Annotated in this window: 52 protein-coding genes, 2 tRNA genes and 1 pseudogene (1 of these 55 cut by a window edge); 38 read left to right on the top strand and 17 right to left on the bottom strand. The window is 35.1% G+C overall.

Annotated elements, in window-relative coordinates:
* From NZ853_02855 to NZ853_02870, 4 genes are all read right to left on the bottom strand, one after another.
* On the bottom strand, window positions 1-333 hold the beginning of the coding sequence (locus tag NZ853_02855; GenBank protein MCS7204614.1) for a 2-oxoacid:ferredoxin oxidoreductase subunit beta. The gene continues 666 nt to the left of window position 1, outside the view; only the first 333 of its 999 coding nucleotides appear in the window; its start codon is at window positions 331-333; its stop codon lies off the left edge, out of view.
* A gap of 18 nt (window positions 334-351) precedes the next feature.
* Complete coding sequence (locus tag NZ853_02860; GenBank protein MCS7204615.1) at window positions 352-2,220, bottom strand: 2-oxoacid:acceptor oxidoreductase subunit alpha; 1,869 nt, start codon at window positions 2,218-2,220, stop codon at window positions 352-354.
* A gap of 97 nt (window positions 2,221-2,317) precedes the next feature.
* Window positions 2,318-2,674, bottom strand: a complete 357-nt coding sequence (locus tag NZ853_02865) for a membrane protein insertion efficiency factor YidD (GenBank protein ID MCS7204616.1) — start codon at window positions 2,672-2,674, stop codon at window positions 2,318-2,320.
* Window positions 2,653-3,201: a ferritin family protein gene (locus NZ853_02870; protein ID MCS7204617.1), complete on the bottom strand. Its 549-nt coding sequence runs from the start codon at window positions 3,199-3,201 to the stop codon at window positions 2,653-2,655. Before NZ853_02870 ends, NZ853_02865 begins: the two co-directional genes overlap by 22 nt.
* 81 nt (window positions 3,202-3,282) lie before the next feature.
* Here NZ853_02870 and NZ853_02875 point away from each other — a divergent pair, with 81 nt between their 5' ends.
* The 11 genes from NZ853_02875 to NZ853_02925 all read left to right on the top strand — a co-directional run bounded on the left by NZ853_02875 (window position 3,283) and on the right by NZ853_02925 (window position 14,215).
* Complete coding sequence (locus tag NZ853_02875) at window positions 3,283-4,131, top strand: DUF1698 domain-containing protein (protein MCS7204618.1); 849 nt, start codon at window positions 3,283-3,285, stop codon at window positions 4,129-4,131.
* Window positions 4,132-4,202: 71 nt separating this feature from the next.
* Window positions 4,203-4,739, top strand: coding sequence for a TIGR00725 family protein (locus NZ853_02880; GenBank protein ID MCS7204619.1), 537 nt, complete (start codon window positions 4,203-4,205; stop codon window positions 4,737-4,739).
* A gap of 55 nt (window positions 4,740-4,794) precedes the next feature.
* Window positions 4,795-5,610: a rhodanese-like domain-containing protein gene (locus NZ853_02885; GenBank protein MCS7204620.1), complete on the top strand. Its 816-nt coding sequence runs from the start codon at window positions 4,795-4,797 to the stop codon at window positions 5,608-5,610.
* Between the two features lie 18 nt (window positions 5,611-5,628).
* Window positions 5,629-6,714, top strand: coding sequence for a dehypoxanthine futalosine cyclase (mqnC, locus tag NZ853_02890; GenBank protein ID MCS7204621.1), 1,086 nt, complete (start codon window positions 5,629-5,631; stop codon window positions 6,712-6,714).
* A 200-nt stretch (window positions 6,715-6,914) separates the two neighbouring features.
* Entirely contained in the window at window positions 6,915-7,907 is a 993-nt protein-coding gene (locus tag NZ853_02895; GenBank protein MCS7204622.1) for a PstS family phosphate ABC transporter substrate-binding protein, read from the top strand.
* 3 nt (window positions 7,908-7,910) lie between these two features.
* Window positions 7,911-8,882 (top strand): phosphate ABC transporter permease subunit PstC, encoded by a 972-nt coding sequence (pstC, locus tag NZ853_02900; protein ID MCS7204623.1) that lies wholly within the window; start codon window positions 7,911-7,913, stop codon window positions 8,880-8,882.
* Window positions 8,879-9,757: a phosphate ABC transporter permease PstA gene (gene pstA, locus NZ853_02905; protein ID MCS7204624.1), complete on the top strand. Its 879-nt coding sequence runs from the start codon at window positions 8,879-8,881 to the stop codon at window positions 9,755-9,757. Before pstC ends, pstA begins: the two co-directional genes overlap by 4 nt.
* Before the next feature lie 12 nt (window positions 9,758-9,769).
* Entirely contained in the window at window positions 9,770-10,573 is an 804-nt protein-coding gene (pstB, locus tag NZ853_02910) for a phosphate ABC transporter ATP-binding protein PstB (protein ID MCS7204625.1), read from the top strand.
* The gene (locus tag NZ853_02915; protein ID MCS7204626.1) at window positions 10,573-11,175 is read left to right on the top strand and encodes a class I SAM-dependent methyltransferase; all 603 of its coding nucleotides are present in this window, start codon (window positions 10,573-10,575) and stop codon (window positions 11,173-11,175) included. Before pstB ends, NZ853_02915 begins: the two co-directional genes overlap by 1 nt.
* 68 nt (window positions 11,176-11,243) lie before the next feature.
* Complete coding sequence (locus NZ853_02920; GenBank protein ID MCS7204627.1) at window positions 11,244-13,343, top strand: SpoIIE family protein phosphatase; 2,100 nt, start codon at window positions 11,244-11,246, stop codon at window positions 13,341-13,343.
* Complete coding sequence (locus tag NZ853_02925; GenBank protein ID MCS7204628.1) at window positions 13,343-14,215, top strand: class I SAM-dependent methyltransferase; 873 nt, start codon at window positions 13,343-13,345, stop codon at window positions 14,213-14,215. Before NZ853_02920 ends, NZ853_02925 begins: the two co-directional genes overlap by 1 nt.
* A gap of 61 nt (window positions 14,216-14,276) precedes the next feature.
* On the opposite strand, the gene NZ853_02930 is transcribed toward NZ853_02925, so the two are convergent.
* On the bottom strand, window positions 14,277-14,669 hold the full coding sequence (locus tag NZ853_02930; GenBank protein MCS7204629.1) for a ParB N-terminal domain-containing protein: 393 nt from the start codon (window positions 14,667-14,669) through the stop codon (window positions 14,277-14,279).
* 63 nt (window positions 14,670-14,732) lie between these two features.
* On the opposite strand from NZ853_02930, the gene NZ853_02935 reads away from it, so the two are divergent.
* From NZ853_02935 to recG, 4 genes are all read left to right on the top strand, one after another.
* Window positions 14,733-15,407, top strand: a complete 675-nt coding sequence (locus NZ853_02935; GenBank protein ID MCS7204630.1) for an RNA methyltransferase — start codon at window positions 14,733-14,735, stop codon at window positions 15,405-15,407.
* Window positions 15,408-15,459: 52 nt separating this feature from the next.
* Window positions 15,460-17,385, top strand: coding sequence for a DUF294 nucleotidyltransferase-like domain-containing protein (locus NZ853_02940; protein MCS7204631.1), 1,926 nt, complete (start codon window positions 15,460-15,462; stop codon window positions 17,383-17,385).
* Window positions 17,386-17,457: 72 nt separating this feature from the next.
* Window positions 17,458-18,105 (top strand): exonuclease domain-containing protein, encoded by a 648-nt coding sequence (locus NZ853_02945; protein MCS7204632.1) that lies wholly within the window; start codon window positions 17,458-17,460, stop codon window positions 18,103-18,105.
* A 69-nt stretch (window positions 18,106-18,174) separates the two neighbouring features.
* Window positions 18,175-20,280 (top strand): ATP-dependent DNA helicase RecG, encoded by a 2,106-nt coding sequence (recG, locus tag NZ853_02950; GenBank protein MCS7204633.1) that lies wholly within the window; start codon window positions 18,175-18,177, stop codon window positions 20,278-20,280.
* On the opposite strand, the gene NZ853_02955 is transcribed toward recG, so the two are convergent.
* Both NZ853_02955 and NZ853_02960 read right to left on the bottom strand, forming a co-directional pair.
* On the bottom strand, window positions 20,228-20,473 hold the full coding sequence (locus tag NZ853_02955; protein ID MCS7204634.1) for a DUF2892 domain-containing protein: 246 nt from the start codon (window positions 20,471-20,473) through the stop codon (window positions 20,228-20,230). The genes recG and NZ853_02955 overlap by 53 nt on opposite strands.
* A 1-nt stretch (window position 20,474) precedes the next feature.
* On the bottom strand, window positions 20,475-20,657 hold the full coding sequence (locus tag NZ853_02960) for a DUF2892 domain-containing protein (GenBank protein ID MCS7204635.1): 183 nt from the start codon (window positions 20,655-20,657) through the stop codon (window positions 20,475-20,477).
* 94 nt (window positions 20,658-20,751) lie between these two features.
* Between NZ853_02960 and NZ853_02965 the strand changes: the two genes are divergently transcribed.
* Window positions 20,752-21,999 carry a PQQ-dependent sugar dehydrogenase gene (locus NZ853_02965; protein MCS7204636.1) on the top strand — a complete coding sequence of 416 codons (1,248 nt, stop codon included), beginning with the start codon at window positions 20,752-20,754 and terminating at the stop codon, window positions 21,997-21,999.
* Between the two features lie 2 nt (window positions 22,000-22,001).
* Here NZ853_02965 and NZ853_02970 read toward each other — a convergent pair whose 3' ends face one another.
* Window positions 22,002-23,483, bottom strand: coding sequence for an NADP-dependent isocitrate dehydrogenase (locus tag NZ853_02970; GenBank protein MCS7204637.1), 1,482 nt, complete (start codon window positions 23,481-23,483; stop codon window positions 22,002-22,004).
* Window positions 23,484-23,640: 157 nt separating this feature from the next.
* Here NZ853_02970 and NZ853_02975 point away from each other — a divergent pair, with 157 nt between their 5' ends.
* A complete protein-coding gene (locus tag NZ853_02975) occupies window positions 23,641-24,858 on the top strand; it encodes a VWA containing CoxE family protein (protein ID MCS7204638.1) in 1,218 nt (405 codons plus the stop codon).
* 1 nt (window position 24,859) lies between these two features.
* Here NZ853_02975 and NZ853_02980 read toward each other — a convergent pair whose 3' ends face one another.
* Window positions 24,860-25,783, bottom strand: coding sequence for a branched-chain amino acid transaminase (locus tag NZ853_02980; GenBank protein MCS7204639.1), 924 nt, complete (start codon window positions 25,781-25,783; stop codon window positions 24,860-24,862).
* 143 nt (window positions 25,784-25,926) lie between these two features.
* On the opposite strand from NZ853_02980, the gene NZ853_02985 reads away from it, so the two are divergent.
* Window positions 25,927-28,428, top strand: coding sequence for a methyl-accepting chemotaxis protein (locus NZ853_02985; GenBank protein MCS7204640.1), 2,502 nt, complete (start codon window positions 25,927-25,929; stop codon window positions 28,426-28,428).
* Here the strand turns inward: NZ853_02985 and NZ853_02990 are convergent.
* The gene (locus NZ853_02990) at window positions 28,425-28,769 is read right to left on the bottom strand and encodes a histidine triad nucleotide-binding protein (GenBank protein ID MCS7204641.1); all 345 of its coding nucleotides are present in this window, start codon (window positions 28,767-28,769) and stop codon (window positions 28,425-28,427) included. The genes NZ853_02985 and NZ853_02990 overlap by 4 nt on opposite strands.
* Window positions 28,770-28,853: 84 nt before the next feature.
* Between NZ853_02990 and NZ853_02995 the strand changes: the two genes are divergently transcribed.
* Both NZ853_02995 and NZ853_03000 read left to right on the top strand, forming a co-directional pair.
* A complete protein-coding gene (locus NZ853_02995; protein ID MCS7204642.1) occupies window positions 28,854-29,375 on the top strand; it encodes a TlpA family protein disulfide reductase in 522 nt (173 codons plus the stop codon).
* The gene (locus NZ853_03000) at window positions 29,375-32,215 is read left to right on the top strand and encodes an FAD-binding oxidoreductase (GenBank protein ID MCS7204643.1); all 2,841 of its coding nucleotides are present in this window, start codon (window positions 29,375-29,377) and stop codon (window positions 32,213-32,215) included. Before NZ853_02995 ends, NZ853_03000 begins: the two co-directional genes overlap by 1 nt.
* Here the strand turns inward: NZ853_03000 and NZ853_03005 are convergent.
* Together NZ853_03005 and NZ853_03010 are read right to left on the bottom strand one after the other, a co-directional pair.
* A complete protein-coding gene (locus tag NZ853_03005; GenBank protein MCS7204644.1) occupies window positions 32,210-33,040 on the bottom strand; it encodes an SDR family NAD(P)-dependent oxidoreductase in 831 nt (276 codons plus the stop codon). The genes NZ853_03000 and NZ853_03005 overlap by 6 nt on opposite strands.
* A gap of 4 nt (window positions 33,041-33,044) precedes the next feature.
* Window positions 33,045-34,751: a DEAD/DEAH box helicase gene (locus NZ853_03010; protein ID MCS7204645.1), complete on the bottom strand. Its 1,707-nt coding sequence runs from the start codon at window positions 34,749-34,751 to the stop codon at window positions 33,045-33,047.
* Between the two features lie 226 nt (window positions 34,752-34,977).
* Between NZ853_03010 and NZ853_03015 the strand changes: the two genes are divergently transcribed.
* The gene (locus NZ853_03015) at window positions 34,978-35,490 is read left to right on the top strand and encodes a DUF327 family protein (GenBank protein ID MCS7204646.1); all 513 of its coding nucleotides are present in this window, start codon (window positions 34,978-34,980) and stop codon (window positions 35,488-35,490) included.
* Between the two features lie 145 nt (window positions 35,491-35,635).
* On the opposite strand, the gene nadB is transcribed toward NZ853_03015, so the two are convergent.
* A complete protein-coding gene (nadB, locus tag NZ853_03020; protein ID MCS7204647.1) occupies window positions 35,636-37,264 on the bottom strand; it encodes an L-aspartate oxidase in 1,629 nt (542 codons plus the stop codon).
* 6 nt (window positions 37,265-37,270) lie between these two features.
* Entirely contained in the window at window positions 37,271-39,106 is a 1,836-nt protein-coding gene (locus tag NZ853_03025) for a S41 family peptidase (protein MCS7204648.1), read from the bottom strand.
* 94 nt (window positions 39,107-39,200) lie between these two features.
* Between NZ853_03025 and NZ853_03030 the strand changes: the two genes are divergently transcribed.
* Window positions 39,201-39,389 (top strand): hypothetical protein, encoded by a 189-nt coding sequence (locus NZ853_03030; protein ID MCS7204649.1) that lies wholly within the window; start codon window positions 39,201-39,203, stop codon window positions 39,387-39,389.
* Window positions 39,390-39,393: 4 nt separating this feature from the next.
* On the opposite strand, the gene NZ853_03035 is transcribed toward NZ853_03030, so the two are convergent.
* The gene (locus NZ853_03035; GenBank protein MCS7204650.1) at window positions 39,394-39,918 is read right to left on the bottom strand and encodes a heme NO-binding domain-containing protein; all 525 of its coding nucleotides are present in this window, start codon (window positions 39,916-39,918) and stop codon (window positions 39,394-39,396) included.
* Window positions 39,919-40,042: 124 nt separating this feature from the next.
* Here NZ853_03035 and NZ853_03040 point away from each other — a divergent pair, with 124 nt between their 5' ends.
* Complete coding sequence (locus NZ853_03040) at window positions 40,043-40,393, top strand: hypothetical protein (protein ID MCS7204651.1); 351 nt, start codon at window positions 40,043-40,045, stop codon at window positions 40,391-40,393.
* A 1-nt stretch (window position 40,394) separates the two neighbouring features.
* Here the strand turns inward: NZ853_03040 and NZ853_03045 are convergent, their stop codons facing one another.
* On the bottom strand, window positions 40,395-41,768 hold the full coding sequence (locus NZ853_03045; GenBank protein MCS7204652.1) for a hypothetical protein: 1,374 nt from the start codon (window positions 41,766-41,768) through the stop codon (window positions 40,395-40,397).
* A 339-nt stretch (window positions 41,769-42,107) separates the two neighbouring features.
* Window positions 42,108-42,518 (bottom strand): hypothetical protein, encoded by a 411-nt coding sequence (locus NZ853_03050; GenBank protein MCS7204653.1) that lies wholly within the window; start codon window positions 42,516-42,518, stop codon window positions 42,108-42,110.
* Window positions 42,519-42,627: 109 nt separating this feature from the next.
* Between NZ853_03050 and NZ853_03055 the strand changes: the two genes are divergently transcribed.
* The 15 genes and pseudogenes from NZ853_03055 to rpoC all read left to right on the top strand — a co-directional run bounded on the left by NZ853_03055 (window position 42,628) and on the right by rpoC (window position 57,456).
* A complete protein-coding gene (locus NZ853_03055; GenBank protein MCS7204654.1) occupies window positions 42,628-43,140 on the top strand; it encodes a hypothetical protein in 513 nt (170 codons plus the stop codon).
* 5 nt (window positions 43,141-43,145) lie between these two features.
* Window positions 43,146-43,835, top strand: coding sequence for a sulfite exporter TauE/SafE family protein (locus tag NZ853_03060; GenBank protein MCS7204655.1), 690 nt, complete (start codon window positions 43,146-43,148; stop codon window positions 43,833-43,835).
* A gap of 5 nt (window positions 43,836-43,840) precedes the next feature.
* Window positions 43,841-44,521, top strand: coding sequence for a hypothetical protein (locus NZ853_03065; protein ID MCS7204656.1), 681 nt, complete (start codon window positions 43,841-43,843; stop codon window positions 44,519-44,521).
* Between the two features lie 36 nt (window positions 44,522-44,557).
* A complete protein-coding gene (locus NZ853_03070) occupies window positions 44,558-44,887 on the top strand; it encodes a hypothetical protein (protein ID MCS7204657.1) in 330 nt (109 codons plus the stop codon).
* 15 nt (window positions 44,888-44,902) lie between these two features.
* Window positions 44,903-46,249, top strand: coding sequence for a hypothetical protein (locus NZ853_03075; GenBank protein ID MCS7204658.1), 1,347 nt, complete (start codon window positions 44,903-44,905; stop codon window positions 46,247-46,249).
* Window positions 46,250-46,324: 75 nt separating this feature from the next.
* Window positions 46,325-46,397, top strand: a tRNA-Thr gene (locus tag NZ853_03080).
* A gap of 4 nt (window positions 46,398-46,401) precedes the next feature.
* Window positions 46,402-46,472 (top strand) — tRNA-Trp (locus NZ853_03085).
* Window positions 46,473-46,488: 16 nt separating this feature from the next.
* Window positions 46,489-46,671, top strand: coding sequence for a preprotein translocase subunit SecE (secE, locus tag NZ853_03090; protein MCS7204659.1), 183 nt, complete (start codon window positions 46,489-46,491; stop codon window positions 46,669-46,671).
* A gap of 6 nt (window positions 46,672-46,677) precedes the next feature.
* The gene (gene nusG, locus NZ853_03095; protein MCS7204660.1) at window positions 46,678-47,211 is read left to right on the top strand and encodes a transcription termination/antitermination protein NusG; all 534 of its coding nucleotides are present in this window, start codon (window positions 46,678-46,680) and stop codon (window positions 47,209-47,211) included.
* Between the two features lie 18 nt (window positions 47,212-47,229).
* Window positions 47,230-47,658, top strand: a complete 429-nt coding sequence (rplK, locus tag NZ853_03100) for a 50S ribosomal protein L11 (GenBank protein ID MCS7204661.1) — start codon at window positions 47,230-47,232, stop codon at window positions 47,656-47,658.
* Between the two features lie 14 nt (window positions 47,659-47,672).
* Window positions 47,673-48,350 carry a 50S ribosomal protein L1 gene (rplA, locus tag NZ853_03105; GenBank protein MCS7204662.1) on the top strand — a complete coding sequence of 226 codons (678 nt, stop codon included), beginning with the start codon at window positions 47,673-47,675 and terminating at the stop codon, window positions 48,348-48,350.
* Between the two features lie 13 nt (window positions 48,351-48,363).
* Complete coding sequence (rplJ, locus tag NZ853_03110) at window positions 48,364-48,903, top strand: 50S ribosomal protein L10 (protein ID MCS7204663.1); 540 nt, start codon at window positions 48,364-48,366, stop codon at window positions 48,901-48,903.
* A 27-nt stretch (window positions 48,904-48,930) separates the two neighbouring features.
* Window positions 48,931-49,323: a 50S ribosomal protein L7/L12 gene (gene rplL / locus NZ853_03115; GenBank protein ID MCS7204664.1), complete on the top strand. Its 393-nt coding sequence runs from the start codon at window positions 48,931-48,933 to the stop codon at window positions 49,321-49,323.
* Between the two features lie 168 nt (window positions 49,324-49,491).
* Entirely contained in the window at window positions 49,492-53,292 is a 3,801-nt protein-coding gene (gene rpoB / locus NZ853_03120) for a DNA-directed RNA polymerase subunit beta (GenBank protein MCS7204665.1), read from the top strand.
* 33 nt (window positions 53,293-53,325) lie between these two features.
* Window positions 53,326-57,456, top strand: a pseudogene (gene rpoC, locus NZ853_03125) (DNA-directed RNA polymerase subunit beta').
* The last annotated feature ends 215 nt before the right edge of the window (window positions 57,457-57,671 follow it).

Raw genomic sequence — 57,671 nt, forward strand, 5'->3', positions numbered from 1 at the left:
TCTTCTTAGGACGTGAATAAAGTGGTTTCCCCCGATTGATAGGGCATCCCCATCACCTGTGATCACCCAAATGTCTAAATCAGGACGAACCAAGCGTAAACCAGTAGCAATCGCAGGAGCTCTACCATGAATGGTATGAAATCCATAAGTGTTCATATAATAAGGAAATCGAGAAGAACAACCAATCCCAGAAATGAACACAGTTTTTTCTCTTGGAGCTTGCAAGTCGGCTAGTGCCTTTTGGACGGCATTAAGGATAGCATAATCGCCACAACCGGGACACCAACGAACTTCTAAATCCGAAGCATAATCTTTTTTGGTCAAAGTTTTCATAAGAACCTCCTTGAGTTTTTAAAATTTACTTCGAAATACGTTGATTAATTCTTCTACCAAGAGGGGTTTTCCTCGAACCTTGGTATATGCTTCTGCGGGCACAAGGTATTTACCGCGAAGGATAAAGGCTAACTGTCCTAAATTCATTTCTGGAACAATGATTTTTTTGAAGGATTTTAAGATGGTTTCTAAGTTTCTGGGAAATGGATTTAAATATCGCAAATGCACATGCCCTATAGAATATCCTTCTTCTAAAAGATGATCCACTGCGGTTCGAACACATCCAAACGTAGAACCCCAACTCACTACAAGTAATTCTCCTTCGCTATGCCCATGAACTTCTTGATTGGGAATGTCATTCACAATCCGCTGTATCTTTTCGTTTCGCAGTTTTACCATTCGATCGTGATTTTCGGGATCATAGCTGATCTTTCCTTCTTCGTCTTTTTCTAGTCCTCCAATTCTGTGGATGTGGTGGACGTTTCCTGGTATCACCCATTTCCTTGCTAAAGTCTGAGGATCCCTTTTATATACCTTGTATCCTTCTATTTTTTCATCTAACGAGGGTTTTTCAATGGGGAAGTCCAAATCTTCAATGTTCGGTAGTCTCCATGGCTCAGAACCATTGGCTAGGTAACCATCAGACAAGAAAAAGACAGGAGTCATGTATTTAACAGCAATCTTGATGGCTTCGAAAATTAAATTGAAGTTTTCAGATGGAGTTGCAGGTGCCAAAACGGGAACAGGGCTCTCTCCATTTCGACCAAACATGGCTTGAAAGAGATCTGCTTGTTCGGTTTTAGTAGGCATTCCCGTAGAAGGACCACTTCTTTGGATGTTGATGATCACAACTGGAAGTTCTGCCATCACAGCTAAATTAATGGCTTCTGTTTTTAGGGCAATTCCTGGCCCCGATGAACCTGTGATTCCAATGGCTCCACCATAAGCAGCTCCAATCGCCACACTCACGGCTGCAATTTCATCCTCGGCTTGGAACGTATATACATTGCAGTGTTTGTACTTAACAAGTTCATGGAGGATATCAGAGGCAGGCGTTATAGGATAACCAGCATACAAAACCTTCATTTTAGATAATATGGCACTGGAAACAATTCCTAAGGCTAATGCCGTATTGCCGTTGATGTTACGATAAACCCCGGGTGGGAACTTGGCTTTTTGGATAATATATCTTTCTTGTAGAGCTTCAATAGTGTCAGCATAAGCATGCCCTGCCATCAAGGCTTTGATGTTTGCTTCTGCATAGATGGGTTTTTTTTCGAATTTTTTCCTTAACCAGTCAATCGTTGGTTGTAGATCTCTACTAAATAACCAATAAGTAATTCCTAAAGCAAAAAAGTTTTTACTACGCTCAATGTCTTTCGCACTTAGTCCAGTGTCTTGAAGAGCAGTTTTCGTCAGAGAAGAGATGGGCACTTCGATAATACGATATTTTTGATGAAGCGACTCATCGTGAAGGGGGTTTGTGGTATAGCCTACTTTGATGAGATTTCGTTCGTTGAACTCATCCGAATTCGCAATCAAGACACCGTTTTGTTTTAATGAACTGATATTGGCTTTTAGAGCTGCAGGATTCATCGCCACTAAGACATCCACTGTATCACCAGGAGTAAAGATTTTGTGATCACCGAAATGAATTTGGAAGCTCGATACACCAGGAATAGTATTTTGCGGAGCTCGAATCTCAGCAGGAAAATCAGGGAATGTCATCAGATCATTTCCTGCAAAACCTGTGGTTAACGTGAATTGACTTCCTGCGAGCTGCATTCCATCACCGGAGTCTCCAGAAAACCTGATGGTGACTTCGTCTAATTCTTTGTAATTTTTGTTTCTACCTGTTTTTTCTGTGAATATTTGTTTTTCGGACATAAATACCTCTCGGAAGGGACAGTTTGGATAAAAAAATTATAGCACTGAATTATCTTAAATCAACTACTTTTTAGAAAAAAGTTTGATTTCAAATTCTTCAAAAGTCTTCTTGGAAGAAAGAAGGTTTTTGGAAACTATTATGAGTGGGATCATAGAACCGAGGATGTTCAGAAATCTTCGAGGGGACCTTGATGTATCGATTGTGGATATTGCCATGTTCTCTGATGAAAAGTCGTTCTATGGTTAAAAGGATTCCAATGATACCATATGTTTGATAACTTTCAATTGCGTATTGGGAACAAGTGGGATGCATTGGACACTTTACACCATTGTATTGCGTTTCTTCTTGTTGATAGTTTTTTATGAAGTGAACCAAAGGGTCTGATTGGCAGTGGGGAAGAAAAAAAGCAACTAAAAAAACAAAAAGAAAAGTTAGGATTCGGATAGGTCCCAATAGGCTTCGGGGTTACTTTGAGGTGAACCTTGAGATATATAAGCAGAAAACGATTCCATTAATAGTCGTTCTTCTTCTTTGATGTTTGCAAGTTGTTTGAAAAGTATGCGGATATTTGGATCTTCAAATTTATCTGCCATTTTGTTGTAGAAATCTGCTGCATCTTCTAATTGTTGAGTGGCAAGGGCTAATGCTTCTAGTTCTTGACCTTTGGCATCTTTGTAGGTAACACGATCCAACCTTCGCATAAAAATTTGAATGGATGTACTATTAAATTTTTGAACTTCTGATGCTAACTTTAAATTGGGGAGTGCTTCTCCACCTTTGATTTCTGAATACAAATTCGAAATCATCTGGATTTGTTCGTCTTGGTCTTCTGCAAGTTTATAGAATAAATTTTTGATGGGACCTTCGGGCAAAGATTCTGCCTGCCGTGTGTAGAATTCAAAAACGTTTTTTTCATGTTGTATGCAAGCAGCCACTGCCTCCAGAAAAGTTGATTTTTTTACGGGCTTGTATTTTATCATAATATTCAAATTTATGGTTTTCCTTTATCATCAAGCAAATTTTGTTGATTTTCTCAAAAAACAGAAGTTGTCTTTTTTTAGATGAACGAAATAATTATCCAGTGGGATAAAGAACCCTTTACGATTTACAATCCCAAGTTTTCAGTAGAAGAAATCCAAACCCAAATAAAATCCCTAAAGCCTTTCCGAAAAGGTCCTTATCAAATCAACCAAGTGGAAATACCGTCTCAATGGAATAGCTACATCAAGTGGAAATATCTAAAAGACGTTTTAGAGAGAATTTTTCGGGATGTTAGCTTTTTGAAAAAAGAAATCCGTCTCTTAGATATTGGAGCAAATAACGGCTATTATTCTTTTTTGATTTACTTTGAATTTCAACGTAGAACAATAAGTTGTGATATTGATTTGATTGACCCTGTCAGGGATTTTTATGATCAGTTTTTGTTTCTTAAGCAGTTTTTCTCTTCTGAAGATCAAAAGCATTGGAATTTTCATTTGCTTGGTTGGGAAGATTTAGAAAGGCTACCACATCAGTATGACCTCATACTTCTTATGGGTATTCTTTATCATCATACGGATATGGTGGAACTCTTAAGAAAAGTTCATAAAAAACTCAAAACCAACGGGGTTTTGATTTTAGAAACCATAACTATTTCCTACGGGGAGTTTCCGTTGTTTTTAATGCCAGAAAAAAAATATGCGGGAGCAACGGGGATTTGGTTTTTACCCAATCGTATGGGGGTTTTAACTCTACTCAAAAGAACTAATTATCGAAACATTGAATTCATCAACGAACGATTTCTTTTGGAAGAGATGCCAGGAATTGGAGAACTACCATCACTGACAGATGCCATCTCCAAAGAAAATCCTGAGTTCACCATTGAAGGCTATCCCAAACCTTGTCGTTCTTTTTTCATTGCAAAAAGATAAATTTTTTTATAAAGTAGTTTTAACTTACGAAATAGATTGATTGTTCTTCTTTGTCAAAAGAATTAGAGAGTATGAACCAAGAAAGAAAATTTATCGTAGGGGTGATTGGTCCTAACCAAGCCCTTTGTCCAAAAGAAATTTATGACTTTGGCTTACTTTTAGGAAGACGTCTCATTGATGATGGGTATCTGATTGTATGTGGGGGTATGTTTGGAATCATGGAAGCCGTATGTCGTGGCGCAAGAAACTCACCAGTTTATAGTTACGGTTGCACCATTGGTATTATCCCTTCCGTGGACAAAAAATCTGGTAATCCCTATTGCGATATAGTTATTCCAACTGGCATGGGGTTAGCAAGAAACGTTATCATTGTCAATACCGCTGATGTTTTGGTAGCTGTGGGAGGTGGCTCTGGAACTCTCTCTGAAATCGCTCATGCATGGCAAACAGGAAAAGAAGTGCTGTGCTACACGGGATTTGATGGTTGGGCAAAAGAATTAGCCAATCGTCAACTGGATACTACCCAAGAAAGGCGCCTCATCCCAGTTCATAGTATAGAGGAAATTATGAATGAACTACGAAGGATACTATACAAAGTCGAGATATAAATTTAAGATTTCAATTGCTTAAATCGAAAGCCTAACTTTTTTTATCTTTATGAACATGTATGTTTTACAGTTTTATCAATTTCACCCAATTATCGAAGAGGAACTTTTTTCAGTTAAGGAGTGGTTTTACGAGAAATGTGTGGAAAATGAATTAAAGGGTTTGATTTTAATAGCTACAGAAGGGATCAATCTTTCAGTAAGTGGTTCAAAATTAGCATTGATTCGCTTTTTGAATGAATGTTATCAAGCCCCTTATCCCTTGAAGAAAGAAACCCGTGTTCGGATTATGGAAACAGAAGTGGAAGCATACAAAAAACTTGTCGTTAAAATCAAAAAGCAAATCATACCTTTCCCTGTTGAAGTTGATTTAAAACTCAATCAAAATCGATATATCAAGCCGGAGGATTTTCATCAGCTCATGCTAAATGATCAGGCTTTGCCTGTGGATACAAGAAATGATTATGAATGGCTGGTGGGAGCTTTTCGAAACGCAGAAAAATTTCCCATAACCAAATTTCGAAATCTACCTGAACAAATATCTTGGTTTAGAGATATATATGAAAAAAATCACAATCACAAAAAGAAAAAGATTGTGCTATACTGCACTGGTGGGATACGTTGCGAAAAAGTAACTCCCTTTTTGGTTCTACAAGGATTTGACGTCTATCAACTGGAGGGTGGGATTTTGGATTACTTTCAGACAATTCATCACGAACAAGAACATTTTTGGGAAGGAGAATGCTTTGTTTTTGATGAGCGATATACGATACTTCCGAATTTCAAAAAGGGGAATACAAAAGCATGCATCATGTGTGGTCAACCCATAGTAAAGCAAAAATGTGTTCATTGTGGAAATATTCAAATAGCTTGAATGTAGGTGGAGTTCATTATGTTTGCATCCAAAGAAAAACTAAACACAGAAGAAATATTAGAAAAAGCTCAAAAAGGGATTCGAATTTCCAAAGAAGAAGCCTACGAACTTTACATGAATGGTGATTTTTTAGAGATCCAGAAAGTAGCAAGAGAAATACGAAATCGCTTCAACAAAAAAGGAATCGTAAGTTATACTGCTTTTCGAGTGGTTAACTACACAAATTATTGCACGATTGAGTGTAGTTTTTGTTCTTTTATGGATGAAGTAAATTCTCAAAGAGGATACGTCCTCACAAAAGATGAGATCCTAAAAAAAATGGAAGAAGCCATTGCAATGGGAGCTCGCCAGATGTTTTTTCAAGGAGGGGTGAACCCAAGGATTCCGTTTGATTATTATCTGGATGTTCTTTCGAGTGTGAAGAAGGAATTTGGAAAAGACATACACATACGGGGATTTTCACCTGTAGAACTTATTAACTTAGAGCAAATCACAAAACTTCCTTTAGAGGAGGTTTTGCTTGAGCTCAAGCAAGCGGGTCTGGATTCAGTTCCCGGTGCAGGTGCTGAAATCCTTACTGAAAGGATGAGATATATCTTGTCTCCAAAAAAGGCTTCTCCATCAGAATGGGTGCGGGTAATGGAAACCTGCCATAAAATGGGTCTCAAAGGAAGTGCGAATATCGTCTTTGGCTCAGAAGAAACGAGATGGGAGGTGATCGAACATTTGAACTTAATACGCGAACTGCAGGATCGAACAGGAGGGTTTTTGTCCTTTATTCCATGGACATTCCAAAAACAAACAAAAACATTTTATGTTCGAAATGTTCCAAGCCAAGAATATTTAAAGGTTCTTGCCATCAGTAGAATCTTTTTCGATAATATCCCTCATATTGAGACTAGCCTCATGGTTTTAGGAACAGGTGTTGGGCAAATCGCTCTGCATTCAGGTGCTGATGACGTCTCTTCAATTGTGATTGAAGAAAATGTCTTAAAAAGCTATGGAATCAAAACCGAAGAAGGTATCCGACAATTCATCATCGATAGTGGCTTTTTCCCTGTGAAAAGAGATTTTATGTACAACTATGACTCAGGATTGGTTTAACTTTAAATTCTGAATATATGATGTTTTTGCAGTAACCACTGGTATCTTCGGGATTAATTTTAGACTTGATAAGTCAAATGGAATTTTATCAATAAAATCTTATGTCATGAGGATTGTTAAATGATTTGCTTGTAATAAAATTGAAATAATCATGTAATTAAAATCAGTAATTTTAAATATTTAATCACTGGGAGATACCTATGAGTTCACGGCTTCATTTTCTTTTTTTCTTTTTGGTTTTGGCATTTTTTGTTGGCTTTTCTTCTTTCTGTGGAAAAAAGAAGCATAATATTTTGATTGATGGTTCCAGTACCGTGTATCCTATTACTCAAGCCGTAGCGGAAGAGTTTATGAGGCTAAACAAAGACTACAATGTTTCTGTGGGAATTTCAGGAACTGGTGGCGGATTTAAGAAATTCTGTGCAGGGGAAACAGACATCTCGAATGCATCCAGGGAAATCAAAAAAGAAGAAATAGAAAAATGCAGAAATAACGGCATTGAGTTCATTGAACTTCCCGTGGCTTTTGATGCATTAAGTGTGATTGTAAGTCATAATAATAACTTTGTGGATTATATAACCGTAGAAGAATTACGTAAAATTTATAACAAAGATCAGCCAGCAAAGAAATGGAATGAAGTTCGCCCCAATTGGCCTGATAAAGAAATCAGAGTCTATTCCCCAGGACAGGATTCAGGAACCTACGATTATTTTGTGGAAGTTATTTTAGGGAAAAACGAACGAATAAGAGCCGATGCTCGCTTCAGTGAAGATGATAATGTAATGGTTAAAGGTGTGAGTGAGGACCCCTATGCCATAGCGTTTTTTGGTTTTGCCTACTATGACGAAAACAAAGCTTTTGTGAGAGCAATCCCCGTCAAAAATCCGAAGACAAAACAAAACATATCACCGAGCTTTGACACGGTTATGAATAGAACTTATGTTCCTTTGTCGAGACCTCTTTTTATTTATGTAAACAAAGCATCCTTATCAAAACCAGGCATAAAAGATTTCGTAAACTTCTACATAGAAAATTCTTACGAATTGGTTCGTCAGGTTAAGTATATACCTTTCCCAAAAGAAGACTACCAAATCCTCAAGGCATATTTCGATATTGGGAAGACAGGTTCTCCTAAAAACGAAAAGCAAGCAGGTGAATTTTTTAACGTAAAAGAACTATACTCAGCGAACTAATCTATGGAAACCTTACAACAAGAACAAAAACGAATCCTAACTCGTGCTATAACCGAAAGCCGAGAAAATGTATTCTCGAGATATGGAAAAACTCCTTCTTTTTCACTGACCGAAAGATTATTAAAATATACCCTCACTTTTTTTGGATGGTTAACTGTTGTTATCACCCTTTTGATTGCTTATATTCTTATTCAGGATGGAGTGTTGTTTTTTTCTAAAGTTTCTCCTGTAGATTATTTTTTTGGACGAGAATGGGCACCTTTTGGACAACCGAAAAAATTCGGAGTGCTTCCTTTGGTGAATGGCACATTGATGATTGCCATTGGTTCCATCGTAATTGCTGCTCCATTGGGTTTACTTACCGCGGTTTTTTTGACTCAATATGCAACTCGTCAGGTCCGAGAAGTGACAATCCCCTTGATCGAAATCCTGGGGGGAATTCCCACAGTTGTTTATGGTTATTTTGCTTTGGATGTAATCACACCTTTGCTAAAAAAGGTTTTTCCTGAGATTGAAATTTTTAATGCTCTTTCGGCAACCATTGTCGTGGGAATATCCTTGATTCCTTTGGTTGCTTCTTTATCGGCGGATTCTATTCGAGCCGTTCCCAAAAGCATACAAATGGGGGGTTATGCCTTAGGATTGACCAAATTTCACGTGGTCACAAGAATTATCGTTCCAGCAGCATTTTCGGGAATTGTAGCATCCGTAATTCTGGCTTTTGCTAGAGCAATTGGAGAGACCATGGCTGTGACTTTAGCAGCTGGAGCTTCTCCCAAGTTAACTTTGAATTATTTAGAATCTATCCAAACCATGACAGCCTTTATTGTTCAGATTTCCTTAGGTGACACACCTTATGGAAGCATTGAATATTATACCATTTACGCTGTCGGATTGCATCTTTTTTTGATCACTTTAGCATTTAACTGGCTTGCTTTGCAACTTGTGAGAAAGTATCGAGAGGTGTATCGATGAGGTATGATCCCAACTTCAAAAATTATAAAAGGTACTACATTTATGGAATCATATTCTATGCTATTACTTTAACAATTAATGTTTTTGTGATCTTTCTTTTATTTTATCTCTTGATAACCATTACAATTCATGGATTACCTGTGCTTTCGGTGGATTTCTTTCTCAACCCACCATCGAGGTTTGCTGCAAGATCTGGGATATTCCCAGCAATTATGGGAACATTTTGGTTGATGATTCTTACTGCTTTGTTTTCCATTCCGATGGGGGTTATGGCGGCAATATACTTAGAAGAATACAGTAGCAAAAGTAGTAAATTCATTGAGTTAGTAAAATTAAACATCCAAAATTTGGCAGGAATCCCTTCCATCATATATGGAATTTTAGGTTTATCTCTTTTTGTGAGGGGAATTGAATTGGGTAGGAGTTTGATTGCTGGAGCTCTTACCATGTCTTTGTTGATATTACCCACGATTACGATAGCAACTCAAGAAGCTCTCAGAGCCATACCTGATTCTTTTCGTTTTGCAGGTTATGGTGTTGGGATGACTCGTTGGCAGGTGATTCGTCATCAAGTTCTTCCAGTAGCTATGCCTGGAATACTTACGGGTATCATCTTGGGGCTTTCTCGTGCGATTGGAGAAACCGCTCCCCTCATCATGATTGGGGCACTGACATTCGTTGCCATAGCGCCCACCAGTATTATGGACAGTTTCACAGTAATTCCCATCCAAATTTTTAATTGGACCACCTTGCCTCAAATGGAATTTCATAAATTGGCGGCTGGGGCTATTTTAGTGTTGATTGTTATGTTACTTATCATGAATTCTTTTGCAATATACTTAAGAATTGTCTTTCAAAGAAAATTAAGTTTATAAAAGGACTCGAACATGGCAGAAATCAAAATTCAAACTTCTGTGCAAAGTGAATCAAAGGATGAAAAACTACAAGTAGTATTTGATTTGCAGAATGTAAATATGTATTATGGTAAAGTCCACGCAATCCACGACTTGAATATGCAAATCTATAAAAACAAAGTAACCGCTTTGATAGGACCATCAGGATGTGGAAAAAGCACAGTTCTTAGAACCCTTAATCGAATGAATGATTTTATCGAAGGATTTCGCATTACTGGGAAAGTACTTTTAAATGGAGAAGATATTTATGATAAAAAAATCGATCCTGTAGAAATACGTTTACGAGTCGGAATGGTGTTTCAAACTCCTAATCCATTCCCCAAATCTATTTACGAAAACATAGCTCTTGGTCCTCGAATCAATGGATATAAAGGAGACTTAGATGAGTTAGTGTATGAGTCTTTATCAAAAGCGTATTTATGGGATGAGGTTAAAGATAAACTTCATGAAAGTGCCTATTCTTTATCAGGTGGACAACAACAACGACTATGCATAGCACGTGCTATTGCTATGCAACCAGAAGTTTTATTAATGGACGAACCCACAGCAAGTTTGGATCCGATTTCTACGAGAAAAATAGAGGAGTTGATTTTTGAACTAAAAGAATTCTACACCATCATAATTGTTACTCACAATATGCAACAAGCTGCGAGGGTAGGAGATTTTACCGCCTTGTTCTATCAAGGAAGACTCATAGAATATGATAGTACCTTCAAGATTTTTACCAGTCCAAAAGAAAAATTGACAGAAGATTACATCACAGGTAGATTCGGTTAATGGATAGCCAAGAAGCATGGGAAAGTTATTACAAAAACACAAATCACAACTTGATCTATCCCGATGAAAACCTGATCCGAATCATCGAAAAAATATATCAACCCAGCTGGCAAAAGGCATTAGACTTTGGATGTGGAAACGGAAGAAACCTGAGATATTTAAAAACAAAAAACATTCCTTTTCTTTATGGTTTAGACTTTTCGCAAGAAATCATAAGAAAAAATCAAGAACGTCCAGCGGGAATAGTTTATCTTCATTATCAAAATCACTCCCATCTACCATTTCCTGATGATGATTTTGATTTAGTAATTTGTTGGGGGGTTTTGCATTATAACCCTAAACCTATTAGAGAATTTCTTCTTCGAGAATTTCGTCGTGTTTTAAAATCCGATGGTTACTTAGTGGGAACATTTCGTTCAAATCGTGATACATATTTTTATCAGTCTGAAGTAAAAAATGCCTTTATAGAATTCTTTGAGGAACAACAAATTTATGAAGAACTAAAAGATTTCACCGACATAAAACTTTCTCATGTGGAACGAACTCTATTAGGAGATTTACAAACAAAGATAGCCCATTATCTGTTTGTTTCAAAAAAATAAAATTTTAGTAGTATAGAATTAGATTTTTAATTGAATTCACATGATAAATTAATACAATTGTTATTAATATGAATACTACATTAGATTTTACAAAAGCAATTGAGATTGCCAAAAATACGTATTGGATTGGAAAGTATTTAGAAAATGACCCATTTCAATGTCATCCCTATTTAATCGTTAACAATAACGAATCTATCCTGATAGATCCTGGCTCTATGTTAGAGATTGATGCAATTATAGAAAAGATTAACAGTGTATCTAATATACAAAACATTAAATATATCATACTTCACCACCAGGATCCCGACTTAGCAGCAGCGGTTCCTTACTTGGAAACATTAATCCAACGGGATGATTTGGTAATTATTACCCATAGTAGGATGACGTTTTTAGTGAAACATTATGGAATTAAATCTCAATATTATCGCATTGATCATCAGAACTTCGAGATAGACATAAATGGATATAAATTAAAGTTTTATACAACTCCCTATTGTCATTCACCTGGCGCCTTTATGACATATGACGTTCAAACCAAAGTGCTATTTTCAAGTGATTTGTTTGGTGGATTAGAAGAAAGTTGGGAATTCTACGCAGGTGATGATTATTTCAAAAAAATTGAAGGTTTTCACATGGCATACATGCCAAGTAGAGATATCTTGAACTATTCTTTAAGAAAGATCGAAAACTTGGATATTGAACTTATAGCACCTCAGCATGGATCAATCATTACTAAAGACAAAATTAAGCCATTGATTGAGAAAATGAAAGAAATGGAATGCGGCTTGTATATAGAAAAGAAATATTCAGAGGATTTAACTTCAACTATTTTGAAATTGAATCAACTCAAAAAAGAGTTTGAAGTTTCATTGGAAGAAATCAAGCAATTGAAAAGAAGTCAAGATGGTGATTATTATCTTGCTACTTTATTGATTAAGCCATTGATTGTAAATAAAATCAATAGCGATAAATTCAAGATAGATTTTATCAACATTCAAAAGAAATCTTTTCTCTTCAAGAATAAACACAATCAGTTAGGTGGTGATTTGTGTTATGCAAATTATATAAAAATCAATAATCAGAACTATATCTTGTTTTTTAACGGCGATGCCATGGGGAAATCCATTCAGGGAACGAGCGGTGCAATCGTGATGGGGACAATTTTAAACTCCATTTCTTATCGTCATTTTGATTATGTTCAAAGTATGTCGGAATTCTTTCACATATCAGAATTTTTCTATGAAATTTATAATGAAATTCAAAGTATCTTTCTTTCATTTAGTGGAGCTATGATGTTATCAGGTGTTTTAGGAATCATTGATGAAAAAGAAGAAAAGATGTATTATATCAATGCAGAACATCCTTATGTGGTTCTTTATAGAGATGGCAAAGCAAGTTATATAGATAAAGAACTAACACTAAGAAAATTTGGATTTCTTTCTGAGTTTTCTTTGAAAGTAAATATGTTTGATTTCAAAGAAAATGATGTGATATTCATAGGAAGTGATGGTAAAGATGACCTTTTACTTTATGATGGTGTTGAAAAAAAATTAAACACAGATCCAAATCTCTTTTTGTCTATTGTTGAAAAAAATCAAGGGAAGTTGAAAAATATAATTAATTTTATTTATAAAATTTCAGAACCTACAGATGATATATCAATCATGCGAATTTCTTTTAAGGAACATAATTATAATAAAAATCATCATATTATTGATGAAGATAGAATATACAAAATCAAGATCAAAAGTTATATTCGCCAGAAAAACTTTAAAAAGGCTTTGGAATTAATGGAAGGACCTTCAGAAAATCAACCAGTTGATATTCTACTTTATCGAGGATATTGTTTCTTGAATTTGCAAAGGTATCTCAAAGCTCTTAAGTACTTATTGAAGGCAAAAGAAAAACAACCTGATAATCCAGTTGTGTTGAAGTTTCTTGGATTAGCTTATTATTACTTAAAGAACTATAAGTTAGCAAAAGAATATTGGGAAAAAGCTATAGAATTAAAACCAGAAGATTCCTTGCTCAATAAAAATTTGAAAAAAGTCAATTCTATTTTGGAACGCCAACGAGTATTGATGGGAAAAGCACAAGGATTATCACAAGGGGTAGATAAGAAAGAACAACAAATAGATACACTCAAATATGAATTAGAAAAGATTTAATGGATTGTCCTTTTTGTGAGGTTCCCACGAGTCTTTTATTTCATATTAAAAAGTTCAGTGAGCCTTTTTCTATCTATATTTGCAAAAATTGTGGATTACAACATAAATACCCTCAAAATCAATCAAACTACTATACAAAAGACTATTATGAAGGAAAAGCTGAATATAGTTATATTGACGAAAGGAGATATTTCCCCTTCTTCGAGCAAGTTTGGAGAGCAAGGTTAAAAACCATCAAAAAATATAAACCTCCTCCTTTGAGGTTTCTCGATGTAGGTTGTGGATTTGGAGGATTTGTCTTGACTGCCTTACGAATGGGGTATGACGCTGAGGGGATTGATGTTTCTGAATATGCTGTTGAGGAAGCAAAGAAAAATCAAGATTTGAAAAATCGAATTTATCATACTGATCTTTTAAGCTTTGAGCCAAAAAAAAAATACGATGTAATCACTTTGATTGAAGTGATTGAACACCTAACTAACCCTAAAAGTGTTTTTGAAAAATTATCAGACCTCTTAAATCCAAAAGGTCTTTTGGTAATCCAAACGGCAAACATGGATGGTCTCCAAGCAAAACTATTAAAAGAACGATATCATTATTACTTACCTGGTCATTTATATTATTATTCTAAAAAAAACTTAATAAACTTTTTAAAACTCTATGGTTTTGAGGATTTTATTCCTTTTCATGGGGTTGATTTTGGTTTGCTACCCAAATATAAAAAAATGATGGGTTTTTTTGTGTCTTTTTGGGATTATAGAAAATTTCTAAGGGTGGGATTGTATCATTTTCTGAGTAAAATAGCCATAGGAAATTTTGCCATGACAAGTTCTTTTGTTTTATATGCATTCAAGAAAAAGAGCTTTTTATGAGAAATTTCTATGTTCCGCATTGTTCTTAAAATTTTCGAAAAGCTGTTTTATTTTTGCTACTTCATCCCCACCAACGGAAAATTTTTTGTAAGAATTCTATAAAATTCCACCATAGGTTCAGCCAAAAGGAATTTTGTTGATAACGTTTGAGGAGGTGTTTTGCTTTCTCGAGTTCTTCAGCTGTGAAGTTTTTTCTTATTTGGTTTTCTTCGAGTTCGATTAGGAGTCGCTTTTTTTTATCTCGAACATCAATGATTTTGGCATCAATGGTATTCCAGCCTAAGCTTTTGGCTGCTAAATATCTTCGATAACCTGCAAGAAGTTCGTAGTTCTGATTAATAAGAATGGGTTGAAGTTGTCCGAACTCTGACATTGATTCCATCAAGTCATCCACGTTCGTTTTTCGATTTCGTATTCGTGGTGGAATTTTGATGTCCTTGAGAGGAATCTGCATATATCCAAACAATAGAAAAAAAATCCAGTTGCAAACAAAAACTAAAAATGACGTTTTTGTTTCATGATGGAATTCAATCTTTTGTGGGAGATGTTGACCGAGAGTCGCAGACGACGCTTTCTAAAGGTCTTAGAAGAACGAACACGCTACATTACAGTGGTTTTAGAAGATATTTTCGATCCTCACAATGGTTCGGCATGTTTACGTTCTTGTGAAGCCAATGGAATTCAGGATATTTACATCATTGAGCGGGAAAGACCTTTTACTACAAAAGAAGGGGTTTCTATGGGATCAGGGAAATGGCTCACGTTGCATAAGTTCTCAAACACACAGCAGGATCCCACAGTAGAATGTCTAAAGGTTTTATCCCAAAAAAACTATCGGATTTATGGTATGAGTTCTTATGAAATCTCGGGTAAAGTAAATCGTTCATTGCAAGAATTATCATTGAGTCAGCCAGTAGCATTGGTATTTGGTTCTGAAAGGAATGGGCTAAGTAATGTGGCACTAGAACATATAAATGAATTTATCCAAATCCCAATGTATGGTTTCGTGGAAAGCTACAACATTTCAGTGGCTTGTGCAATAGCAGTATATACCCTTGTTCAAAATTTAAGAAACACAAATTACTCTTGGAGATTATCAAAAGAAGAAAAACAAGAAGTCTTATGGGAATGGTTGAAAAAAGAATTTCCCGATCATGAGAAAATTTTAAAAAATCAAATCAAAAGTTTTTAAATAAATTCGAAAAATCATTGAACTTTTTGAATTGTTTCTCAAAATTGTGTATATGACATCCCAAAGCTTAAAGCAAAGAATCACAGATTTTTTGATAAAATACGTCCCCTTTTCATACATAAAAGAAGAAGATTTGCTCAAACTTGCTGGAACTTGCAAAATCAAAGTCGTTAATCAAGGTGAGTTCATATTTCGTGAAGGTGAGAATCCGCCAAAAGAATTTTATGTAATTCATCAAGGTTCAGTGGAGTTATTAGACGAAAAGACTAATGAAATCATAGAAGTTTTAGAAGAAGGGGATTTGTTTGGTATTGCAGCTTTACTTGCCAAGCGATCATATATTTTTTCTGCTAAAGCAACAGAGGATACAATCCTATACATTCTTTCGTATGATATTTTTTATGAATATATACAAAAATATCCAAGGGTGTTACGCTTTTTTTCTTCTGGTTTCGCTCCTGGTATGCAGCAATTCAAAAAGCAAAATATTTCTTTTCAGGATCAAGTCTTGCGAACCGTGGTGGCTCATGATGAAGTCTTGGAGTTACGAATCAACAAAAACGTAATTACGGCGAAACCAGATGCTACCGTGCAAGAAATCGCCAAAATCATGACTGAAAAAAACATTGGATCTATGATAATAGCTGATGAAGAACGACGTCCATTAGGAATCATAACAGATTCAGATTTACGGAAAAAAATTGCTACGGGAAAATTCCCCATCACGGCAAAGGCACGGGATATTATGTCTGCACCAGTATTCACATTACCACCAGAAATCACCGCAACAGAAGCCATCATTCAAATGATGAAACGAAATATCCGACATTTGGTTTTAACACAGGATGGAACCAATCAAACCCCAATTTATGGGATCGTTTCAGAACATGATTTGTTAGTATTACATGGAAACAATCCAGCGGTTTTAGTAAAAGAAGTTCAGAGTATATCAAGCTTAAAGACTGATATTTTACGTATCATACGAGAAAAAACTGATACTTTAATCAAAAGCTATCTGGAGCAAGATTTGTCTTTGCCTTTTATCACTAACACCATCACGTTAATTCATGATAATTTGATTGAAAAAGCCATCAAACTTGCAAAAGAAAAACTCAAAGAAGAATTCCCAGAATATCCACAACCACCTGTGAAGTTTGCTTGGCTTTCTATGGGTAGTGAAGGAAGAAAAGAACAAACTTTGCGAACGGATCAGGACAATGCCATCATCTACGAAGATCCACAAGAAGAAGATAAAGAAAAGATACAAAAATATTTCTTACGAATGGGGGAATTGGTGAATCAGTTCTTGGTGGACTATGGATTTAGTGAATGTCCTGCTAATATTATGGCGAGGAATCCTGAGTGGTGTAAACCTGTATCTGTGTGGAAAAATTACTTTCGAAAGTGGATTGAAGTTCCTGCAGAGAAGAATCTTCTGAATGCTACGATTTTTTTTGACTTTCGTGTTGCTTATGGGGATGAGTCACTTGCCCAAGAATTACGAGATGTGATTTATAAATACAAAAATCCGTTCTTCTTGGTGTTTTTGGCGAAGGAAGCGGCAACAAGCGCTCCTCCTTTAAACTTCTTTCGAAATTTCATTGTAGAAAAGTCAGGAGAGCACAAAAATGAATTCGACCTAAAAGGAAGAAGCATCAAACCCTTAGTAGATGCGGCTAGGGTTCTTGCCATTGATTTTCAAATCCTTGAGTATTCTTCTACCATAGAGCGATATGAAAAACTCAAAGAAGTGGATCCAGTAAATCAACATATTTATAGAGATGCCATTGATTCATTTCAACTTTACTTAAAATTACGAACTTATTTTGGTTTCAAAAATCAAGACTCTGGTAGATACATCAAACCAGAGGAGCTAAGTAAATTAGAAAAACAAATGCTCAAGAATTCCTTTTTAGCGATTGAAAACATCCAAAAACTTTTAGAAGCTCGATACCAGCTAAATTTGATAAGGGAATAGTTCATGAAATTTCTCGACAAGTACAAACTCAAATTATGGAAAAAAAAGTATTGTAATAGTAAAAATTCATCTATGGCGGTTTGCCATTACTTAGAAAGCATCGAAAAAAATAAAATCTTTACAGAACCGGAAAAAAATCGTTATATAATTTTAGATACTGAAACAACGGGATTGGACTACAAGAACGATCAGGTTCTATCGATTGGAGCGATTAGGATTGAGAATTTGGAAATCAATATCAGTGATTCTTTTGAGGTGATACTACAAACAGAAACGGCAGGTGACAAAGAAAGTATCGCTGTTCACGGAATTCGAACTCAAGATGTGAAACAAGGAATTCAAAGGGATTTCGCCTTCGAGCAGTTTCTTTATTTTTTGCAGGGTGATATTATTGTTGGACATCACATTCTTTTTGACAAGCTAATTTTATCAAACAACATCAAAAAAATTTTTTCGATTGAGTTACTTAATCCCATCATTGATACGTTCGATGTTGCTATTTACTATGAAAACCTTGTAAAAAAAAGAAATGTGATTCCTGAAGAGGCTAATCCAGAGGAATTTTCTTTGGATAATCTTTTGAATAGATTTCGCATCAAAAGCAGTGGAAGGCATACTTCCATTGGGGATGCACTGCTAACTGCGGAGTTGTTTCTCAGAATGATGAAAAAATTAATCCAACAAAAAAACTTTCGAATTGAAAGTTTAATCAAATATTGATTCTTTTGTTTTTGTTAAAAAAATCCCGTGTGATTTCTTGTTCAATCCACCGAAATAAAAATTGATTTTATGAAAGCGAAATCTCGTATTTCTCAAAATTCTCGTTTAATATCCGAAATCCCTGTGGAAGTATTATCAGGCTTGGGAGAAGCTAAAAAAAAAGCCTTAGATAAAATTGGCATTCATACGATTGAAGATCTTTTGTATTTTTTCCCACGAAGGTATGTGGATCGAAGTTTCCACGAGGAGTTTTTCTTGAAGGAAGGAAACATAACTTTGATTGTAAAAGTTCAATCTTCGTTTTTGGCTCATGGCAGAAAATCCCGCTTGATGGTTCAATGTAAAACCCTAAAAGGAAATTCCTTGACACTAATATTTTTTAATGGTTTACAATATTATCGATATGCCTTTCAAAAAGAAAAAAATTATGTGGTTTCAGGAAAATTAGAAATCTATAAAGGTTCTTATCACATGATTCATCCAGAAGTAGAAGCAATCGACGAAGAAGATATTCACCAAGCTATACACAGCGGAGGAATTATCCCAATTTATTCTACAACAGAAGCTCTAAAAAAAGTAGGTTTAGATAGTCGAGGTTTTCGAAGGTTGATACATCAAGTTCTACAAAAGATCGAAATGGAATGGGTGGTTCCTGAGATCTTCCCAGAAGAAATTCGAAAAAAATACAAACTCCCATCTCGAAAAGATGCCATCAAGCAAATCCATTATCCTGAATCAAGAGAGTCTTATAGAATTGCCAACAGAACATTAAAGTTCGAGGAGTTGTTTCTATTTGGTGTTTTGATTCATAAGAAAAAAGAAACTCGAAAGTCTTTTCCCAGACAAGTTTATCCTCTATCTTTTGGAGAAAGCAAACTTTTCGAAATCCTAAAAAAGAATCTTCCGTTTGAGTTAACAAACGGACAACAACAAGCCATACAAAAGATGCTCGAAGGTTCTAAACGTCCCTATATGTCGGCATTTTTGCTTCAAGGGGATGTAGGTTCTGGGAAAACCCTTGTGGCTTTTTCAGTAGCTCTGCATTATATCGAAAAAGGATATCAAGTAGCTCTGATGGCACCAACGGAACTCTTGGCTCGCCAACATTACAATACTTTATCCACTTTACCGGGTTTTATTCCTGGGGTGCAATTAGATCTCCTCACAGGTTCAGAAACCAAAAAAAATAAAGAAATTGTATTGGATCGGATCAAACGGGGTGATAGTAACTTTATTATTGGAACCCATAGCTTGATTGAACCTAATGTGGAGTTTCATTCATTAGGATTGGTTATCATCGACGAACAACATCGATTTGGCGTGCAACAACGGGAAAACCTACGTCAAAAAGGGAAAAACCCAGATTTGATTGCCATGACAGCAACACCCATTCCAAGGTCCTTGTGCTTAACTATTTTTGGAGACTTGGAGTTAGTGTATCTCAAAGAAAAACCTGCGGGGAGAAAACCCGTCAAAACCATGTGGTTAAGAGAACACCAACGAGAAGGACTTTATAAATCCATCAGAAAGTATCTCCAACAAGGAAGACAGTGTTATATTGTTTATCCAGTCATTGAGGAATCAGAAAAGCTGGATTTGAAGGCAGCAACCGAAGCCTATGAGGAGTTAAAAACCCAAATCTTTCCTGAGTTTCGCGTAGAACTCATTCACGGAAGAATGAAGCCCGAGGAACGAGATAAAATCATGAGGGATTTTCGAAATGGCAAAGTCCATATTTTAGTAAGCACAACTGTGATTGAAGTGGGAGTTGATGTTCCCAATGCTACTATAATGGTGATTGAAAATGCAGAAAGATTTGGGCTTTCACAACTTCATCAACTACGAGGAAGGGTTGGTCGCGGAACAGAAGAGTCTTTTTGTGTTTTGGTGTCGAATAGTGATTCTTCGGCTGCGAAAGCGCGACTACAGGCCATCGTAGAAATACAAGATGGTTTTGAATTGGCTGAGATTGATCTTAAAATCCGAGGACCTGGCGAGTTATTGGGAACAAAGCAACATGGACTTCCTGATTTTCGTTTATCGGATTTTGTGAAGGATCGAAAATTAATGGAAATAGCTTATAGTGAAGCCACTCAATATCCTCACATTAACGAAGAAGCCATTAAGTTTTTGAAGAAGAGTTTTTCTGAGGGTGTGATGGTGTTTCCCAATTAGATTTCGGAAGTTCACAACTTCCTGTTATAAAGTAATCCCAACATGTGTATTTTGGAAAGATACCTCGAAGAATGGGGATGAAACCCACCATCCCCCACCAACTTTCATATCGAAAACCAATCCAATAGATCAAAAAAAGACCAATCAAAATCTTAGCAATTCGATCAAAAGAATCAATGTGTCTTTCTAACATGTTAAGATTTATTTGTTTTGATATTAAACGGAAGATAAGCAGGGCACCAACCAATAGCTCCTGTCAATAGGGGAATGAGTCCTACGGCTCCCCACCAACTTTGATACACAAAACCTATCACAATGATCACCAGACCTACAACCACACGAATAATTCGATCTACTGTTCCAACATTCCTTTGCATCTTAGTCCTCCATTCTTTAAATGACAATCAAATTTATAAAAAAAATAAACAAAAATCATTGGAACGAATAGTGAAAAATATTTAAATGGAATTCATGAAAACTAAATTTTTTCTGATGGGAATTTTGCTTTTTTTGATGGGTATTATAAGTTCTTGTCAATGGATACAAAATCAAATCATTGAAATTTTCACACCTGAATATACAGCTCAATCTCGTGAGTTTGCACCTTTGTTCGAAGGAAAAGATACCCAAAGAAAAAAAATCCTGATTCAACTTCAACCCATAATTTCAGGATTACCGCAAATCACTTCCATAGCTGAGTTTCCTTTGGATTCCCAGTTTCTTTTTGTTACCATCAAGACGGGGGAAATGATGGTATATAATACCAAAAATCAATCATATCTTTTGAAAAAGTTTGATGTTTTAACTTCATCTGAACAAGGGCTTTTGGGGATTGCTTTTCATCCTAACTTTAAAGAAAATCGACTCTTATACCTTCATTACTCTGTAGAGATTGAAAAGAAAAAATACGGAAGGATTTCGGAATTTGTATTATCACCTTCAAAAACAAAAAAAGGATTTCCTTATGAACTCGAAAGAGAGCGAGTTCTTTTAGAAGTTCAACAACCTTATTCTAATCATAACGGAGGGCATTTAGAATTCGGCCCCGATGGTTTTTTATACATTGGATTAGGGGATGGTGGATGGCGAGATGATCCTATGAACCACTCCCAAAATCCAAGAACTTTGCTTGGAGCTATGCTTCGAATTGATGTTAAGCCTTCGAAGGACAAACCCTACTCCATTCCTTTCGACAATCCTTTTCGTTTTAATCCTGATTGGAGAGAAGAAATCTTTGCCATCGGACTTCGAAACCCCTGGAAGTATAGTTTCGATCCCCGATCCAAACGTTTGATTGTTGCCGATGTGGGACAAGATGCATTCGAAGAAATTTCGATTGTAGAAAAAGGAAAAAATTATGGATGGCGCATCAAAGAAGGTTTTTCATGCTATCTAGATAAACAGTTCTGCAGTCGCACAGATTTGGTGGATCCTATCTACGTTTATGACCACTCCGAAGGACAATCCATCACAGGAGGGTATGTTTATATGTCGGATGAAATCCCTGAACTCAAGTTTAAGTATATCTTTGGTGATTTCGTTCAAGGTAGAATCTGGGCAATAGAGCTACCCGAAACAAATGAAAAAATCAGAGAAGATCAAGTATATAGTTTAGGTAAGTGGCCCATTTTGATTTCTACTTTTGGAATCACTTCTCGAGGTGAAGTTTTGGTTGGGGATTTCAAAACAGGAAAAATCTTTCGTATAACGAAAAAATAAAGTTATTCTGCTTGTCCTAAACTAAAACCACGAACACCATCGATGAGATAGAGATTTTGGACTTTAACTACTTCAAATCCCGAATCGTAGAGTATCGAAATCAATTTTAAGATTTCTTCTTTTTTGACGGCTACATACGAATCTTCTACATTCGACTCGATTGACTTTTTAGAGATAAATCGGCAGCGCCAATAGTTAGAACAAAAAGTCTCGGTGAACTCATTCGGGTAAACTTTCATGCCTCTATTGGTTATCATTTTTAATCGTAGTTCTGTGTTGTGTTTCGTAATGTTTGTCAGTTTTTCTCCTAACTCAGAAGCTTCGCCAAAATAATCAATAAAAATATCAACTCCAACCAGTTCTTTATTTGTGGTTTTCCTTTTGTACGGGAAGAAGGGAATACCTTTGCCTAATTTTTCATAGTTTGCGGGTTTAAGAATTTTTGGTTGTTCGCGATGTTTGATACGTTCAATCACTGCATGAGTGAATTCTTCAGTACTTACTTTCTTTTTGCTGATACCATCTTGGTAAATATCTGCTGTGTGGATGCCATCTTCAATGGTTTTCAACCATGCATTATGAATGATTTTTGCATGCTCTCCAAAACCCATATGAACCAACATCATGATCCCTGCATTTAATAAACCTGATGGATTGGCGATATTTTTCCCTGCTATATCGGGAGCTGAGCCGTGTATGGCTTCAAACATAGCGAGGCGATCACCAATATTAGCAGAACCCCCCATTCCTACTGAACCTGCTATTTGTGCCACTAAATCAGAAAGAATATCTCCATATAGGTTCATAGTCACTACAATATCGTATTTCTCTGGGCGATCCGCTAAATGCGCTGCGCCAATATCAATGATTTGAGAGTTGCTTTCAATATCAGGGTACTCTTTGGAAATTTCTTGAAACACGCTCTGAAACAAACCATCAGAATGTTTCATAATATTGTCTTTCACCATACATGTGACTTTTTTTCTATTATAAGCTCTGGCATATTCAAAAGCATATCGAATGATTTTTTCTGAGCCGGGATACGTAATTAGCTTGAGGGTTTCTACAACCTCTGATGTTTGTTGGTATTCTATTCCTGCATATAAATCCTCTTCGTTTTCCCTAATGATAACAATATCCAAGTTTGGATGTCGGGTAAAAACGAAAGGATGATAGGAAACACAAGGACGTACATTAGCATACAAGCCAAATGTTTTTCGAATTGTAACATTTAGGCTTTTATAGCCTGAGCCTCTGGGTGTAGTTATGGGAGATTTAAAAAAAATTTTGTTTTTTTTCAAGACTTCCCAGTCTTTTGGCTTAATCCCAGAAAGGTATCCTTCGTAGTATGCTTTTTCGCCAATTTCAATAAATTCATAATTCAAGGGAACTTCAGCAGCATCGAAGATTTTCAAAACAGACTTCATGATCTCTGGACCGATACCATCACCTAAGGAAACAGTAATAGTAGTAAAGTTTTGCATATTCTCTTGATTATTCAGAATTTATTCTTTAAGTCTTGAATTTTTATATATAAACTTTCCGTCAATTAATTTAATTAAAATATAAAATTCGTTTTGTATAATTAAATTGATTTAAAATTTAGTAGATGATAAAGAGTTATGATATTTTTATTCTTACATGTTTATTGGTTTTTTATATTCACTTAGGAAAGAAAAAATTCCCGTTTCGTTGATAGAATTTTTGGATTTATTAAAGGTTTTATGGGAGCTCCACCAACAAAATGAAGCTTTGACCCTGGAAAGATTCTTCTTGATTAGCCGTTCCCTTTTAGTGAAGGACACAAAGTTTTATGATAAGTTTTATCAGGTTTTTTATTCTTACTTTGGTCAAATCCAAAAATTGGACATCTCGAAAATAGAAGATATAATTCAAAATTGGCTCAGCTCTATTCATGGAGAAGTTTCTCTTATTCAAGAACAAAAAATTTATCTAACAAAAGAAATTTTCGAAGAATTAAAAAAACGACTCGAACAACAAAAAGAAGAACACCATGGGGGAAGTTTTTGGATAGGAACAAGAGGGAGCTCACCCTTTGGACAATGTGGTGCACCTACTCAAGGTATCCGAATGGGGGATTTTTCTACCTCAAGGCTTGCTATCGAAAAATATGCATCCTCAAACTATGAGGATTATAATCCCAATGAAGTTTTTAATGTTCGGCAATACAAAGTGGCATTAAAAAAATTACGAAAACTCCAAAAAGCAGGTAATTTGGTTCTGAATATAAAAGAAAGTGTGAAGAAAACCTCTGAAAACTTAGGAGACCCTTGGCTCGTCTTTGAACGTTTGAAGAAAAATCAGATTTCTTTGATTCTGCTTATGGACGTAGGTGGTAGCATGACGCCTTTTCAGAATTTAGTGAATCGTTTTTTTAGTGCCTGCTATAAACTTCAGTATTTCAAAGAATTTCATCATTTTTATTTTCACAATACAATTTATGAGTGGATTTTCTATCATGCAAACTTCAAGAAGAAAATACATATCGAAGATTTTTATAAAAAGTTTCAGAAAAACTACCACGTCATCATCGTAGGGGATGCCTGTATGAATCCTTATGAGCTTTACGATAAACAACATGCTTTTTTTGAATATTATTATCTTACTGATAAAGTTCTTACTCAAGAAGAATTACAAAAAGTCTCATCGACAATAAAAAATAGTTATCAACGGTTAAGAGAATTCAAAAAACACTTTCCTAAATCTGTCTGGCTTAATCCTCTACGAGAATTCCAATGGGATCACGAAACCATTGATGCCATTCGAGGCATTTTTCCTATGTTTTTTTTAAACCTCAATGGAATTGAGAGAGCTATTGAAACACTATTAAAATCCTAAACTAACCATAAACAGGAACAACCCAATGGGAATATTCGGGATCTTCCCCATAAACAATCTTTTCATATTTTTCTTTTAGAAGTTTTGTGATAGGACCGATCTCACCATTTCCGATCACTCGTCGATCAATCTCAGCGATCCAAGCCACTTGAGCACCCGTGCCAGTGAAAAATACCTCATCGGCGATGTAAAGTTCCGAACGAGAAATATCACGAATTTCAACGGGGATGTGTTCTCTTCTAGCAATCTCGAGAACACTTCTTCTCGTAATTCCTTCTAAGATGGCGGAATGATTAGGAGGGGTTGAAAGAACTCCATCTCTTACGATAAATATGTTTTCAGCACTTCCTTCGCTCACATAACCACGATGATCTAAAAAAATGGCTTCATCGAAACCATTTTGTAAGGCTTCGGATTTTGCTAAGGCAGAATTCGCATAACCACCAGATACCTTAGCCCGAGTGGGAATAATGTTATCATCAATCCTTCGCCAACTCGAGATCATTACTCGAAGCCCACGGTTTGTATCCAAATAATCATCAAGAAGAAGGGAATATACCGAAAAAGAATCTTCTACATCATGTAGACTTGGAGACAACCTCAAAGCCGATTTGTAAATAAAAGGACGAAAATATATGTTGGATTTGTATTGATTTCGTATTGTTAATTCTTTTAAAATATTTACCATTTCTTCTATGGAATATTTGGGTTTCATTTGCATAATCTTTGCACTATTATGAAGCCTTTTAAAATGATCATAAGGTCGAAATAAAAACACATTATCTTTCTTAGAATTGTAATAACCTCGAATTCCACCAAATACCATTGTGCCATATTGGAGAGCATGAGTCATGATATTAATAGTGCATTCACGTAGTGGTCGAAATTCACCTTCATGGAAAGCAATGGAATTCAGATCAGGCATAAAATCAAAATTTCTGTTGTCATTGTATTGTCATTTGAAATTTTACTTAAAAGAAACTATTTACTTTATTTAAAAAAACTAATTGCAATCAAATTCAATAATAATTGATTGTTAGGGAAAAGTATTCCAATGAAGGTCAGTTTATGAAATCCAACGATTTTCAGTTCACAAGATATCAAAAAAACTATAATTACAAAAAATTTCTTTGGGAATTTCTTTTGAGGAGTGAAGTCATAGGATTTGGGGTATTAACGCCTATATATGCAATTATTGTTTATTTTTCATTGGATTTTCAAATAATCCATTTTAGTTTTTTGATTTCTGCTATTATCGCGGTTTTGATTCTTTTAATATATGTTTTTATATCAACCTTTGTGTTTTTGAAACCCATTAAAAGACTGATAAAGTTCATATTTGAAAATGAAGGAAGTTTAAAAGAAGAAGAATTACGAAAATATCTAAATTTACTATTTCGTTTACCTTTACGAAGGAGTATTGATGTTTTGATAAGAATCATTTTAGGATCAATTGTTTTTTCGGTAATATTGAGTTTATTTGTCGAACTTAATTTATTTCAGTTTGTAGTAATTACTTCGATTTTATTCATGTTTTCATCAAGTGGTGCATTGATTTATTACTTTTTATTGGAGTATATGGTAATCAAGTTAGTCAATAGCGAGGTCTTTCGTTCTAAGGTTCAAATTGCTAACTTAGAAAACATAAGATTTGTAAAACTTAAATATGTGGTATCTTATCTTTTGTTTTTGGTTTTTTTCTTTTTTGCCTCATCTGCTGGTTTTGTAAGCTCCCAGTTTGGGGAATATTGGAGCAAACAAATCCAGCGAGAAAGTTCCCTTCTAACTTTGATTAGTATTAAAGATGAATTAAATAGTTTCTTTATCAATCTTAAAAACGAAATGCAGAAAAACGAATTGAACTCCAAAGAAAAAATATCCCATAGTCATTTCCTTTCTACTCATCCAATTGTATTAGATTATGGTATTTTTGATTTAAAAGAAAATGAGTTTATTTATCTTCAATCTCATTATTTGCTTAATGAAATCGAAGAAATCAAAAAGTGGATTAAGAGTAATCAAAAAGAATCATTTTTCCCTTATACATTAACTAAAGGAGAACCCATCAGAGTCCTTGCTTGGATAAGACCTTTTCAAGATGAGTACTTTCATGTTCTTTTTTTGAAGGCAAATGATTTGGAAAGAAAAATCTTTAGAAAATCTGAAAAAGATAATATGTTTTTTCTTACCGATGAAAAAGGAAATATTTTGACTTCATCCAGCCTTGAGTTTTTAAATCAAAATGTAATAAATTTGAGTCCTTTGATTTCTTTGGAAAAAGAAAGTAGCTTTTTTGAGGATATTTCTTACAATCGAAAATCTCATGAATTGCAGTATGTAAGTTCGAAAGTTTTTCCCTTTAAAATAGCTAATCTATTTGATGTTTCATTGTATCAAGAGCGGATTTCGTTTGCTGTTTTCTTGATTGTGAGTTTATTTTTAAGTGGTGGATTGATTCTTATTGGTATTATATTTTATGTTCTAAACACAAAACTAAAACACTTAGAAAACATCAATGAAGTCATAAATTTTTTATCGCAAGGTCGTTTTCATAGAGAGGTTTTATTGATTACAAATGATGAATTTGGTGATTTAGCTATATCCATCAGTAATTTGAAAGAAAATTTATACGAAATCATTACTCAAACAAAAAAGGTGGTGAATTTGGTCAAGGACTCAGCCCAAAGTTTTATTGTTTTGGTGAATCAGTTGGTCCAGGATTCTGAGAATGAAGCGGCAACCACGGAAGAAATCTCTGCTACCATCGAAGAAATCTCAGCCAGCATGGATCGAATCTCAGAATATGCAAGCGAACAAAATCACTTGATTGAAAATCTCTCTAAAACTGTGAATGATCTGACTATTATAATCAAACAAGCTCAAGAAAATCTTAAAGAAATCAAAGAAATCATAGCAGAAGCAGACACCCTCAAAAGTGAAAGTGAAAAAGAAATGAATACCATTACCAAGGCTATGGGGGAAATTCAAGAAACCTCAAGTAAAATTACTTCCATTACGGGGATTGTAAAAGACATAGCAGAACAAATCAATTTGCTATCACTGAATGCTTCTATTGAGGCAGCAAGAGCTGGTGAGTATGGGAAAGGTTTTGCTGTGGTAGCCGATGAGGTATCGAAATTAGCAGAAAAAACTCGAAGTAGCATAAAAGACATCAATACATTGATAAAAAATTCCAGCAATCAAATTCAGCAAGGAATTCAAATTACGAATAACTTCAAAGAACTATTAGGAAGACTTTTAAAGGAATTCCAAAAAATCCATCAGCTTAGCTCAAAGATTTCTGAGGTTATAACCAAGCAAGAGTTTGTCAATGTTGGGGTATTATCACAAACAGATCAGGTGAAAAAGAAATCTCAAGAAGTTCAAAGAAGCACAGATGAGCAAAAATTAGCTGTAAGAGAAATTACTTCTTCGATTTCTACTATCAACCGTGCCATTTTGAGTTCTACTGAAAATGTTCGAAAGATACACTCAATCGCAAAAGAATTAGAAAGCAAAATCCAAGAAGTCGAGCAAGTATTACAATACTTTCATATCCAAGGAAATTAGCCTGGTGGCCAACTGAAGGTTCTACCTGCTAAAATATGAATATGTAAGTGAAAAACCGTTTGTTGTGCATCTCGGTTGGTATTGATAACAACTCGATAACCATCTTCAGAAACACCAGCTATTTTTGCAATATAAGATGTTTTTGAAAGTAATTTGCCAAGAAGTCCCTCATCTTCGGGTCGAATTTCAGCCAAGGATGGTATATGTTTTTTGGGGATTACTAAAATATGAACTGGAGCTTGAGGATTGATATCATGAAATGCTGAGAGGTCTTCGTCTTCGTAAACAATTCTTGCGGGGATTTCTTTCGCAACAATACGGCAAAACACACAATTTTGCATAAGTAAAGAAATTTATGTTATTCTTTAAATTCAAATGTTTTTTTGTTTTACTTTAAAAATATTGAAGGAATTAAGGAATCAGCTATGTTGGATTACATTAAACAGAACTGGCTTTCTTTGCTTATTATAACCCTTTTGATTGGATATTTGCTGTATCAACGAATCCCTTTATACATTTCGAATTCGAAGTTAGAAAATCAAGAAATCACTGTTAATTTGCGGTTTCAAAAACTCAATGGAGAAATCATTACATTAGAAGATTTGAAAAACAAAACCATCGTTTTGAACTTTTGGGCAACTTGGTGTATGCCTTGTAAAATAGAAATGCCCCTTTTGGAAAATACATACAACGATTTGAAAGATCATGTTGAGATTTTAGGAATCACGATTGAAGAAAAAGACACCGTGATTCGCTATTTAGAAAATCATAAGGTTTCCTATCCTATCATTTTAGATACGGATTATTCAATCACTGAATATTTTAACATCATGGGATATCCTTCTATCATTATCATCAAAGACAATAAAATTGTTAGTGCTTCGACAGGTTTGAATCCTCTGATTAAGTGGAAGATTCGCTGGTATGCAACAAATTCGATTTTTTGATGGAACTTAAAAAATCAAAACTCATTTCACTTGTCCAAAAAAAAATCCCAAAAGAACGAATCCTTTCAAAAGAAGTTGATTTGATTTCTTATTCTTATGATGCGAGTTTTTATTTTCTCAAACCTCAACTTGTTGTAAGACCACTCAATCTCGATGAAGTTCAGTTTTTACTCGAAATAGCAAATGAAGAAAAAATTCCTCTCACGTTTCGAGCTGCTGGAACAAGTTTATCAGGGCAAGCCGTTGGTGAAGGAATTATTGTTGATCTATCTTTTGGATGGAAAAATTACGAAATCCTCCACAATGGAGAGAGTATTCGATTCGAACCAGGGATCATTGGTAATCATTTGAATGTCTTTTTGAAGCCATACAAAAGAAAGATTGGACCTGATCCTGCTTCCATCAATGCTTGTATGATGGGGGGTATCTTAGCCAATAATGCCAGTGGGATGTGTTGTGGTGTAGAATTCAATTCTTACCATACGTTAAAAAACATCAAGGTTTTATTAGCAAATGGTTATGTCTTAGACACGTTTGATCCTGATTGTGAAGAAAAACTGCAAAAATATCAGCCTGAAATCTATCAGGGGATTCTCAAAATCAAAAGAAAGATTGAAAATCACCCAGAATTAAAACAAAAAATCCAAACCAAATTTCAAATCAAGAACACAACAGGTTATTCCTTGAATGCCTTTGTAGATTTTGAAAGAGCTACCGATATCTTAGCCCATTTGATGATTGGTTCAGAGGGAACATTAGGTTTTATTGCCGAAGCAGAGTTACGAACAATTCCGGACCCAACCTTCAAATACACAGGACTTTTATGTTTTGAGGATATTTTTCAAGCATGTGAATCCATCCCACTTCTGAAAAAACTAAACGCTGTAGCTATAGAATTGATGGATCGTTCTTCCATTCGTTCAGTGGAGAATTCTCCCTATGTCCCTGAATATTTAAAAGAGCTCCCTGAAACTTCCACAGTTCTTTTGGTAGAGTTTGAATTTGAAAATCCAAAAGATTTAGAAGAATTTCAAAAAGATTTCCCTCAAAAAATCCAGAACTTAAAGTTAGTGATTCCTTCGGATTTTTCAAGTGATGAAGAGAAACGAAATATTTTGTGGAATATACGAAAAGGGCTTTTCCCCAGTGTTGGGGCAGTCCGAAAAAAGGGAACCACTGTAATCATCGAAGATGTGGCGTTCCCTTTGGAGAAACTACCATATGCAACGTTGGATCTACAGGCTTTATTCAAAAAACATGGATATGAAAATGCCATCATTTTTGGTCATGCCAAAGATGGAAATCTGCATTTTGTGATCACACAAAAATTCGAAACCAAAGAGGAAATACGTCAGTATGATGAATTTCTTAAAGACGTGGTTTCACTGGTTGTGGATAAATACCAGGGTTCTTTAAAGGCTGAGCATGGCACAGGAAGAAATATTGCCCCTTTTGTGGAAAAAGAATGGGGTAGGGAGCTCTATGAAATCATGCACGAAATCAAAACTCTTTTAGACCCAAATGGGATTTTGAATCCGGGTGTGATTTTGAATCCTAATCCAAATGCTCATATTGAAAATCTAAAACAAATTCCGAAGTTTGTTGAAGAAAATGTCGTTGCAAATGATTTTTGGAAAATCCAAAATGAACTCTCTGAAAAGTGTATTGAATGTGGTTTTTGTGAATCGGTTTGTCCGAGTAAGAATCTCACCACAACACCCCGTAAAAGAATCATACTCTATCGAGAAACAATACGAAACCCAAAATTTTTAGATGCACATCTTCATGATTTTGAGCATTATTTTTTCGAAACTTGTGTGAAATGTGGTCTTTGTGAAACACCATGCCCAGTAAAGATCAATACAGGAAATTTGGTAAAATCCATCAAAGACAAAGAGCACGGTCTCCTATCCAACCAGATTGCGAAGAAGTCGGTGAAGTTTTTTTATTTTATCGAGAAGTTTATACGACTCCAACTTTCTTTGGTTTTCTTTCTCAAGAAGATTTTTTCTTTTTTTGTTTCATATTTTGAGTCACTCACATATCGCTTGAATCAAATCCTCAAGACACCTGTTTATTATAGAGAGCTGCCACCTCCCTCTAAATGGAAGAAGTTGATAAAAAACTCCCTCAAAACAAGCAAATCAACAAAACCTGATTTTTATTATTTCCCCACTTGTTTGAGTAGGGTGTTTGGAACTCACAATGGTTATGATTTAGTGGAGCTCGTTCCTAAGATTGCCGAAAAACTTTCCCTCCGGGTTGAGGTTCTTCCCACACAGGGTTTATGTTGCTCCCAACCCTATGAAAGTAAAGGATTTCTTGATGCACAAAAAGAAATGATTCAAAAAACCCGAAATTTTCTTGAAAGAGTTGATCCGAAAATACCCATCATCGTTGAGAATACTTCTTGTTCATATGTATTCAAAATCAAAAGAGAGTATAAAGATTTTCAATTTCTTGATTCAATTGAGTGGATAGAAATCTTACAAAAGCAGTTTCCCCATCGTTTTCGGAAAGTCTATCAAACACTTTATGTCCAAAATATTTGTTCTGTTCAAAAGTTGAATGCGACAAAAAAACTAATTTCTATTCTGACGCCTATCGCTCAAAAAGTAGAAGTTTCTTCATTTTCAGAATGTTGTGGTTTTGCAGGAGATAAAGGCATATACACCCCCGACGTCATGAAGTCATCTACTCAACAAATCAAAGAAAGGTTAGAGACAAAACAATACGATGGCTATGTAAGTAGTAATCTTACGTGCGAATTAGGTCTGACCATTGGGACTAAAAAGAACTTCAAGCACCATTTGTATTATATTTTTATGAGCCTATTATAAATATTTTTTTATTACTTCTTTTGTTTTCATGTAGAGTTCTTGTTGGTGGGATTTTATATAGGTTTCCGATGAGCTTTTATCGATTCTGCTATTATTGAAATATTTTCCTGTAATCGATTTGACTTCATCGGATGTGGCTAAATACAGGGAGGTTTTTATCCCTTCGGTTATGGGAGCTCCCCTCATGCCGAAATTTTCCCTTAGTATTTTTGTATCAATCACTCCCGGATGTAATGAGTTCACCGTAATAGAATGATCTTTATAGATGTCAGCTATATAATAGCCATACATGATTTGTGCCATTTTGGAATTAGCATAAGCCATATAGCCATTGAAACTTTTCGGATAAAACCAATCGTTGAAGGAATACCTTCCACTTTGATGGGCAATGCTGCTTACTAAGATAATTCGCATGGGATCATTATTTCGCTTTCGTTCTTCTTTTGATTTACTGAAAAAAGAAAATAACTTTTCATTTATCAAAACGTTTGAAACAAAATTTACTGCCATGGTTTTTTCGATCTTGTCGGGATTCCATTGAAGCCTTTGTTCATACGTTCCAGCGTTGTGAATGAAGACATCTATTTTATCAAAATCCTTTTGGATGTCTTCGCACATCCTTGTGACTTGTTCAAAATCCGCAAGATCCGAAAGATAACCTTTGACGGTGATTCCTGTTTGATCTTTGACTTCTTTTAGTGTTTGATTCAATCGTTCTTGTTTTCTTCCGTGAAAAATGACTTCGTAGTCTTTTTTCAGAAGCTCAATTCCTAAAGCTTTTCCAATTCCATCGGTAGAGCCTGTAATAAAGATTAGTTTCTTCATAGGTTTACCTCTGAGTTATGATTTCTTTTGCTTTCCCTTTCATTTTTTGGTATTCCTCAAATGTGTAGATTTGATATTCATAGCCTTGTTCTGTCAAAAATAGTTGGCGATTTTGAGCAAAGGTTTCTTCGGTTGTGTCTCTTGATACAATCGTATAGAAGTATGCCATATTGTCTTTCCCTTTTGGGCGTAGTATCCTTCCTAATCGTTGAGCTTCTTCCTGGCGTGAGCCGAAAGTTCCACTGACTTGAATGGCAACACGAGCATCAGGTAGATCAATAGAGAAATTGGCTACTCGCGAAACAATCAAACAGGGTTCTTTTTCTTCTCGGAAGGCTTTGTAAAGTCTTTCCCTTTCTGATAGGGGGGTTTGCCCTGTGATGATAGGTAGTTTGAATCGTTTGGCTATGGTATTTAACTGATCAAGATATTGACCAATGATGAGAACATTATTCCACTCATGTTCATCCAAAATGGCTTTGATAACCTCTAACTTTAATGGGTTTTCAGAAGCTATTCGATACTTTTCGCGATCATCAGAAACAGAATACTTGGCACGAAGTTCTTCATCCATGTCTATACGGATTTCTATACACTTAGCACTGGCAATCCAAGAGAGCTTTTCTAAATCCTTCCATGGGATATCATACTTTTTTGGTCCGATCAGAGAAAAAACATCTTCTTCTAATCCATCTTCTCGAACTAAGGTAGCAGTTAATCCCAATCTACGCTTTGCTTGTAATTCCGAGGTCAAACGAAAAACGGGAGCAGGAAGCAAATGAACTTCGTCATAAATAATTAGTCCCCAGTTGGCAGCACTAAAAAGATGATAGTGTGTAAACTCGCCTCCTTTTTTCTTTCTATGGGTTACGATATTGTAGGTGGCAATCGTGATGGGACGAATTTCTTTCTTTTCGCCGCTGTATTCCCCTATGTCTTCTTCTGGAATGTCGGTTTTATCTAAGATTTCGTTTTTCCATTGCCGAATGGATAAAGTATTCGTAACTAAAATCAATGTGTAAGCTCCGACCAATTGCATCACACCTAAACCAACGATAGTTTTTCCTGCTCCACAGGGAAGAACAATCACACCCGATCCTCCGTATTTACTTCCCCCTGCATGAAAGATTTCGACAGCTTTACGTTGGTAATCCCTCATTCCGAAAGACTTTCCGGAACGAGTAACAGCTCGAAAATTAAAATGATACGCAGCCCCTTCTTCATAACCAGCTAAATCTTCAACGGGATAACCAACTTTAATCAATGCGTGTTTGATGTGTCCTCGGTATTCTTTTAAAATAGCAATGCGATTTGGTTGAACTTCTTTGATAAAGTTTTGGATAGCTCTATGATGAGCGATTTCTTTCAAAAAGTTAGGTTCTTCGGAAATGATATAAAGCTCACCATCTTCTTCTTTTACGAGTTTTACTTTTCCATATCGTGAGATTTGTTCTTGGATTTCTTTGATGACATTTTTGGGTAGGGGATATTTAGTGAATTCTTCTAAACCATTCAAGATTTCCTCTGCCGTCATACCACTTGAGGCAGCATTCCACAATGACAATGGTGTTATTCGATAAGTATGGAAATGTTCAGGACTTTTCTCTAAATCCGCAAATTTACTACAAAACGCTCGGCATTCTTCAAATCGAGGGTTATGAACCTCTAAGAGTAAGGTTTTATCAGACTGAACAATTAAAGGATTGTTAATGTTTGGCATATTGTTCCTTAAAATTTTTATTAACTAAGAAAAGAAAAACTTAAGCAAGATATGACAATTGAAATTCCTTTTGTTTGTCAAGTAAAATTTCGCTGAATGTTTGAAAATTTATCAACTCAGATTTCAATGTGTAAATGAAAATCTAAAAATTATTGAAAAAAGAGAAAAAAGAAAAAACAAATCATGACAAAATAAAATAAATTCCGAAGGGAAATATATGATTTCCATCGAGCAAGGAATTGTAAAAAATCAAACATCAAGTTCATGGAGATTGACTCAGACAAATGCTCAATCTACCAGAGAAACAAAAGAAACAAAAAAAGAAAAACGTGTTGAAGACAAAGAAAATCATAAACCAAAAGAATCGAATTTTTTAGAAATCTTAGAGGAATTTATCCCATCAAAAAAAGAGCCGGAATTGCATCAACTTTGGGTAAGGCTTCCTGAAGTTGAAAGTGAATTAATCAAAAATCCCACAGAAGATATATTAGAAGAATACAAAAACTTAGTAAGACAGATTGCAAAACTCCAGATTGAAAAGAATGTCAAAATCCAGACCCTCAAACGAAAAAATTCCGCTGGTAAAGAGTTTCTTCTTTCTTATGTGAAAATCATCGATGAAAAACTTCACAAAATGACGTTAGCCATTCAATCCAAAAGAAATACAGCGTTTGAAATTCTCAGAAACCTACGTGAAATTCGAGGATTGTTAATTGATATGCGAAGTTAAAGTAAAGTTTTTTCAATTTAGCCAAAACCCACTCTTTTGTTTTTATAAAAAGCATATGATTGAAATCAAAAAGTGATGTTTAAGGTGTTTTAATTTTTGTTGTGGTTGAGTAAGTTGGTTTTTTTATTAATTTTGGCTTTAAAAATTATTGTTTTAGTATATAGAATTCTTTTTCTGGTAGTCGTAGAATACGAGTGTATTCTTTTGAAGGTTTTTTGTTTTCTGGGTAATCGGTAGAGTAATGAAGTCCGCGGCTTTCTTTTCGGTGTAAAGCAGAAAGAGTGATGATTTTAGCAACTATTGTGATGTTTCTTAGTTCTAATATTTTGTTTTGAATTACTGTTCTTCTGTAGAAGTCCATGACTTCGTCGTAAAGAAGTTCAAGTCTTCGCAGAGCTCGTTGTAGTCGAAGGTTGGATCGAACTATTCCAACATAGTTCCACATAATGGTTTTGATTTCTTGGAGATTATGTTGAACTAAAATCCATTCTTCTGGGTTATTTAGTCCATCTTTGTTCCAAGGCTTGATCTTTTTATTTTGTTTCATTATTGGGTTTAGTTTTAAGTATTGATAAATCCGATAACCGAACACTAAGCCTTCTAATAAACTGTTAGAAGCCAAACGATTTCCTCCATGAACTCCCGTATGAGCCACCTCTCCTACTGCAAAGAGACCTTTTAGTTTAGTTCTTCCCCAGAGATCTACTTCTACACCACCACACATATAGTGGGCAGCTGGCACAACAGGAATCCATTGTTTTGTAATATCAATCCCCCTTTCCAAGCATGTTTGATAAATGGTTGGGAACTTTTCTTTGGTTTCCTCTGGATTTTTGTGGGTTATGTCTAAATATACATGTGGGGATCCGGTTTTTTTCATTTCCGCGTCGATAGCTCTTGCTACAACATCTCTGGGAGCGAGTTCTAATCTTTCATCATATCGATGCATGAAAGGTTCGCCATCAATGTTGAGAAGTTTTGCTCCATAACCACGCAGAGCTTCCGTTATCAAAAATGGTGGTTGATTGGGACTATATAATGAAGTGGGATGAAATTGATAGAATTCCATGTTGGTAATGGTGGCACCAGCTTTATAAGCCAATGCTACTCCATCACCTGTTGCTACATCAGGATTTGTGTTATGAAGGTATACTTGTCCTGCACCTCCAGTTGCTAAAATAGTGGCTTTTGCATAAATGGGAAAAATGTCCCACGTCTTTCTTGAATAAACATAAGCTCCATAGCATACAGATTCTTTGAGGATAGGGTCTCCTTTTTCTTCTACATGGTATTGTGTGATTAATTCCACAGCTACGTGATGTTCTAAGATTAAGACATTTTTCTTTTTTGATATGACGTTCATCAATACATGTACAACCTCTTTTCCCGTCAAGTCCTTGGAATGAACGATGCGATCATGACTATGTCCTGCTTCCCGATTTAGATGTAATTTGCCGTCCGGGGTTCTATCAAAATTGGCTCCCAACTCCAATAATTTATAAATATGAGTAGGTCCTTCTTTTACCAATATTTCTACGGCTTTAGGATCGCATAAACCAGCTCCGGCTTTTAAGGTATCTTCGATATGGCTCTGGTAAGAATCATGCTCGCTAAGAACACTCGCAATCCCACCTTGTGCGTAGGAGGTATTGGATTCAGATATTGTAGCTTTCGTTATGAGGATAACATCTCCTAATTCAGAAAGATAATAAGTGGTATAAAGTCCAGAAATACCACTTCCAATAACTAAAAAATCACATGAAAGCACCTCCATTAACCATCAAGGATTGGGGTAGAGTTTCATGACTTTAATGTAAGGTAAAGCTCGTATCAACATGGCATCAGGTTTGATTGCATCATGTTGATGTTGTTTTAGGAATTCTTCGGCTTTAATGGTCCACGGTTTGGCTATGGTTTGGAGTTTTTTTACCCACTCTTCTCGGTTGGGGTCAGGTTGACGTTTTTCCAATTGAGGTAGGTGTTGCCACATGTCTTCTTCACGGAACTTTGGAGGAAAGGAATTATCGAATTCATCCGAAATCAAAATATCAGGTTCCACTCCATAAACTTGAATGGTGTATCCATTGGGAGCATAGTATCGAGCAGTGGTGATTTTGATCAAAACATCATTCATCCGCCGAATTCCTTGGACTGTTGCTTTTCCAAACGTTCTTTCTCCTACGATTAGAGCTGCATTATGATCCATCAATGCAGAAGCAAAGATCTCACTGGCAGAAGCAGAACTCGCATTTACTAAAACCACCACAGGAATTTTTTTATTATTAACGACAAGAGGGGTTTGTGAACTATATCGTTTTTCAGTTTGATTATTCTTCCCACGAATTTCTACAACAACGGATCTTTCTGGCAAAAACAATCCCGCAACCTTGATGGCTTCGTCCAAATCACCACCGGGATTGTTTCTTAAATCGATAATTAATCCTTCCAACTTCCCTTCGGATTTTTCCATCAGATTATAGAATTCTTTTCGAATCATTTCGGACTGAGGCACTTTATCAAAAAGAAAAGAAGTGATTTTGATGATTCCAATCTTCATTTTGATGAAATCATAATAAATAGTCTCAGGAAGATAAATAGAACTTACGGCTTTTTGTTCAATCACACCCCGTTTGATTCTTAGAACATAGGTTTTCATTTCTGTGGGTCTTTCAATCTCAAGCTCTACTATGGTATCTTTGGGACCACGTATTCGCTTGACAACTTCATTTAGTGGCAAATTACTGATGGATTCACCATTGACTTTTCGTATGATATCTCCAGCTCTTAGTCCTGCATTTAGAGCTGGTGAACCCGGAAGAGGAGTCTCTACCACCACATCAGATATACCACCACCACGAAGAAGAGCTCCAATTCCTTCAAAAGAAGAATCTTCTGATTCTTTTCTCATTCTTTCCCAACTTTTCAAATCAATCAGTCCACTATGGGGATCAAAAGATGCTAAGAAACCATTTGCTGCTGTAAAATAGACGATATTCATCCCAAAATTCGGATGTTTTTCGTTATTTTTTGTTTTGGCGGTTTTTGGGGGTTGGGAATACTTCTCTAAATTATTTTCAATGAATTGAATAACTTTTAAGAAATCTTCCCGATTAAAAGAAGTTTTATCCCAATAGGAATCTAAAATTTGTTGTTCTTTTCTGATTTCTTCTTGAGTTTTTTTATTGAGCTCTAATCTTTGCTTTGGGTCTAGTTTTCTTAGTTCTTCTTCTCTGGCTTTGTTTTTTGCTTCTAATAGTTCATAGTTCGGTTCAATGATGACGTAGCTATCCTCAGGTTGTATTTTGATGATATTTCCTTCAACAATACGTTCGGGTTTTATGAGGTTTTGAACGTTTTTGTAGAATTCCTCTGGATAAATTGCTAATCCGTAAGGAAGAGATTTCAAAGCAAATTCTGCTGCATTTATGTAAGCTCTTTTTGAATCAATAAGTTTAGGATCATAATAATGATTTAGGGCATAGTTGATGATTTCATCGAATTCTCTTCTTCCAAAATTTGATGGGATTTCACGAGTTTCTGCTTGATTGCATCCACAGAAAGTGAAGTATAGGCTAAAACCAATCAAAACTACAAAAATAGATTTTGCAAATTTCATATCACACCTTTACGTGAAAAATCTTATTCTTATAGACAAAAAAAAAATCTTTGTCATTGAATTTTCAACAAAAAAATAGCGATCTATATTTTGGATGAGTTCTTTAAAAACAATAGAAGAATTTTTCTATCATTCTTTTCTAAAGCAAAAGGTGATCATTTTGACAGAATATAAATTGCTCAAAGAGCTGATAGAGTTAAAAAATGAAATACCCTATTTAGGGTTTTATATCCAGCCTATTTCTAAGAACGAAAACATGATTGTTATCACAAAGATAATCTAAAGGTTCAATATTCAAACTCAATTTCTACTTCTTCTGAAGAAAGCTTTCTTATCTTTAAATTCTCATTATAATATTTTCCTACTGAATGTATTAAAGCAATCATTAAGTCTATCAATCCTCTTTTGGATTTGTATTTCATTTTGAGGGTTCTTTTGTCTTTCCAGTGGTATTCAAATCGTGGGGGATTTGCATCTGGTATTGTCTTGGTGGTTTCGTAATGAACTTCATCCATCTTTAGCAGAAATTCTTTGGCATTCTTACATTCATCATAGTAGTGCGAAAAAACTCTTGGTGCGTATTGAAGTGTCCAGTAGTCTGAGAATAGTTCAAAAATTTGCCGGTTTGTGAGGTTGAAGGTTTTGCCAATGGCATCAATAATACAAAAAACTAAAGTATCAGGAACATCTTCGGTTGCGAGAAAAAATGTATCTTTTCTTAGGTTGCACATCTCTAAGAGTTTCTGCCATTGTTCTTTCCCAAAATTTTTTGTAATCAGTTCTTCTATTGCTTCAACAATTATGCCTTTCATTGTTAACATAGATTCTTTATTTCACTTGATTCGTAAAGTCTTTTTTTTCTTGATAGGCTTAATAGGTTTGATACGTTTTTATTGATTTTGAGTGTATGTGTGATTGTTTATCTTTATGGAAATTATGAAGATCATTTCTGAGATATACCAGTCAGGGAGGTATTTGGATTCTGCGGTTTTCACCGAAGAAGAACTGAATTTTTATGAAAAGAAACTCGGAACTCTTTTCCCTAAAGACTATCGGGTTTTGCTTCTTTCTGTGGATCCCGACATCCCTGATTTTTTCTTCACCATTCCAGAACGGCATCCTAGTCTAAAAAATTATATCTTGATTGCCAAATACAAAGAATATGACATCGCTTTTGATCGAAAACATAACATGAAGGTGGTATACCTCTTGGAGGATCAAAAAGTCGAAATTTACGAGAACTTCTTGATATGGTTTGAGCAGTTTTGGGAAAAAGCGAAAAAATGACTCAGAATTCCATCGTTCGATAACGGATTTGGATTTTTTCTATGTTTTGATTACCCACTAAAACAATCGCATTTTCTTTTTCATGATAGAAAAAATAAGTCTGATTGGGATCGAATTCTCTTTCATCTAAATATAAATAACGAATTTTAGTGGTAAAGCTTTGAACTTCTATCGTGCTTTGGATGGGAAGGCGAGAAAGCTTGAATTTTGAATGATGTCCCAAGGTTTGATAAGCAATCGTTTTGAACAAAAATTGATAATCAGAATTACAAATCGAAAATGTAAGACCTTTCGTGAGCCTCGAGAGTAATTTATAATCAATTGCGAGTTCGTTTTTTTCTTTCTTGTCGTATTTGAAGTGTAGTTTGGTTTTTCCTAAGTTTCCTATGCAATCAGTTATGTTCCCATAATGATCCATAGGAAGAATCCCAAAAACAGGAATGGCTTTTTTTAAAAAAAGGTTGTCCCTTTCGGAGAATTTTTTTTGGGTGATTTTTGAGTAATAGTCCCCTTCATCACTCAAACAAACGAAGGCAATGTTTTTGTTTGTTTTTTCTGATATGAATGTCTCAGCACATAACAAACATGACTCGTAAAAAAACTTTTGAGTATCTTCTACTTGATGTGACTTTTCTTTGTTGGAATTTTCTGTTTTTGGTAGCTCTTGGTATTGACAACCATACATAGTGATGAGTCCAAAGCGAAGGGATGAGAAAAACGCTGAATGTGTTTTCGCAAAATACTGCCATTGTTCTTCGAAAAAAAGAAATTTCTCCTTCATGCTATAAGAGTTATCAGCGATGAAAAGGATTTCGCTGTGTTCTTGTAGATTTTCGAATTCATCTTCAATCAAAATCCTAAGGGCATTTTTCGGGATAATGTTTGTTGAAGCAAAAACTTGATCTAACCAAAAATAGCTTTTTTTGTAGGTTTCTTTTGGAAATATCCCCAAAATCAAAAAACTATGATTTTGTTCGTTATTTAGGATTTTCCATTTTAAATGATAGATGAGTTCTTTTTCTTCGCTGAAATTAGAAAATTCATTCTCGTAAGGTAGCTTGAGAAGTCGTAAAACTTCTTTTAAAAGATGAGATGGTGCTTTAGGATTATCCAATACCAATTCCAGAACTACATCATAGACTTCATAGAAGTAATTCATGACTTCATAGCATTCTTGAGCATAATTTTCCAAACATCCGACAAATTTGGTGTTGGGGCGAAGGATGTATTCATCCCAATGGTATAAATCAATGCCACCTTTTACAAGGAAGGGTAAGGTTTCTAATAAAGATATCCAGTTTTGGATTTTTTCGTTATTGATTTTTTCTTTGGATTGTAGCGCAACTCCCACGAAATTTCGCTCTTGTGAATGCAAAAAAAAGATACCCCTGGAGTAAGTCTTAATTTTTTCTGATGGGAAGATAAAAATATAATCTTGAGGGAAATATTCTTTGTGAAAAGAAAAAATAAATAATAAGAAAATCCATAAAAAAATTTTTTTCATCAATTGAAAGCAAAATCAAACCTATTCGACTAGCAAGAAAAAAGTTCCCTGGTAAAATATTGAAAAATTACCAGGGAAAACGTGAGGCTATTGAATAACGGAGGCGTAAAAGTAAATAGTAAAAGGATAGCATTTATCGAAAAATGACGAAAATTTTGAAATTTTTTAAAGGATTTTGAAAATTTTTTTAGGAAAAAGTAGAAAAAAATTTTAATCTAAATATATAACGCTTTTGATGATTTTGGAAATATCTAAGGCAATTTTCGAAGAAGGGATTTCATCACTATTCCACAAGAAAAGGATGTATTTGTGATCCTTTCCTATTATATTTGCAAACCAAAAGCGGTCTTTATGCATGTATTCAATCGTTGATGCTTGGATGGAATTCGATAGTTCGTAATTGACAATTCTATGTTCGGCGCCATAGATATTTTGTGCTTTAAGATATCTTAACAATTCCCTTTTGGTATCAACTCCTTCCGGATCATGATAACGAAATGCAACCACAATCAGAGCTCCTGAACCTTGGGGATGAAACAAACTGGGAATGTTTTCAATGATTTTTAACTCCCAATCGTCAGGATAATAAAACAAATAAAACGTCCCTCGGAAAGATTTCATAAAACCTGAATTGCGCTAAATCCCATTTATAGAAAAGAATTTTTTTATAATGATAAAATTAATGTTAAAAAATCATAGACAGAATAAAAATTAACATAAAATTGACGTTATGAAAACATTAAAACCGCTCAATTTTTTAATTCTTTTGGTCTTCATCATCACGTCTTTTTGCAAAGAAAAAGAAAAAGAAGCATCAAGTCATGCTCACCATCACCATCATCATCATAGTGGAGTTGTAGAAGAAATCAAAGATTTTATTTTATGTGATGTCCACAAAGAAATTTGTCATTTCACTATTCAAGATGAAAAAAAACAAACCTTCATAGAAGGTAAACTCAATTTAAGTCCCAAACCTGTATATACAATGAAAGAAATACAGTTCCAATTAGAGTTCACAAAATCAAACATTCATCAACCAGAGATTCTTTTAGATTTGACCATGCCAGCTATGTACATGGGAGAAAACAAAGTAATCATGAAAAAAGTATCAGATAACCTTTTTGAAGGAAAAGGGATTTTTCCTGAATGCACGTCAGACGATCGAAGATGGAACATCAAAATCCTAATGAAAACCCCCGAAAAAGAATATGTAAAGAACATTCAATTTGATATTTTGCAATAAAGTTCATGACGTCGTTTTATCTTATTGCTTTGAGCACGGGTTTTTTTGGAGGGTTTGCCCATTGTGTTTCCATGTGCGGTCCTGTTGTTTCTTCAGTAATCTTAGGAAAATCCCCCTATCTTTCTTTTTGGCAAAATACGCTGATTCAAATTCTATATCATTTTGGTAGGATTTTTACTTATAGTTTGATTGGATTAGTCATGGGATTTACAGGCTCTTTTGTGAATACGATGGGATCGTTGATGGGAATAAAGAATGCCGTTCTAATTTTGGTAAGCATCTTCATGATTTTCAAAGGGCTTGAGCATTTGCATTGGCTTCCATCAAGCAAATTGTATCTTTTTCTTCAAAAGTTGGAAACACTTGGGTATCATTTTTCTGGCTGGGTTCGTAATCTAAAAGAGAGTTCATCAATCTGGAGTTATTTTCTTATTGGAATGGTGTTAGGACTTTTACCCTGTGGTTTGTCTTATACTGCCTTTATCACATCATCGGGGTTGGGGGATCCTATGAAGGGCTTTCTCTTTATGTTTTTGTTTGGATTGGCAAACATACCTTCGCTGTGGGTGGTGGTGAGTTTTTCTTCTGTTTTGTTCATGAAATTCAGAAATATAATGAATATCCTCACAGGGATTATGTTTTTATTATTTGGTGGTTATTACCTTTACAGCTCTTTGAGTAAAATTTTTCAGTAAAAAAGTTGAATCTTTTACTCATAGGTTCTGCTGTCTTAGAAGAAATCGAAGACCTTTTATTTCTGCATCAAAAAACATTTTTGCTTACCAACAAAAAATACAAAATTCTGATTCAGCCATTTGGGATTGGGAAGTTGAATTCGATGTTTTCTTTGATTTCTCTTTTAAATCAAGAAGGACGTTTTTTCTATGAGGATATCGAAGTTCTGTTCTTAGGCTCCTGTGGTAGTTATGAAAGGCATTATCCTGAGTTTGTCGTAGCAAACCAGTTTGTGAATCTTGATTATGCTATTTTGCACAAAAAAGCTAAGTTTTTTTCTGAAGTATCTGGGTTGATACAAACAAAGCGAGGTGAAGTTGCAAAAGAAATCATACTTCTTTATCCCCTCTTTGAAGAAGCTTTGATCAATACAACGGACTCAGTTACTCTCACAGAGGTTCCTCTTGATCGTTTTTGGAAGTTTTTGCCCCAGAGTCATGCAAGTATTTACGAAAACTTAGAAGCTTATGGATTGGCAAAGGTTTGTTTTGAGCAAGCTATTCCTTTTACATCATTTTTAGCTGTAACGAACTACGTTCATGAGGGAGGTTCTCGACAATGGGCATTGAACTATCAAAATATGTCCAAAAAGTTAAATGATTTTATAAAAAAATTCTTTATAAAGATTTTAGAAACGCCTCTTTGAAGTTCGATAAACACAAAAAGAAGTCGGGGTTAGCGAATGAGTGGAAATCATGATCAAAAAGAAGTGTATTATAGAATCCAACTTACAGTAGCGGTTTACAAAGACAAAAAATTAGCATATAAGAAAGAAGTGATAGTTCCAACATGGTATACAAGAAGATCCGAAGCACGAGAGCATATCCGAAAAGAAATTGAGCGAAGACTGAAAGAAACCGATTTTTTTATTTCTCCCCGTGTAGATTATGATTTAGTTCGTTATACCCAAGAAGGAAGTGTAAATACCTACATTCGATACCGGATTATCGAAGAAGAAGGTGACATCCTAAAGCTTCAAGAACAAATATCAATTGACAAATCCATTTCATAGAAAAGAAAAAAATATGTGAGTTTTTTAAGTGGAAAATCCTATGTAAGTGATGAAGAAGTCCTTATCTATTTAATCAAAAAGATAATCGAAAGCAATAATCTCAATCCCAATGATTATATAAAGAAAATTAATGATTTCTTTCGAAAGGAAAACATTACAAATTTAGAGGCTTTTCTTCAAAAAAGCAAAAATATTGCGAATCTTCTACGAATCAACGAGAAATCATTGAATGAATATATACAAAAAAATTACTTCAAAACCGTTCAAAATCTAAAAAAAGAAAAAGAAATTCTACGCAATGCCATTTTCAATGAACAAACATCATTGATTAGCATTATCGTTCAATATATCTTCTTGCATGATTTTTCGAAAGGAAAATTTATAGAAGATAAATCCGACTATGTCTTAAAGTTGCCTGGAAGGACGATTTATTCTAAGATAATTCAATCACAACTCAATAAAAGTGAAGAAAGTAAAATCCAAACACCATCTCAATCAGAACGATTAACAACAAAAGTTGATCCAAAAGAACTTTCCGTAATACAAGAAATTTTAGAGAAGTTTCAATTTAACTATATATCCTTGGATCTAGCTCAAAAACTCCAAACTGCAGTTGAAAATCCTCAAGATACCTTTAATCTCAATGCAAACAGACAAACCTTGCAGCAAGAACCTCAAAAAGAAAAAGAAGAAGAAGAATCTATCATACTTGAGATCTTGCGTCTTTTCCCCATGAAAGTAGAACTTCGGCTCCAGGAAATCATAAAGAATCAAAACGGAGAGTCAAATGTTTCTATTGAAAATCAGAATGGGGGTTCTTCCCAGAACAAACGAGAAGAACAAATTCCCTTTACGATATCCGATTTTGTTGAGGTTCGAAAGAAAATTTTGTATTTTAAAAATCATCAAAAGATACAAGAATATCAAGATTTTGTTGCTGGGGCTGATTCTATTGTAAAAAGTGTGATTGGGATTTTGAATATCCTTCCTTTGGAGAGTCAGCCTGATTTTTCTTTGAAGAAGAATTTAGAAAAATTATCCATCAAAACAAAGCTTTCTGTGGAGTCTTTAGAAGAACTCTATTTTCGAATCAAAAAATACAACCAATTGCTAAGTTATCTAAAACAAGTTCAAGAATACCTCAAGCAAAAGAATGAAAAATACTACACATACTTTCGGCAAGTCTACGAACCTTTTTTGGATTTTTTGTCTGTTTATGATCCAACCAATGAACTCAATTCAAATGAGTCAATACAAAGAAATTTAAAATTATTATTGATTTTTATTCAAGATGAAAATGATAGGCAAAAATTTGAGGACTACTTAAAACAAATTATACAGAGAGTTATTGTATATTTGTAAAACTTAGAATAGAATTTAGCTTCAATTGGCTTGACATCCTAATCAGATAAAAAATATAGGTCTTTCTAAAACTAAGCCCTCTTAGCTCAGCAGGTAGAGCACTTCCATGGTAAGGAAGGGGTCACCAGTTCGAGTCTGGTAGAGGGCAAAAAAGGCCGGTAGTTCAATGGTAGAATTGGGGCCTCCAAAGCCTCAGGCGCGAGTTCGATTCTCGCCCGGCCTGCTGTAGAGGGATCACTATGTGGGATTTTTTAAAAGGCGTAAGAGAAGAGTTAAAACATGTGATTTGGCCAACCCGAGACGAAGTGGTAAAATCAACATGGGTCATATTAATCACAGTAATTTTGATTTCTCTATTTTTGTATTTCACAGATTTTGTTTTTGAAAAAATTTTTGATTTTTTAGTTAGCTTGGGGTCATAGTAATTTATGAAGCAATGGTATGTGATTTCAACTCAAGCAGGACATGAGAAAAAAGCCAAAGAAAATTTAGAGCGATATGTTGAAAATAAAGGAATCAAGGATAAATTAGGGCAAATCATTGTGCCAGTAGTCAAGGTTCCTCAAATGCGAAAAGGGAAAAAAGTCATCATAGAAAAAAAAATCATGCCAGGATACATCATTGCAGAGTTGGAACTTGATGAAGAATTGAAAACCGAAATCCGAAAGGTTCCTTCGATTCGAGGGTTTTTAGGTGGTTCAGATCCAAAACCTCTATCAAAAGATGAAGTTAGAAACATTTTGAACCTTCAATTATCAGAAAAAGAAGCGGAAACACCACTTCCTCCACCAGTTCTTCTGAATAAAGGAGAAAAAGTTAAGATTGTAGATGGACCTTACAACAATTTCTCTGGGATTATAGAAGATATATTGAAGGATCAAGGCAAGTTGAAAATCAAGATCGAAATCTTCGGACAAACAACCACAATCGAAGTTGATTATTCTCAAGTGATTACAATTTAGAATTATAGGGTAAAACTTATGGCACAAAAAAAAGTAGTAAAACAGATCAAACTACAAATCGAGGCAGGGAAAGCAACCCCCGCACCACCAGTTGGACCAGCTTTAGGTCAGGCAGGAGTAAACATCAAGGAATTTTGTGAACAATTTAATAATCGGACCAAAAGCCAAGCTGGTATAAAAATACCTGTCATCGTCACAGTTTATTCGGACAGAAGTTTTACTTTTATTACCAAGTCTCCACCAGCATCGGTTTTGATACTCAAAGAATTGGGGGTAGAGAAAGGAGCTAAAACCCCAGGTACGCAAAAAATTGGCAAACTCACAAGAGCTCAGTTGGAAAAAATCGCAGAAATCAAAAAGAATGATTTAAATGCTCCAGATTTAGATACGGCTGTGAAGATTATTGCGGGTACTTGTAGATCAATGGGAGTTGAAGTTGATTTATAAAAGGAGTTAAAACTATGAAACGAGGGAAAAAGTGGATAGAAGCAAGTAAAAAAGTCAATTCTAATGAAGCTATAAGCATTGATGAAGCAGTTAGAAAAGTAAAAGAAGTATCCTATACAAAGTTTGATGGGACGGTGGAGGCACATTTTAAAATCAATTATAAATCTATTCAAAACGTTCGGGGGATTGCATTATTACCTTATGGAACAGGGAAAAAAATCACAGTTTTAGTGATTGCGAAGGAAGACAAACACCAAGAGGCAAAGGAGGCAGGAGCTGACTTCGTAGGTTCTGATGACATTATTGAAAAAATCCAAACAGAGAAATGGACCGACTTCGATGTCTGTATAGCTACCCCCGATATGATGGGAAAAATCGGAAAATTGGGTCCTATCTTGAAAGGGAAAATGCCAAAACCCAAAGCTGGCACAGTAACGGATGATCTAAAAACAGCCATCAGAAACGTGAAAGGTGGTCAAATCGAGTACCGTGCTGACAAAACTGGCGTGATACATGTACCAATAGGAAAGGTATCTTATGAAGAAGAAAAACTAAAGGAAAATCTAAAAACCATGTATCAAACCATTATGAGGGATAAACCGGCAGATGCCAAAGGGGAATACGTGAAGACTCTATATATAGCTCCAACAATGGGACCATCAATCAAGATAAATCCAAAAACTATTATATGATAGAGGGATTGATATGCCATCACGCAAGAATGTTCAATTGGTAAAAGAATTAAAAGAAATCATAGAAAAAAAGCCAAATCTAATCATGACGACCTATACAGGCTTAACCGTAGAGCAATTGACTGAACTGCGAAAAAAGCTCAAAGAAAAAAAAGCCACAACAAAAGTTGTTAAAAATACTATCTTCAAAATTGTTTTGAAGGACTCACCTCATCATGAATACGAAGAAAAACAAAAAGCTATTGAAGAAACCATAAGAGGTCCACTCTTTGTTGCTTTTGCAGGGGATGAATTACCAAGTATTGCAAAAGTCATAATTGAAGAAAGCAAAAAAGATGAAAAAATCCAACTACGTGGAGGGTATTTTGAAGGAAAATTTTTGGACTCTAATGAAATCAAGAGCATAGCAGGATTACCAACGAAAGAAGAATTGCTAACTATTATTGCAAGAGGTTTAAATACACCTGCGCAACGAATCGCCATAGGTATGAAGGAAATCATAACTCGAATTGCACGTGGTATCCAACAAATTGCAGAGAAACAAAATTCCTAATGTAAATTATTTAGAAAGGAGTTTCATATGTCAGTAGTAGATGAATTACTTGAGAAAATAAGCAAATTAACCTTAGTCGAAGCATCGGAATTAGTAAAAAAAATGGAAGAAAAGTTTGGCATTTCCACAGCGGCTCCAGTAGCTGTTGCAGCAGCGGTCGCTCCCCAAGCTGGGGGTGCAGCTCAGCCTGCTGAAGAAGCACCTGCAGCCTTCAACTTAGTCTTGAAGAGTGTTGGTGAGAAAAAAGTTGATGTGATCAAAATCGTAAGGGAAATCACAGGTTTGGGTTTGAAAGAAGCAAAAGAACTAGTAGAGAAAGGCAATCAAGTAGTCAAAGAGGGTTTAGATAAAAATCAAGCTGAAGAATTGAAGAAAAAATTCACTGACGTGGGGGCTACCGTAGAACTTGTTCCTGCTTAGTTCAAAATCCCATCCCAAAGTTTTTCTGGGGTGGGAATTTATGATTCTTTTCATGAAAATTTCAATCCAAAACGCTGCCAAAGAATCCAGTATTCAAAATCCGAAAAAAAGCAATTTTAACTTTTTATTCATATTTTGATAAAAATCACTTCCACAAAGGGATAAACTATGTCAGAAAATATTCAATTTACCATAAAAAGAACGAAGGATTTTAAAGTAATCAATTTGGGAAAAATCACAAACTACGATTTGATACCAGATTTGATTTCTATTCAATTTCGTTCCTATGATGAGTTTTTACAAAAAGATGTTGATCCAAAACAACGTGAAAACAAAGGACTAGAACAGGTTTTTCGGGAAGCATTCCCTATTGAGACAGATGATACAGATGATCAAAATGGTGTGATTGTCGAGTATGATCATTATAAAATCCAAGAAAGCAGATGGTCTCCTTTGGAATGCAAAAATCGAGGTTTAACGTATGGTGGAGCATTAAAAGTAGTTTTGAAGATATTTTTGAAAAAAACTGGAGAAATTCGATTACAAGAAGTTTATTTTGGTGAAATTCCTTTGATGACTCCAAATGGAACTTTTATCATCAATGGAGCAGAAAGAGTAGTGGTATCTCAGCTACATCGTTCACCAGGGATTTTCTTTTTTTACGATCAGGAAAAGAATTTATATACAGCTCGAGTTATTCCATACAAAGGTTCGTGGTTAGAAATTGAATTAGACCCCAAGGATGTTCTTTATATAAAAGTTGATAAGAGAAAAAGAATCCCAGCAACTATCTTTCTTCGAGCTTTAGTATGTGAGGAGGGAACAAACGAAGAAGTTCTGAAACTCTTTTATGAAACAGAAAAAATCGATTTGTCAGGCTTAAAGAAAAAACAATATTCTAAAATCATCAAAAAAAGAGTAGCAACTGATATCATTGATCCTGAGTCAGGTGAAATCATCTTTGAAGCAGGAGACATGTTGGATGAAGACTCCATCCAAAAACTAAAAGATATTGGGATTGAAGAAGTCGAAATTCTTAAATTCTATACGAACAAAGATGATACTATAGTTATAAATACTCTACAAAAAGATGAAGTAAAAAATAAAAAAGAAGCTGTGATGAAATTTATTCAATATGTCCGTGGGGATAACTATGACTATGATGATGCTTTGGAAATTATTGAGTCAATGTTTTTTGATGAAAAAAATTATGATTTATCTCCCGTAGGAAGACACAAAATAAACAACAAGTTTAAATACATAAGTCCACAAAACTTTGATGGCGTAAAAACACGGACTCTAAGAAAAGAAGATATCATAGAAACCTTTAAATATTTTCTAAAATTAGTTAAAGAAGTAGATGGTTATGAATTAGATGATATTGATCACTTGGGGAATCGTAGAGTTCGAAGTGTAGGTGAGTTATTAGCAAATCAATTGCGACAAGCATTTGCCAAAATGGAAAGAAGCATCAAAGAAAAATTAGCTTCTATAGATAGAGAAACTATTACACCTACTGCTGTAGTGTCAACAAAGTCTTTTGCAAGTGCTATCAATGATTTTTTTGGGTTGGGTCAGTTATCTCAGTTTATGGATCAGACAAACCCCTTATCCGAGACTACTCATAAAAGAAGATTGAATGCGCTAGGTCCAGGAGGATTGAATCGCGAACGAGCTGGTTTTGAAGTTCGTGATATTCATTATAGTCATTATGGAAGGATGTGTCCCATTGAGACTCCAGAAGGACAAAATATCGGCTTAATTGTTTCAATGAGCACATTAGCTCGGGTGAATGAATATGGTTTTTTAGAAACTCCTTATCGAAAAGTAATTAAACAAAAAGATGAAAAAGGTCGTATAGTAAAAGTTTATGTTTCTAATGAAATTGAATACCTTACAGCAGATGCAGAAGAACTCTATGCTATTGCTCAAGCAAATACACCATTGAATGAAGATGGCACTTTCAAAACAAAATTTGTTGCTTGTCGTAAAAGAGATGATTATCCACTACTTCCTCCAGAAGAAATCGATTATATGGACATAGCTCCACTACAAGTGGTTAGTGTTTCAACATCGCTCATACCCTTCTTAGAGCATGATGATGCTAATAGAGCTCTTATGGGGTCTAACATGCAAAGGCAAGCAGTTCCCTTAATTGAAGAAGAAGCACCTTTCGTAGGAACAGGAATGGAACCCAAAGTGGCTTATGATTCAAGAGTTTGTGTACTAGCAGAAGAAGATGGTGTTGTAGAAAAAGTCGATGCTAATGAAATTATCGTAAGAAACAAAGATGGTAAAAAACAAAAATATGTATTAAGAAAATTCGAAAGAACGAACCAAAATACAACATTCAACCAAAAACCTGTTGTTAATACAATTATCTTTGATTACAAGGAATGGGATAACGAACTCAAAAAGTATATTTACTTCAAAGAAGCAGTTGTAAAAAGTATAAAAAAAGATGAAATCGAAATTCAGGTGACCACAGAAAATGGAAAGGTAGTGAATGTTTCTTATCCTCTCAAAATAGGAGAAAAAGAATATGAACCCTTAGTGAATGAGAATGAAAGAATCACAAAACCCAAAGCAATAGCAGGACAAAAAGTTTATAAGGAAATACGCGATAAGGACGGAAGAATTAAGCGCAGAGCTACTATTTTGGCAGAAGGTCCTTCTATAGACAAGGGACGTTTAGCATTAGGGAAAAACGTTTTGGTAGCTTTTATGCCATGGAATGGATATAATTTTGAAGATGCAATTCTTATTAGCGAACGGTTAGTAAAAGAAGATGTATATACTTCGATACATATTGAAGAATTTGTTGTAGAAACTCGAGAAACGAAACTTGGTCCTGAGGAAATCACAAGGGATATCCCAAATATTAGCGATAAGGCATTTCGAGATTTGGATGAAAAGGGAGTCATACGAATTGGGGCAGAGGTGCGTCCTAATGATATCTTAGTTGGAAAAGTCACACCACAAGCAGAAAAAGAAACAACACCTGAATATAAACTTTTACAAAGTATTTTTGGAGAAAAAAGCAGGGATGTAAAAGATACCTCTTTGAGAGTTCCTAATGGAGTAGAAGGAATAGTTATTGATGTAAAATGGTATTCTCGGTCGAGAGGAGATGAACTCCCTGCTGGAGTAAATGATATGGTGAAGGTTTTTGTTGCTACAAAGAGAAAGATTCAAGTTGGTGATAAGATGGCAGGAAGGCATGGAAACAAAGGTGTGATTTCAAAAGTTTTACCTGTTGAAGATATGCCCTTTATGGAGGATGGAACTCCAATCGATATTGTTTTGAATCCTTTAGGTGTTCCATCAAGAATGAATATTGGTCAGATCTTTGAAACAATGTTGGGTTATGCAGCGAAAAAACTAAACTATCTTTTTGAAACACCTGTTTTTGATGGTGCCAAAGAAGAAGACATAAAGAGATATTTAGAATTAGCAGATTTACCTTTGGATTGCAAATTTCAACTGTATGATGGAAGAACGGGAGAGAAATTTGAAGGAAAAGTTTTCTGTGGTTATATTTATATGATGAAGCTAACACACATGGTGGATGATAAAATGCATGCTCGTTCTACCGGTCCTTATGCTATGGTTACCCAACAACCCTTGGGTGGTAAAGCTCAGTTTGGAGGTCAAAGATTAGGAGAAATGGAAGTATGGGCTCTTGAGGCTTATGGTGCTGCATATACCTTACAAGAACTGCTATCTTATAAATCTGATGATATTAATGGAAGAAATAGGATATATGATGCTATCATAAAAGGAATACATTCCATAAAACCTGGAATACCTGAGTCTTTCAATGTTCTTTTGCAAGAATTAAGAGGATTAGCGTTGGATTTGCAATTATTGGATGAAAACCGAAATCCCATTGATATTTCTGATTTGGATGAAGAATATAGCAAATCCACAAAATCAAAAATACGCATTGAAACCATTGAAAGAAATTAAAAAAATTTATAAAATTTCAAAGGAGTTATCATTATGCTAAAGAAAAAAGAATTAACTTTTGATGCCGTAAAGCTCATGTTGGCTAGTCCTGATAGAATTCGGGAGTGGTCCTATGGTGAGGTGAAAAAAGCAGAAACGATTAACTATCGAAACCTTAAACCCGAAAAAGATGGACTTTTTTGTGAGAGGATTTTTGGAACAACACGTGATTACGAATGTCATTGTGGAAAGTTCAAATCTGTTAGATACAAAGGAGTAGTATGTGATAAATGTGGTGTGGAGGTTACTTCTTCGAAGGTTCGTAGAGAAAGGATGGGGCATATAGAATTGGCAACACCTGTAGCACATTTTTGGTTTTATAAAAATGTCCCTAGTAGAATCGGAATACTGATTAACAAAAACGTAAATCAAATTAAGAAAATCCTTAATTATGAAGTTTTCGTGGTGATTGATCCAGCTGATTCTGATAAAGAAGTTGGTGAACTCATTAAAGAAGAAGAATATAACGAATTACTAGATGAATATGGTGAGAAGTTTTTAGCTTTAACGGGTGCAGAAGCAATCAAAGAACTACTTAGCAGAATTGATATTGAACAAGAAATCCACGAGATACGTTCTCAGATTTCGAGTGAACCTTCCAAAAATCCTGATAAAAGATTGCTAAAAAGATTAGAGATTTTAGAAGCATTGAAGGAGTCAGGAAACCGCCCTGAGTGGATGATTTTAGAAGTAATTCCCGTGATTCCTCCTGAGCTACGTCCAATGGTTCAATTGGAAGGAGGTAAGTTTGCTTCTGCTGATCTCAATGATCTTTATAGAAGAGTGATAACACGTAATAATCGACTTAAGCGATTACTCCAGCTAAAAGCTCCTGATATCATTATAAGAAACGAAAAGAGAATGCTTCAAGATGCTGTTGATTCTTTAATTGAAAATTCAAAAAAAGGAAAACAAGGTTTAGTGAAAGGAAAAGGAAATCGTCCTCTAAAGTCCATTGCTGATAATTTAAAGGGGAAATCAGGTAGATTTCGGCAAAATCTTCTTGGGAAAAGAGTGGATTATTCTGGTCGTTCTGTTATTGTGATTGGTCCTAATCTCAAGTTACACGAAATGGGATTACCAAGAAAAATGGCACTTGAGTTATTCAAACCTTTTATAATGAGAAGATTGTTAGAATTAGATCTTGCTCCTAATATCAAAACAGCAAAGAAAAAAATCGAAGAAGAGTCACCCGAAGCGAATGAAGCATTAGAATATGTAATCAAAGAGCATCCTGTTTTACTTAACCGAGCTCCTACTTTACATCGCTTAGGAATTCAAGCATTTCTTCCTGTAATTGTTGAAGGAAAAGCTATACAATTACATCCATTAGTATGTCATGCCTTCAATGCTGATTTTGATGGAGATCAGATGGCAGTGCATGTTCCTCTATCCCCGAAAGCCCAGTTGGAGTGCTGGATGTTGATGTTGTCATCGCATAATATTCTTAATCCTGCAAACGGACAACCAATTGTATTTCCTACTCAAGATATGGTGTTGGGATTGTATTTATTGACGTCGAAATTGAGTGGTGATGTCGGTGAAGGGAAAAGTTTTTCTTCTTTAGAAGAAATTTATCATGCCTTAGAGAGCAAAGTAGTTGGGCTTAGAGCAGAGGTTCGAGTTCTTTACGAAGACAAAATCATCTATACAACACCGGGGCGATTCATTTTTAATTCTATCCTTCCAAAGGGATATCCTTATGTGAATAATCCCATAACTGATAAGGAAGCGATACGGATAATTGCTGATGTATACGCAAACTATGGGATTGTTGAAACAGTCGAGATGTTAGAAAAGTTTAAAGAATTGGGTTTTAAATACTCTACGATCTTTGCACCTTCCATTGCAATATCAGACATCAAAGTTCCGGCGCAAAAAGTGGAATTTATACAAAAAGCAAATGAAGAAGTAGAAAAAGTAACCAGAGATTACAAGAATGGCATTATCACCAACGAAGAACGTTATAAAAAAGTCATAGAAATCTGGGACAGAACAAACGAAAAAGTGATGAATGCTGTTTTCGAAGAACTCAAAAAAGATCAATCAGGTTTCAATCCCATTTATGCCATGGCAGAATCAGGAGCACGAGGTTCAAAACAACAAATCCGTCAGCTGGCAGGTATGAGGGGTCTTATGGCTAAGCCCTCAGGAGAGATCATAGAACTCCCTATACGTTCAAACTTTAAAGAGGGTTTAGGTATCTTAGAGTTTTTCATCTCTACTCATGGTGCAAGGAAAGGATTAGCTGATACGGCGTTGAAAACCGCAGATGCTGGATATTTGACAAGAAGACTCGTAGATATAGCTCAAGATGTGATCATAACAGAAGAAGATTGTAAAACAGAGCATGGACTTTGGATTAGTGCCGTCAAGGATCGAGACAAGGTTGTGATAAGTTTAGGGGATCGAGCTTTTGGTAGAATCTTAGCAAAAGATTTAGAACATCCTATAACAAAAGAAGTCTTGTTTAAAAAAGGAACCCTCATAACGAAAGAAATCGGAAAAACCATTGATGCTTTGGGGATAGAAAAAATTTATATTCGTTCTATCCTTACATGTGAATCAAAAAGAGGTGTTTGTGCTAAATGTTATGGATTAGACTTAGCGCGATTGAAATTAGTGGAATTGGGTGAAGCTGTCGGTATTATCGCTGCTCAATCCATTGGGCAACCTGGAACCCAGCTAACCATGAGAACCTTTCACGTTGGTGGTGTGGCCACCAATGTTGAAAGAGGTGAGAATGAAGTCAAGGCTCCTTCTGATTGTATTAGTTGTATTATCAAAAAAGTTCAAGGTTCTGTTGTGAAAGATAAGACAGGAAAACATCTTTTAGCAACTCGTGGTTCCATTGAATTGAAAAAGATTCACCTAAAATTCACGTTGGAGCATTTGCGAAATCTTCGTGTTAGGGATGGAGATCGAGTTATTTCGGGGCAACAAATAGCTGACGAGTATTTTGATGGAAATGAATGGAAACGTGGTCTCACATATAGCGGAATGGGAATTGCACGCATTATTGATAATTTGTTCTATATTGAAGAAGAGGATATCATTACTATCAATTTAAAGATTGGAAGTGAAATCTTTGTTCAGCAAGATGAATTCTGCCAACCCAACCAGCTTCTTGCAAAGTATGATACATTGAATGATATTATAATCACTGATATGAATGGTGAGGTTGAATATAAAGATATTGAGTTAGATGAAAATTTGAAGCAAGATGAACAAGGCTATTATCGAGTGTATGAAGTTCGTGGTAAAAAGTATAATCCTACTATAATAGTAAAAAACAAAGATGAAACAAAAGAATATCCCGTGCCCGTAGGAGCAGTTCTTTTAGTTGAAAATAAAGGAAAAGTAACTGCAGGGGATGTTTTATATAAAGTCACTACAGTAAAAGAAATTAAAACAAGGGATATCACAGGAGGTCTTCCGAGAGTAGAAGAGCTTTTTGAAGCACGTTCCCCCAAAAAGAGAGCTATTTTGGCTCCAATTGATGGAATAGTGGTTGATAAAAATGAAGTAATAAAAGACAAAAGGATTATCTACATTAATCCTTTGCAAATTGATCAAAAAGAAGAAGAAAAAGAAATCGATTTTGAAGAAATCCAAAAAATGTATGAAAGACTTGCGAAATCATCAAAGAAACATTCTCGTGATGAAGAAGAATTAGAAGAAGCATATGAAGAAGTGGATTATCAAGATTACAATATTTACAATGAAATCGAAAGTGAAGTCCCAACGAGATATAAAATCGCTATTCCTGTTTCTTTGAGGCTACTAGTAAGGAATGGAGATCAAGTAAAAAAAGGAGAACCTATCACAGAAGGGCAATTAGATCCGCACGATATACTCAGGATCAAGGGTTTGGATGCTTTACATGAATATCTAATCCAAGAAATCCAAGAAGTATATCGATTACAAGGAGTCTTTATTAACGACAAGCACTTAGAAATCATCATTCGACAAATGCTACGAAAAGTAGAAATTACTGATCCTGGAGATACAAATTTTGTCCTGCATCAACAAGTAGATAAAATCAAAGTTAAAGAAGAAAACGAAAGGGTGATTGCTGAAGGAGGAGTTCCTTGCAAATATAAGCCTATTCTTTTAGGTTTAACCAGAGCTTCTTTGAATACTGACTCATTCCTTTCAGCAGCAAGCTTCCAAGAAACAACCCGAGTATTAACCGATGCAGCATTGAAAGGAAAGATCGATGAGTTGGTAGGACTAAAAGAAAATATCATTGTTGGTCATTTGATACCTGCTGGAACGGGTCTTAAAAAGTATAGAGATATTGAAATCTTCTACGAAGAGTATGGTGATATTCAGAAGGC

The sequence above is a fragment of the Leptospiraceae bacterium genome (assembly GCA_025059995.1).
Taxonomy (GTDB): Bacteria; Spirochaetota; Leptospiria; order Leptospirales; family Leptonemataceae; genus SKYB61.

What these genes read in the sequence shown, in the direction of transcription:
- NZ853_02860 (MCS7204615.1), bottom strand. Translation starts at nt 2,220, where the DNA reads ATGTCCGAAAAACAAATATTCACAGAAAAAACAGGTAGAAACAAAAAT.
- NZ853_02870 (MCS7204617.1), bottom strand. Translation starts at nt 3,201, where the DNA reads ATGATAAAATACAAGCCCGTAAAAAAATCAACTTTTCTGGAGGCAGTG.
- NZ853_02875 (MCS7204618.1), top strand. Translation starts at nt 3,283, where the DNA reads ATGAACGAAATAATTATCCAGTGGGATAAAGAACCCTTTACGATTTAC.
- NZ853_02880 (MCS7204619.1), top strand. Translation starts at nt 4,203, where the DNA reads ATGAACCAAGAAAGAAAATTTATCGTAGGGGTGATTGGTCCTAACCAA.
- NZ853_02885 (MCS7204620.1), top strand. Translation starts at nt 4,795, where the DNA reads ATGTATGTTTTACAGTTTTATCAATTTCACCCAATTATCGAAGAGGAA.
- mqnC (MCS7204621.1), top strand. Translation starts at nt 5,629, where the DNA reads ATGTTTGCATCCAAAGAAAAACTAAACACAGAAGAAATATTAGAAAAA.
- NZ853_02895 (MCS7204622.1), top strand. Translation starts at nt 6,915, where the DNA reads ATGAGTTCACGGCTTCATTTTCTTTTTTTCTTTTTGGTTTTGGCATTT.
- pstC (MCS7204623.1), top strand. Translation starts at nt 7,911, where the DNA reads ATGGAAACCTTACAACAAGAACAAAAACGAATCCTAACTCGTGCTATA.
- pstA (MCS7204624.1), top strand. Translation starts at nt 8,879, where the DNA reads ATGAGGTATGATCCCAACTTCAAAAATTATAAAAGGTACTACATTTAT.
- pstB (MCS7204625.1), top strand. Translation starts at nt 9,770, where the DNA reads ATGGCAGAAATCAAAATTCAAACTTCTGTGCAAAGTGAATCAAAGGAT.
- NZ853_02915 (MCS7204626.1), top strand. Translation starts at nt 10,573, where the DNA reads ATGGATAGCCAAGAAGCATGGGAAAGTTATTACAAAAACACAAATCAC.
- NZ853_02920 (MCS7204627.1), top strand. Translation starts at nt 11,244, where the DNA reads ATGAATACTACATTAGATTTTACAAAAGCAATTGAGATTGCCAAAAAT.
- NZ853_02925 (MCS7204628.1), top strand. Translation starts at nt 13,343, where the DNA reads ATGGATTGTCCTTTTTGTGAGGTTCCCACGAGTCTTTTATTTCATATT.
- NZ853_02930 (MCS7204629.1), bottom strand. Translation starts at nt 14,669, where the DNA reads ATGCAGATTCCTCTCAAGGACATCAAAATTCCACCACGAATACGAAAT.
- NZ853_02935 (MCS7204630.1), top strand. Translation starts at nt 14,733, where the DNA reads ATGATGGAATTCAATCTTTTGTGGGAGATGTTGACCGAGAGTCGCAGA.
- NZ853_02940 (MCS7204631.1), top strand. Translation starts at nt 15,460, where the DNA reads ATGACATCCCAAAGCTTAAAGCAAAGAATCACAGATTTTTTGATAAAA.
- NZ853_02945 (MCS7204632.1), top strand. Translation starts at nt 17,458, where the DNA reads ATGGCGGTTTGCCATTACTTAGAAAGCATCGAAAAAAATAAAATCTTT.
- recG (MCS7204633.1), top strand. Translation starts at nt 18,175, where the DNA reads ATGAAAGCGAAATCTCGTATTTCTCAAAATTCTCGTTTAATATCCGAA.
- NZ853_02955 (MCS7204634.1), bottom strand. Translation starts at nt 20,473, where the DNA reads ATGTTAGAAAGACACATTGATTCTTTTGATCGAATTGCTAAGATTTTG.
- NZ853_02960 (MCS7204635.1), bottom strand. Translation starts at nt 20,657, where the DNA reads ATGCAAAGGAATGTTGGAACAGTAGATCGAATTATTCGTGTGGTTGTA.
- NZ853_02965 (MCS7204636.1), top strand. Translation starts at nt 20,752, where the DNA reads ATGAAAACTAAATTTTTTCTGATGGGAATTTTGCTTTTTTTGATGGGT.
- NZ853_02970 (MCS7204637.1), bottom strand. Translation starts at nt 23,483, where the DNA reads ATGCAAAACTTTACTACTATTACTGTTTCCTTAGGTGATGGTATCGGT.
- NZ853_02975 (MCS7204638.1), top strand. Translation starts at nt 23,641, where the DNA reads ATGTTTATTGGTTTTTTATATTCACTTAGGAAAGAAAAAATTCCCGTT.
- NZ853_02980 (MCS7204639.1), bottom strand. Translation starts at nt 25,783, where the DNA reads ATGCCTGATCTGAATTCCATTGCTTTCCATGAAGGTGAATTTCGACCA.
- NZ853_02985 (MCS7204640.1), top strand. Translation starts at nt 25,927, where the DNA reads ATGAAATCCAACGATTTTCAGTTCACAAGATATCAAAAAAACTATAAT.
- NZ853_02990 (MCS7204641.1), bottom strand. Translation starts at nt 28,769, where the DNA reads ATGCAAAATTGTGTGTTTTGCCGTATTGTTGCGAAAGAAATCCCCGCA.
- NZ853_02995 (MCS7204642.1), top strand. Translation starts at nt 28,854, where the DNA reads ATGTTGGATTACATTAAACAGAACTGGCTTTCTTTGCTTATTATAACC.
- NZ853_03000 (MCS7204643.1), top strand. Translation starts at nt 29,375, where the DNA reads ATGGAACTTAAAAAATCAAAACTCATTTCACTTGTCCAAAAAAAAATC.
- NZ853_03005 (MCS7204644.1), bottom strand. Translation starts at nt 33,040, where the DNA reads ATGAAGAAACTAATCTTTATTACAGGCTCTACCGATGGAATTGGAAAA.
- NZ853_03015 (MCS7204646.1), top strand. Translation starts at nt 34,978, where the DNA reads ATGATTTCCATCGAGCAAGGAATTGTAAAAAATCAAACATCAAGTTCA.
- nadB (MCS7204647.1), bottom strand. Translation starts at nt 37,264, where the DNA reads ATGGAGGTGCTTTCATGTGATTTTTTAGTTATTGGAAGTGGTATTTCT.
- NZ853_03025 (MCS7204648.1), bottom strand. Translation starts at nt 39,106, where the DNA reads ATGAAATTTGCAAAATCTATTTTTGTAGTTTTGATTGGTTTTAGCCTA.
- NZ853_03030 (MCS7204649.1), top strand. Translation starts at nt 39,201, where the DNA reads ATGAGTTCTTTAAAAACAATAGAAGAATTTTTCTATCATTCTTTTCTA.
- NZ853_03035 (MCS7204650.1), bottom strand. Translation starts at nt 39,918, where the DNA reads ATGAAAGGCATAATTGTTGAAGCAATAGAAGAACTGATTACAAAAAAT.
- NZ853_03040 (MCS7204651.1), top strand. Translation starts at nt 40,043, where the DNA reads ATGAAGATCATTTCTGAGATATACCAGTCAGGGAGGTATTTGGATTCT.
- NZ853_03050 (MCS7204653.1), bottom strand. Translation starts at nt 42,518, where the DNA reads ATGAAATCTTTCCGAGGGACGTTTTATTTGTTTTATTATCCTGACGAT.
- NZ853_03055 (MCS7204654.1), top strand. Translation starts at nt 42,628, where the DNA reads ATGAAAACATTAAAACCGCTCAATTTTTTAATTCTTTTGGTCTTCATC.
- NZ853_03060 (MCS7204655.1), top strand. Translation starts at nt 43,146, where the DNA reads ATGACGTCGTTTTATCTTATTGCTTTGAGCACGGGTTTTTTTGGAGGG.
- NZ853_03070 (MCS7204657.1), top strand. Translation starts at nt 44,558, where the DNA reads ATGAGTGGAAATCATGATCAAAAAGAAGTGTATTATAGAATCCAACTT.
- secE (MCS7204659.1), top strand. Translation starts at nt 46,489, where the DNA reads ATGTGGGATTTTTTAAAAGGCGTAAGAGAAGAGTTAAAACATGTGATT.
- nusG (MCS7204660.1), top strand. Translation starts at nt 46,678, where the DNA reads ATGAAGCAATGGTATGTGATTTCAACTCAAGCAGGACATGAGAAAAAA.
- rplK (MCS7204661.1), top strand. Translation starts at nt 47,230, where the DNA reads ATGGCACAAAAAAAAGTAGTAAAACAGATCAAACTACAAATCGAGGCA.
- rplA (MCS7204662.1), top strand. Translation starts at nt 47,673, where the DNA reads ATGAAACGAGGGAAAAAGTGGATAGAAGCAAGTAAAAAAGTCAATTCT.
- rplJ (MCS7204663.1), top strand. Translation starts at nt 48,364, where the DNA reads ATGCCATCACGCAAGAATGTTCAATTGGTAAAAGAATTAAAAGAAATC.
- rplL (MCS7204664.1), top strand. Translation starts at nt 48,931, where the DNA reads ATGTCAGTAGTAGATGAATTACTTGAGAAAATAAGCAAATTAACCTTA.
- rpoB (MCS7204665.1), top strand. Translation starts at nt 49,492, where the DNA reads ATGTCAGAAAATATTCAATTTACCATAAAAAGAACGAAGGATTTTAAA.